This window comes from Helicobacter sp. 23-1046 (assembly GCF_053654635.1).
Genome location: NZ_JBSIUS010000001.1, coordinates 517,963 through 575,633 on the forward strand (window position 1 = coordinate 517,963; position 57,671 = coordinate 575,633).

General features: G+C 39.4%; 49 protein-coding genes (2 of these 49 only partly in view). 29 read left to right on the forward strand and 20 right to left on the reverse strand.

Translation table 11 applies throughout. The features are described 5' to 3' along the window. A protein-coding gene (locus ACWIUJ_RS02430; protein WP_454168742.1) for a fumarate reductase flavoprotein subunit crosses the window boundary here: on the reverse strand, positions 1 to 1,160 show its 5' portion. Its footprint begins 823 nt before the window's first position; only the first 1,160 of its 1,983 coding nucleotides appear in the window; the start codon lies at positions 1,158 to 1,160; the stop codon falls past the left edge of the window. A gap of 10 nt (positions 1,161 to 1,170) precedes the next feature. Further along, positions 1,171 to 1,932, reverse strand: coding sequence for a fumarate reductase cytochrome b subunit (locus ACWIUJ_RS02435; RefSeq protein WP_454168744.1), 762 nt, complete (start codon positions 1,930 to 1,932; stop codon positions 1,171 to 1,173). A 215-nt stretch (positions 1,933 to 2,147) separates the two neighbouring features. Between ACWIUJ_RS02435 and ACWIUJ_RS02440 the strand changes: the two genes are divergently transcribed. From ACWIUJ_RS02440 to pyrF, 6 genes are all read left to right on the forward strand, one after another. Beyond that, positions 2,148 to 2,999, forward strand: coding sequence for a mechanosensitive ion channel family protein (locus ACWIUJ_RS02440; RefSeq protein WP_454152254.1), 852 nt, complete (start codon positions 2,148 to 2,150; stop codon positions 2,997 to 2,999). A gap of 23 nt (positions 3,000 to 3,022) precedes the next feature. After that, positions 3,023 to 4,285, forward strand: a complete 1,263-nt coding sequence (mqnF, locus tag ACWIUJ_RS02445) for an aminofutalosine deaminase family hydrolase (RefSeq protein ID WP_454168746.1) — start codon at positions 3,023 to 3,025, stop codon at positions 4,283 to 4,285. Next, positions 4,286 to 5,212, forward strand: coding sequence for a radical SAM/SPASM domain-containing protein (locus tag ACWIUJ_RS02450; protein ID WP_454168748.1), 927 nt, complete (start codon positions 4,286 to 4,288; stop codon positions 5,210 to 5,212). It abuts the gene before it with no gap. A 105-nt stretch (positions 5,213 to 5,317) separates the two neighbouring features. Next, the gene (locus tag ACWIUJ_RS02455) at positions 5,318 to 6,457 is read left to right on the forward strand and encodes an outer membrane family protein (RefSeq protein WP_454152257.1); all 1,140 of its coding nucleotides are present in this window, start codon (positions 5,318 to 5,320) and stop codon (positions 6,455 to 6,457) included. A 9-nt stretch (positions 6,458 to 6,466) separates the two neighbouring features. Beyond that, complete coding sequence (locus ACWIUJ_RS02460; protein ID WP_454168750.1) at positions 6,467 to 7,540, forward strand: AI-2E family transporter; 1,074 nt, start codon at positions 6,467 to 6,469, stop codon at positions 7,538 to 7,540. A gap of 6 nt (positions 7,541 to 7,546) precedes the next feature. Beyond that, positions 7,547 to 8,236 carry an orotidine-5'-phosphate decarboxylase gene (gene pyrF, locus ACWIUJ_RS02465; protein ID WP_454168752.1) on the forward strand — a complete coding sequence of 230 codons (690 nt, stop codon included), beginning with the start codon at positions 7,547 to 7,549 and terminating at the stop codon, positions 8,234 to 8,236. Here the strand turns inward: pyrF and ccsA are convergent. The 3 genes from ccsA to hemH are packed head-to-tail and all read right to left on the reverse strand — an operon-like array spanning position 8,233 to position 12,792. Further along, positions 8,233 to 11,214, reverse strand: a complete 2,982-nt coding sequence (ccsA, locus tag ACWIUJ_RS02470) for a cytochrome c biogenesis protein CcsA (protein WP_454168754.1) — start codon at positions 11,212 to 11,214, stop codon at positions 8,233 to 8,235. The genes pyrF and ccsA overlap by 4 nt on opposite strands. 9 nt (positions 11,215 to 11,223) lie before the next feature. Continuing rightward, positions 11,224 to 11,832 carry a SoxW family protein gene (locus tag ACWIUJ_RS02475; protein ID WP_454152261.1) on the reverse strand — a complete coding sequence of 203 codons (609 nt, stop codon included), beginning with the start codon at positions 11,830 to 11,832 and terminating at the stop codon, positions 11,224 to 11,226. A gap of 18 nt (positions 11,833 to 11,850) precedes the next feature. Beyond that, complete coding sequence (gene hemH / locus ACWIUJ_RS02480; RefSeq protein WP_454152262.1) at positions 11,851 to 12,792, reverse strand: ferrochelatase; 942 nt, start codon at positions 12,790 to 12,792, stop codon at positions 11,851 to 11,853. Positions 12,793 to 12,916: 124 nt separating this feature from the next. Between hemH and ACWIUJ_RS02485 the strand changes: the two genes are divergently transcribed. Together ACWIUJ_RS02485 and ACWIUJ_RS02490 are read left to right on the forward strand one after the other, a co-directional pair. Further along, a complete protein-coding gene (locus ACWIUJ_RS02485; RefSeq protein ID WP_454168755.1) occupies positions 12,917 to 13,354 on the forward strand; it encodes a hypothetical protein in 438 nt (145 codons plus the stop codon). 4 nt (positions 13,355 to 13,358) lie between these two features. Next, a complete protein-coding gene (locus tag ACWIUJ_RS02490) occupies positions 13,359 to 14,042 on the forward strand; it encodes a 16S rRNA (uracil(1498)-N(3))-methyltransferase (protein ID WP_454168757.1) in 684 nt (227 codons plus the stop codon). Positions 14,043 to 14,599: 557 nt separating this feature from the next. Here ACWIUJ_RS02490 and ACWIUJ_RS02495 read toward each other — a convergent pair. The 7 genes from ACWIUJ_RS02495 to purL form a co-directional block, all read right to left on the reverse strand. Further along, positions 14,600 to 14,857, reverse strand: coding sequence for a type II toxin-antitoxin system RelE family toxin (locus tag ACWIUJ_RS02495; RefSeq protein WP_454168759.1), 258 nt, complete (start codon positions 14,855 to 14,857; stop codon positions 14,600 to 14,602). Beyond that, a complete protein-coding gene (locus ACWIUJ_RS02500) occupies positions 14,854 to 15,069 on the reverse strand; it encodes a hypothetical protein (RefSeq protein WP_454168761.1) in 216 nt (71 codons plus the stop codon). The genes ACWIUJ_RS02495 and ACWIUJ_RS02500 overlap by 4 nt, the downstream gene beginning before the upstream one ends. A 171-nt stretch (positions 15,070 to 15,240) precedes the next feature. After that, positions 15,241 to 15,948 carry an AbiTii domain-containing protein gene (locus ACWIUJ_RS02505; RefSeq protein WP_454168762.1) on the reverse strand — a complete coding sequence of 236 codons (708 nt, stop codon included), beginning with the start codon at positions 15,946 to 15,948 and terminating at the stop codon, positions 15,241 to 15,243. Continuing rightward, complete coding sequence (locus ACWIUJ_RS02510; protein ID WP_454168764.1) at positions 15,948 to 16,412, reverse strand: hypothetical protein; 465 nt, start codon at positions 16,410 to 16,412, stop codon at positions 15,948 to 15,950. Before ACWIUJ_RS02510 ends, ACWIUJ_RS02505 begins: the two co-directional genes overlap by 1 nt. Positions 16,413 to 16,466: 54 nt before the next feature. Next, complete coding sequence (locus ACWIUJ_RS02515; RefSeq protein WP_454168766.1) at positions 16,467 to 20,015, reverse strand: type IIG restriction enzyme/methyltransferase; 3,549 nt, start codon at positions 20,013 to 20,015, stop codon at positions 16,467 to 16,469. Further along, on the reverse strand, positions 19,933 to 20,574 hold the full coding sequence (locus ACWIUJ_RS02520; protein ID WP_454168768.1) for a DUF7149 domain-containing protein: 642 nt from the start codon (positions 20,572 to 20,574) through the stop codon (positions 19,933 to 19,935). The genes ACWIUJ_RS02515 and ACWIUJ_RS02520 overlap by 83 nt, the downstream gene beginning before the upstream one ends. Positions 20,575 to 20,586: 12 nt before the next feature. Next, positions 20,587 to 22,821 carry a phosphoribosylformylglycinamidine synthase subunit PurL gene (gene purL / locus ACWIUJ_RS02525; protein WP_454168770.1) on the reverse strand — a complete coding sequence of 745 codons (2,235 nt, stop codon included), beginning with the start codon at positions 22,819 to 22,821 and terminating at the stop codon, positions 20,587 to 20,589. 170 nt (positions 22,822 to 22,991) lie between these two features. Here purL and ACWIUJ_RS02530 point away from each other — a divergent pair, with 170 nt between their 5' ends. From ACWIUJ_RS02530 to lpoB, 16 genes are all read left to right on the forward strand, one after another. Further along, positions 22,992 to 23,366, forward strand: a complete 375-nt coding sequence (locus ACWIUJ_RS02530; protein ID WP_454152270.1) for a hypothetical protein — start codon at positions 22,992 to 22,994, stop codon at positions 23,364 to 23,366. 13 nt (positions 23,367 to 23,379) lie between these two features. Next, the gene (locus ACWIUJ_RS02535; protein WP_454168772.1) at positions 23,380 to 24,153 is read left to right on the forward strand and encodes a hypothetical protein; all 774 of its coding nucleotides are present in this window, start codon (positions 23,380 to 23,382) and stop codon (positions 24,151 to 24,153) included. An 84-nt stretch (positions 24,154 to 24,237) separates the two neighbouring features. Then, on the forward strand, positions 24,238 to 24,552 hold the full coding sequence (locus ACWIUJ_RS02540; protein WP_454168774.1) for a hypothetical protein: 315 nt from the start codon (positions 24,238 to 24,240) through the stop codon (positions 24,550 to 24,552). A gap of 242 nt (positions 24,553 to 24,794) precedes the next feature. After that, positions 24,795 to 25,121 (forward strand): hypothetical protein, encoded by a 327-nt coding sequence (locus ACWIUJ_RS02545; RefSeq protein ID WP_454168775.1) that lies wholly within the window; start codon positions 24,795 to 24,797, stop codon positions 25,119 to 25,121. A gap of 9 nt (positions 25,122 to 25,130) precedes the next feature. Beyond that, positions 25,131 to 25,640 (forward strand): hypothetical protein, encoded by a 510-nt coding sequence (locus tag ACWIUJ_RS02550; protein WP_454168776.1) that lies wholly within the window; start codon positions 25,131 to 25,133, stop codon positions 25,638 to 25,640. A gap of 15 nt (positions 25,641 to 25,655) precedes the next feature. Then, on the forward strand, positions 25,656 to 27,839 hold the full coding sequence (locus ACWIUJ_RS02555) for a heavy metal translocating P-type ATPase (RefSeq protein WP_454168777.1): 2,184 nt from the start codon (positions 25,656 to 25,658) through the stop codon (positions 27,837 to 27,839). Between the two features lie 119 nt (positions 27,840 to 27,958). Beyond that, complete coding sequence (locus ACWIUJ_RS02560; RefSeq protein WP_454168778.1) at positions 27,959 to 28,405, forward strand: hypothetical protein; 447 nt, start codon at positions 27,959 to 27,961, stop codon at positions 28,403 to 28,405. 135 nt (positions 28,406 to 28,540) lie between these two features. Further along, on the forward strand, positions 28,541 to 28,954 hold the full coding sequence (locus ACWIUJ_RS02565; protein WP_454168780.1) for a hypothetical protein: 414 nt from the start codon (positions 28,541 to 28,543) through the stop codon (positions 28,952 to 28,954). Between the two features lie 43 nt (positions 28,955 to 28,997). Further along, positions 28,998 to 29,639, forward strand: coding sequence for a M15 family metallopeptidase (locus ACWIUJ_RS02570; protein WP_454168781.1), 642 nt, complete (start codon positions 28,998 to 29,000; stop codon positions 29,637 to 29,639). Positions 29,640 to 30,335: 696 nt separating this feature from the next. Further along, entirely contained in the window at positions 30,336 to 31,418 is a 1,083-nt protein-coding gene (locus ACWIUJ_RS02575) for a BspA family leucine-rich repeat surface protein (RefSeq protein WP_454168782.1), read from the forward strand. 13 nt (positions 31,419 to 31,431) lie between these two features. Continuing rightward, positions 31,432 to 33,090, forward strand: coding sequence for a BspA family leucine-rich repeat surface protein (locus ACWIUJ_RS02580; protein ID WP_454168784.1), 1,659 nt, complete (start codon positions 31,432 to 31,434; stop codon positions 33,088 to 33,090). A gap of 62 nt (positions 33,091 to 33,152) precedes the next feature. Then, positions 33,153 to 35,057, forward strand: coding sequence for a BspA family leucine-rich repeat surface protein (locus ACWIUJ_RS02585; RefSeq protein ID WP_454168786.1), 1,905 nt, complete (start codon positions 33,153 to 33,155; stop codon positions 35,055 to 35,057). A 95-nt stretch (positions 35,058 to 35,152) separates the two neighbouring features. Beyond that, positions 35,153 to 37,006 (forward strand): BspA family leucine-rich repeat surface protein, encoded by a 1,854-nt coding sequence (locus tag ACWIUJ_RS02590; RefSeq protein WP_454168788.1) that lies wholly within the window; start codon positions 35,153 to 35,155, stop codon positions 37,004 to 37,006. After that, positions 37,007 to 37,186 (forward strand): hypothetical protein, encoded by a 180-nt coding sequence (locus tag ACWIUJ_RS02595; protein WP_454168790.1) that lies wholly within the window; start codon positions 37,007 to 37,009, stop codon positions 37,184 to 37,186. It begins immediately after the preceding gene. Further along, positions 37,173 to 37,577, forward strand: a complete 405-nt coding sequence (locus ACWIUJ_RS02600) for a hypothetical protein (protein ID WP_454168792.1) — start codon at positions 37,173 to 37,175, stop codon at positions 37,575 to 37,577. The genes ACWIUJ_RS02595 and ACWIUJ_RS02600 overlap by 14 nt, the downstream gene beginning before the upstream one ends. A 51-nt stretch (positions 37,578 to 37,628) precedes the next feature. Next, complete coding sequence (lpoB, locus tag ACWIUJ_RS02605) at positions 37,629 to 38,936, forward strand: penicillin-binding protein activator LpoB (RefSeq protein WP_454168794.1); 1,308 nt, start codon at positions 37,629 to 37,631, stop codon at positions 38,934 to 38,936. A gap of 119 nt (positions 38,937 to 39,055) precedes the next feature. Here the strand turns inward: lpoB and ACWIUJ_RS02610 are convergent, their stop codons facing one another. The 8 genes from ACWIUJ_RS02610 to hisC form a co-directional block, all read right to left on the reverse strand. Next, positions 39,056 to 39,385, reverse strand: coding sequence for an HIT domain-containing protein (locus ACWIUJ_RS02610; protein WP_454168796.1), 330 nt, complete (start codon positions 39,383 to 39,385; stop codon positions 39,056 to 39,058). 63 nt (positions 39,386 to 39,448) lie between these two features. Then, positions 39,449 to 39,985 carry a molybdopterin adenylyltransferase gene (mog, locus tag ACWIUJ_RS02615; RefSeq protein WP_454168798.1) on the reverse strand — a complete coding sequence of 179 codons (537 nt, stop codon included), beginning with the start codon at positions 39,983 to 39,985 and terminating at the stop codon, positions 39,449 to 39,451. 122 nt (positions 39,986 to 40,107) lie between these two features. Beyond that, positions 40,108 to 40,545 carry a pseudoazurin gene (locus tag ACWIUJ_RS02620; protein ID WP_454152286.1) on the reverse strand — a complete coding sequence of 146 codons (438 nt, stop codon included), beginning with the start codon at positions 40,543 to 40,545 and terminating at the stop codon, positions 40,108 to 40,110. Positions 40,546 to 40,734: 189 nt separating this feature from the next. After that, complete coding sequence (gene dxs / locus ACWIUJ_RS02625) at positions 40,735 to 42,681, reverse strand: 1-deoxy-D-xylulose-5-phosphate synthase (RefSeq protein ID WP_454168800.1); 1,947 nt, start codon at positions 42,679 to 42,681, stop codon at positions 40,735 to 40,737. 2 nt (positions 42,682 to 42,683) lie between these two features. Next, positions 42,684 to 43,481, reverse strand: coding sequence for a flagellar assembly protein FliH (fliH, locus tag ACWIUJ_RS02630; RefSeq protein ID WP_454168802.1), 798 nt, complete (start codon positions 43,479 to 43,481; stop codon positions 42,684 to 42,686). Beyond that, a complete protein-coding gene (fliG, locus tag ACWIUJ_RS02635; RefSeq protein ID WP_454152289.1) occupies positions 43,474 to 44,505 on the reverse strand; it encodes a flagellar motor switch protein FliG in 1,032 nt (343 codons plus the stop codon). Before fliG ends, fliH begins: the two co-directional genes overlap by 8 nt. 19 nt (positions 44,506 to 44,524) lie before the next feature. Further along, positions 44,525 to 46,234, reverse strand: coding sequence for a flagellar basal-body MS-ring/collar protein FliF (gene fliF, locus ACWIUJ_RS02640; RefSeq protein ID WP_454168804.1), 1,710 nt, complete (start codon positions 46,232 to 46,234; stop codon positions 44,525 to 44,527). A gap of 52 nt (positions 46,235 to 46,286) precedes the next feature. Continuing rightward, on the reverse strand, positions 46,287 to 47,387 hold the full coding sequence (gene hisC, locus ACWIUJ_RS02645) for a histidinol-phosphate transaminase (RefSeq protein WP_454168806.1): 1,101 nt from the start codon (positions 47,385 to 47,387) through the stop codon (positions 46,287 to 46,289). Positions 47,388 to 47,512: 125 nt separating this feature from the next. On the opposite strand from hisC, the gene ACWIUJ_RS02650 reads away from it, so the two are divergent. From ACWIUJ_RS02650 to ACWIUJ_RS02670, 5 genes are all read left to right on the forward strand, one after another. Then, on the forward strand, positions 47,513 to 48,985 hold the full coding sequence (locus tag ACWIUJ_RS02650) for a phosphomannomutase/phosphoglucomutase (protein WP_454168807.1): 1,473 nt from the start codon (positions 47,513 to 47,515) through the stop codon (positions 48,983 to 48,985). Between the two features lie 26 nt (positions 48,986 to 49,011). Beyond that, positions 49,012 to 50,130, forward strand: a complete 1,119-nt coding sequence (gene pyrC / locus ACWIUJ_RS02655; RefSeq protein WP_454168809.1) for a dihydroorotase — start codon at positions 49,012 to 49,014, stop codon at positions 50,128 to 50,130. After that, entirely contained in the window at positions 50,131 to 51,417 is a 1,287-nt protein-coding gene (gene waaA / locus ACWIUJ_RS02660) for a lipid IV(A) 3-deoxy-D-manno-octulosonic acid transferase (RefSeq protein WP_454152294.1), read from the forward strand. A 19-nt stretch (positions 51,418 to 51,436) separates the two neighbouring features. Beyond that, the gene (locus tag ACWIUJ_RS02665) at positions 51,437 to 56,575 is read left to right on the forward strand and encodes a S6 family peptidase (RefSeq protein WP_454168811.1); all 5,139 of its coding nucleotides are present in this window, start codon (positions 51,437 to 51,439) and stop codon (positions 56,573 to 56,575) included. 122 nt (positions 56,576 to 56,697) lie between these two features. Then, positions 56,698 to 57,671, forward strand: partial view of an NAD(P)-dependent alcohol dehydrogenase gene (locus tag ACWIUJ_RS02670; protein ID WP_454168813.1) — the 5' portion only. The gene runs 124 nt beyond the window's last position; 974 of the gene's 1,098 nt are visible here — the first part of the coding sequence; the start codon lies at positions 56,698 to 56,700; its stop codon lies beyond the right edge, outside the window.

A 57,671-nucleotide genomic window follows, 5' to 3' on the forward strand; every position in this document is an offset into this window, starting at 1 on the left:
CTTTGTCCTTGATAGTTGGTGCGGATACCACCCATTGAGTAGTGTTGCATTGGTTTTACAGGAGCCCAGCCTTTTTTGCCCTCATCAGCTGGGTCAATGCCCGCAAATATCTTACAAATATCTTGAACATCACGCAAGTTTCGCTCGATATGCTCTCTCCCTAAAATAGAAATATCAAGCCACAAATGCTCTCCGTAAGGAGACTTCACGCCTTTGCCCTCGCGGATTCGCTGAATCATTCTACGCGAAACCACATCTCGGCTTGCAAGTTCCTTTTTCTCTGGCTCATAATCTGGCATAAAGCGATAGCCATCAACATCACGCAAAATCCCACCATCGCCACGACAACCTTCTGTCAATAAGATTCCGCTTGGGAAAAGTGGAGTTGGGTGGAACTGCACTGCTTCCATATTGCTAAGTTTTGCCACACCTGTTTCCATTGCTATCGCTAGACCTATACCCTCACAAATTACAGCATTTGTAGTGTTTTTATACAATCTACCATAACCACCTGTGGCGATAAGTGTGCCTTTGGCTACATACGCACTTAATTCGCCCGTTACCAAATCACGCACAACCGCACCATAACATTGTCCGTCTTTATGGATTAGCGCGATAGCCTCTTTTCTATCTTGAATATCCACGCCGTGCTTGTATGCCTCATTTGCCACAGCATAAAGCATTGTGTGTCCTGTCGCATCAGCTGTATAGCAAGTGCGCCATTTCTTTGTCCCACCAAAGTCGCGCGAATGGATATAGCCGTGCCTAAAGTCCTCTTCGGTGATAGTTGTTTTTTGCGCATTGATAACCGCTGTCCTATCGCCCCTTTGGATTCTCGTCCAAGGCACACCCCAAGCAGCAAGCTCTCTAATCGCTTTTGGTGCAGTTGTTACGAACATTCTCGCCACATTTTGGTCGCACCCCCAATCACTTCCTTTCACGGTATCAGCGAAGTGCAAATCTTCATTATCGCCATCACTCATCTTTGAATTGCCTAGACTTGCTTGCATTCCACCCTGTGCTGCAGCTGAGTGGCTTCGCTTCACAGGCACTAAAGAGAGCACGGTCGTGCTTAAGCCCTTTTGCTGTGTCGCAATAGAAGCCCTAAGGCCAGCCAATCCTCCACCGATGACTAACGCATCACAATATGTAATTTTCATTTATCCCTCCTTATTTACCAAACTCTTTGTGGTCTAGTTCTTTGTAGTATTCTATGCCTTTGTCTTTGTCTTGCTCTAGTCCAATATTCATATATGCCGCAAAGGTGCAAATACCAAGTGTCAAAAAGAATATTGTCATTGCAAGTTTGATTTTTCTTAAAGCTTGAATACCGAGATTCTCAAACCAACCCCATTTAATGCAAAGTCTGTATAAGCCTATCGAGCCGTGAAGCTCCACTGCAATAAGCAAGAATAAATACAAAATCCAAAAGTTTTCTTGCACGAAGCGATATGAAGAAGCATTTGGTCCAATGGTTTCTGGTTTTGTAAGCATTACGAAAAGATGCACACTTCCTAAGAAAAATAATGCAAATCCTGTCAATGCTTGAATAAACCAATATGAAGTATCTCCGTGCTTCATTAAGTCCTTATGGACCTTGAGAGCAAGAAATTGTTTGTAGCTGATGGGGAACTTTCGTAATGCTAAAAATGCGTGTGTAACAAACACGATGATTACGACTGCCACAATGGCAGATACAATGAGTGGCTCGCCTTTACGAATAATGAAGCTTGCCTCAAAAAACTTTGTGATAGCATACATCACATCTTTGCCTAGCAAAATGCTTGAGACAAAAAACATATGCCCAATCATAAATAAACCTAAGAACAAACCGCTAGCACTTTGCACAAAGTCAAGCCGTGCTGGCATTTTGCTCTTTTTCCTCTCTGGGGTTACACCTGTGTAACTCTCAATAACCTTTTCCTCTTGCATATTTCCTCCTGTTGTGGAATTTGTTGCCTTTTAGTGTCCCAAAGACACAGAGATTTTAAGAAAAATACCCTTAAAAACAACTTAAAATTTAATTTGGAAAATGTATTTGCCTAAAAATGATACGAAAAATACCTCCGCGATAAAACTCAAGCGTAAAATCACGCTAAATTACGCTATGATTTTAATCATAAACTTGTGCAATTAAGGATTATGTAATGGAAAAGTTTTTGAGCGACATTTTGCCGAGTAATATAGAGGGAATCTTAGAGGACATCACACTCATTTCACTCAAACTCATTGCTTTAATGATACTTGGGTATTATCTCTCACGCTTTTTTGCCAAAAAGATTAAAAAAGGATTGCAAGAGCGCGACATTGTGTTGGCGAATTTTCTCTCCCAAGTGGTGTTTATTGGGATAAATATAGTAGTCATCATCGCTGCACTTGGCACGATAGGCGTGCAGATAAATTCCATAATCGCAGTGCTTGGCACAGCTGGCGTGGCTATCGCGCTTGGTTTAAAAGATTCTCTCTCATCGGTGGCGAGCGGGATTATCCTCATTATTTTGCGACCATTTAGTCCGGGAGATACCATTGAGTTAGGCTCACTCACAGGCAAAGTAGAGGCAATCAATCTCTTTAATACAACTTTGCGATTGCCCGATGGTAAGCTCGCCATTATCCCTAATAGCAATATTGCAAGCGCGAATGTTATCAACTCCACAGATATAACGCAAAGACGACTTGATATTGTCTTTGGTGTGGGATATGATAGCGATATAGAAAAGGTCAAATCAATCGCTGTAAGTGTGCTAGAATCTGTGCCCTGCGTGGATAGCAAAAAGGGCTATTTTGTAGGACTTAGCGATATGGCTTCTAGCTCGCTTAATTTTATTATCCGCTTTTGGATTGGCATTGAGCACGGCACGGTGCAATCAAAAGCACAAGTCCTAGAAGCCCTCAAAGAGAGCTTGGATAAAAATGGCATTGAGATTCCATTTGACAAACTTGATGTAACGCTTTATGAATCCACGCCATCTTCGCACAAAAGCACAAAGTTGCAATAATTCCACACATTAAAAGGCAAGCGATGCAAGAGCGCGTGATTGTAGGCGGGAGTTTAGTGTTTATTTGCGATACACAATGTAGTGTGCAACGCGATTATGCTGTGCTTATCGAAAATGATAGAATCTTAGAGGTCGCACCTTTTGCACAGCTTCAAAGCACATTTCCAAATGTGAGTGCGCATTTTCACAAAGATTGTGTGCTTTTGCCAGCACTGATTAACGCACACATTCATTTTGAATTTAGCAACAATGTCGCAAGTTTTGTGTATGGGGATTTTGGTCGGTGGCTAGATTCTGTGATTGCCAAGAGAGATGATGTTTTAGGCGATAGCACACAACCTATCCACCAAGCTATTGCCCAACAATTAAAAAGTGGTGTGGGAAGCGTAGGCGCGATTAGTAGCTATGGATACGATTTAGAGCCATTAGCGCATTCGCCCTTGCGCGTGGTGTATTTTAACGAAGCAATGGGAAGCAATCCAAGTGCGCTAGATTCTCTTTTTGCTCATTTGAAAGCACGGGTGGAGGATTGCAAGGCGTATCAATCCCGCACCTTTACGCCAGCTATTGCCTTGCATTCGCCGTATTCACTACACAATATTTATGCCAAACACGCATTGGAACTAGCAAAGCAATTAAAAGCTCCTGTAAGCGCACATTTTTTAGAATCTCCACACGAAAGAGAATGGCTTGATTGCAAAAGTGGATATTTTTATGATTTTTTTGCTAGGACTTTTGGTGTGAGTAATCCTACCCCGTTTTTTAGCGCACAGAGCTTCTTAGCACAATTTAACGAGATAAGCGCACTTTTTACACATTGTCTTTTTGCTTCACACGATGAACTTAGTCAAATGGCAAAAAATAAGCATAGCGTAGTCCTGTGCCCGCGCTCAAATCGTTTATTGTGTAATACATATTTTGCGTTACACAATGCGCCAAAGTCCCTTAATATCGCCATTGGGACTGATGGCAAAAGCTCAAATAATAGCGTTGATATGCTTGAGGAGTTAAAAAGCGCGCTCTTTGGCTATGAGGGTGCGGATATACAATGGCTCGCACAAAAATTGCTCCTTAGCGCGACTATTGGCGGAGGCAAGGCATTAGGCATAGAATCTGGAGAGTTAAAAAAAGGCAAAAATGCAGATATTGCTATTTTTGCAATGCCACAAGTAGCACAGATTGATGATGTGTCTCAAGCTGTCTTGCATTTTATCCTCCAAGCAAGAGAGGCAAAAAGTTTATATATCGCTGGGCGTGAAGTCTTGCACGATATGCAACCAAAATAAATGTTAGATAAAGTATATATTGAGTTAAGCGATATTTGTGGGCTTAAATGTAGTTTTTGTCCGCAAAGTCAAAGGGCAGATTCTCGTGGAGTAATGAGTGTGGCGGATTTTAAGCGCATTTGTGAATCTTTAAGCACGCCGAAGCGACTTACAAAACTCGTATGTTTGCATATTTTAGGCGACCCACTGGCTGTGAAAAATTTAGATGAATATCTTAAAATTTTGGATAAGTTTGATTTGCGCGTGGATTTAGTGAGCAATGCGAAATTTTTAAACACAAAACATTTCGCGCTTCTTTCGCAAAAGCCCATTCATCAAGTTGCCTTTTCGCTCAGTGCATTTGTGGATTCTAAAACAAGTTTTCACAAAAATTATTTCGCGTGCATTTTGGCATTTTGTGAATTTTGCAGGGAACACAAAAGCGAGATTTTTATCCAACTGCGTTTGCACCAAAAGCATTTGCAAGGACATCTGCTACAATCAAAGGAGAAAAATCCCACTACACAAGAGATTTTAGAGCAACTTTCAATTACTTTTAACAAAGATATAGACAATATATTGCATTTGGTGGAATCTAAAGAGAGTAGGGCAAGGCTTGCGTATAAAATCTTTCTTGTGAAAACGCGCGATTTTGAATGGGGTGGGCGAGATTCCCTTATTGAAAGTGCGCAAGATACAAAGACAACGAATTTGTATTGTTATGGCGTGCATAAGCAATTAGGGATTTTAAGCAATGGCGTGGTTGTGCCTTGTTGTATCGATGCTTTGGGGGAGATTGCGCTTGGTAACATCAAACAAGATGTGCTTAGTGATATTTTACAGCGTCCATTGGCAAAAGAGATTGCGCAAAATTTTAAAATTGGCAAAGCAATAATGCCAAAGTGTCAAAGTTGTGATTATGCGCGAGGATTGCAAATAAACGCATAAGGAATTACTTTTGCTTTTTGATATTAAAGTAAGCGCAATGAGCTGGTGATTCTATCATTATACAAAGGCTTATTTAAGGGCATTAAAAGGATTTAAAGGACTTATTTGAGCAAAAAAATTTTTATTATTTTCTTTTGTGTGTGCCAGATTTTACTTGCTGATGAGGTGGGTGATTTCCTCGCTAATGGCAGAATCTACGGACATATTGGTGGATATTATCAATATATGAGTGGCGGTAGGGCGAACTTTGCCGATGTGAATACCTCAATAGGGTATCGCTCGCCTATAAGCCCTAATCGATGGAGTTTTGGTGGTTCATTTTGGTTAGCTGGACGCTTGTATGAATATACGCGAGGTGATTTTAAAACAAGCAAGCGAACGGCTATTTTAACGGAATTGTATGTGCGATATGGTAATGAAAGCACACCTGTAAGAACGGAATTTGGCAGATTCAAAATGGATGCCGAATGGATAAAGCACTATAATCAAGGCATTCACGCAGAGCTTAATGTAACTCCGTATGTAACGGCTGATATTGCGTGGGTCAATGCCAATGCGTATGTAACAAATTATCGTATGTCAGATTATCGCAATCCTTATGGTGCTACGGGTGCTTTTTATGGAGTAATGCACCTTAACCTTCCTCAATCCATTCTTAAACTTCACCCATATTTTTATTACGCACCGGGCAGGTTTGTGAGTTTTGGTGTTCAGGGGCTTATCAACAAGCCTTTGGTAGGCGAGTCATCGTTTTTTGGTAAAGTGCATTTGCTTTCATACATTGGCAATAGCAACCAAGAGGTCGAGCGTCTGCCAACTGATGGTGATAGTGCCTTTATTTGGCTTGAGGGTGGATTACAATTAGTGGGTATGAAGGCTGGTGGAGGGTTTATTAGTGTATCAAAGAGAGGCATAGCGGGGATTGATTCGTTTGGGCAGAGCACTTACTTTGAGCGTAGAGAGGGGTTATTTTATGCCAATGCACTTACTTTGTATGCCTTTGTTGAATACACTTTCCAAAATCAAATCACTTTAGAATCTGCGATACGCACGACAACGGCTAGCGGTAGGCAAGTGTTTAATTGGGAAGCAAATGCAAAATTTATGCTTGATGATAATTTGCAAGTTGGTGGTGGATTGATAGGAATGCTTAATCAAACAGGAATAACACTTGATGATAATGTTTTTGCGAGCGATGGCAAAAGCTATTTGCTTGGACGCGTTTTTATCCAATATAATTTTTAAGGTTGCGGTGTGAAGGGGATTTATTTTTTTTGGGCGGTATTTTTTTGTAGTTTGTATTTGATTTATTGTTTATATCAGTCTTTTTTGATGAATTTATTGGTCGCTCTTTTGCTTTGTGTAGCGACATTTGAATTGATGAATTTTCTCCTTAAGGTGGTAAAGTTTAGAATCTTAGCCTGTCTTTTGAGTGTGTTTGTATTGGTGTTATTGCTTATTGTGCCCGTGGTGTTTGTTATAGATTCTCTTATTGATTTTATTAAAAGCGCAAATTTAGAAGAGTTTAATAATATTTTAAACACGCTCAAAAATCATATTTTAGAGTGGCTAAGCGTTATCCCAGAGGCAGAATCTCGAGCTAAAGTGTTGCTTGATAAGATTTCTGGAGCCGAGATTTTTTCATATATTTTTAACGCCGCTTCTAGTGCTGGGAAGCGCAGTTTAGAATTTATCATTGATACGGGCTTTATCGTGGTATTTTTATTTTTCTTTTATTATTATGGTTCGCGTTTATATGAGTATATTGTAAGTCTTATACCATTTGATAGGGTGCAAGTTCAGGCAGTTTTTGATGAAGTTATAAGCGTGTTAAAGGTTGTTTCTTATACTTCAGTGATTAACATTGTCTTACAAGGTCTTAGCTTTGGTGTGGCGATTGCATTTTTGGGGTATGATGGGATATTTTTTGGAATCTTGTATGGATTTTGTTCGCTTATTCCAGCGATTGGCGGGTTGCTTGTGTGGGTCCCACTTAGCGCGTATGAAATCTATCTTGGCAATTATTCTACCGCACTTTTTATCGCATTGTATAGTTTGATTTTTATCGCAGTGGTTATTGATAGTGTGATTAAACCAATTCTCATTGGAATAATGAGTAAGAAGATTTTGAAGACTTCTGTGCAAATAAATGAGCTGCTTATTTTCTTTGCGATTTTGGCAGGATTGAGTGCATTTGGATTTTGGGGCATTATACTTGGTCCTATCATTACCGCACTTTTTATCGCACTTTTGCGTGTGTATCAAAAGATTGTATTATCCAAACCGCCAAAACCATTAGTTAAAAAACCATTGGCAAAGAAAAAGTGAGGCAAGATGAAACTTTGCATTGCCCTTGATTTGCCAAGCAAACAAGAGAATCTTGCGCTTATAAAGTCTTTAGCTCATTTAGATTCTACGCTATGGCTTAAAGTTGGCTTGCGAAGTTTTTTGCGTGATGGTAGGGAGTTTCTTTTAGATATTAAGGAAATTGGGGATTTTAAGCTTTTTTTAGACTTAAAACTCTATGATATTCCAAACACGATGTGTGATGCCTTTAGTGAAATCGCCTATCTTGGGGTAAATATGCTGACAATCCACGCTAGTAGCGGACTTGAGGCAATGCAAGCACTTGCCAAACAAAAAAGCAAGGATAAAAATTCCCCGCTTATCCTTGCTGTTAGCGCACTTACAAGTTTTGATGATAAGGGATTTATGAGTGTGTATAATGCAAAGGTAGATTCTCACGCACTTCACCTTGCTAGACTTGCTTATGAGGGGGGAGTTGATGGCGTGGTGTGTTCGTGCTTTGAAGTGGAAAATATCAAAGCACATACGCATAAAAACTTCATCACTCTCACGCCCGCAATCCGACCATTTGGCGAGAGTAGTGGCGACCAAAAGCGCGTAGCAGACATCGCAATGGCAAAGAGGGCGGGGAGTGATTTTATCGTTATAGGTCGCCCAATCTATCAATCAAGCGACCCAAAAGCTGTGGTGGAGCGTATTTTAGAATCGATGAATTAGAGTTTTTTCTCCAATGCACCATTTCTTGTAGCAAGAAATATAAGGGCAAGAATCACCCCTATCATTATGTAAATGTAATATGGGATTCCCTCTGCTTCGCCTTGTGCGTAGCTGTGCATTCCTGTGAGGAAGTAATTCACCCCAAAATAAGTCATAAGCAAACTAAAAAACCCAAGCACAGAAGCACTTGCAAAAATAATAGGCATATTTTTAAAGCCTAAAAATCGTATATGTAAAATGATGGCATACACGCCAATGCTAATAAGAGACCAAGTCTCTTTAGAATCCCAGCCCCAATATCGCCCCCAACTTTCATTTGCCCAAATACCGCCAAGAAAATTCCCAATAGTAAGCAAGAAAAGCCCTAAAATCATACTCATTTCATTGATTGCGCCAAGCGAGAGGATTGAGCTATCGATGTGGGCGCGTTTGCTTGAGCGCATAATAAACAACACAAGCGTAATAATGCCTAAAATAAAGCACAATCCAAAGAATCCATAGCTTGCCGTAATCACGCTTACGTGGATATTAAGCCAATAGGATTTGAGCACGGGCACAAGATTACCAATTTGTGGATTCATATCGCCCATAAATGCGACTAAAAGCGTAATGCCAGACATAAAACTTGCCGCTGATAGTGCGAGTGGCATTCTTGCAAAGATTGCTACTCCAGAGAGAGCGCAAGCCCAAGCAATATAAAGCATTGATTCATAAGCATTACTCCACGGAGCGTGTCCGCTGACATACCAACGCAACGCTAAACCCGCACTATGACATAAAAATGCACCAGCGATGAGAATCCAAGAGACCATATACACTTTGGGATTTAGAGACTTAGCACGCAAAATGCTTGCTATCACAAAGCCAAAAAATACAAGCCCCAGTGTAATATATACAAATGTAAGGTAGTAAAACACTTTAGAGTGGTTTAAAAACACTTCAGCAGCGATTTTAGAATCACTTAATATAAGCTCGCTACCGTGTTGTTTTTGATAGGCTTTTAGCATTTGTAATCCATTAAAGGCAAGATTCCAATCATTTTCCTCCACGCCTTTTACAAAACCTTGAAAAATACTTGCGACAATACCAAAAATAATTTGCCTACTTGATTCATCTTGGAGAGATTCTAAGGCGTCTTCAAAATCATACCATTCATTTGATTGCGCTCTATCATCAGGGACAACACGCAAGATTTTTGCCGAATACATCAACCCAAACATATAGAGTTTTTCATTAAAATCAATGACATCTTTATCAAAAGTATCTTGGTCTTTTAGTGGCTTAATGTTGGCGATATTTACATAATTGTGCAAAATATAAGTGCCATCTTTTGCGTAAGCATCAATGGCTGCTACTCGGTTTTGTTTAGGGTCATTGCCTAGTAATGTTCTTAGTTTTGGGCTTTTGGTTTGAAACATTTTGATTTGTCTAAAGTATTGTGGATACACCATCGCGCCTAAAAAAATCTGCACATTATTTAGTCCTAAAAACCCATCTTTGTTTGTAACTTTATGCACATATTCTCCAGCAATGGTATCAAGTGGCTTAATACGCCCGCCGAAGTCTTGCAGGAGCACCTTGCCAAATTCATTGCTAAATTCAAGTGAATTGTCTTTGATTTTTTTTAGGAGTTCTTCGGTTTGTTTTTGTGTTGGCTCTTGGACAAAGGCAAGGGAATTTTGCATATTGATAGGCACTTCTTGTGTTTGTGGGATTTGTGGTGATTCATTAGATTCTTGCGTTTGCTCTACTTTTTGTGTATTTTGGATTTCTTGGAGTTGATTAGATTTTGCGCCATCTTCGTGAAGTTCATCAACAAAAGGCATACTATACGCGGTTTGTGGCAAAGAAATAAGTGTAGCTACGCCCACAATAAGCGCGAGTGATTGAGATTTGACAAATCGCGCCAAAGTGCGGAATCGAGAGTTTTTATCCACGAGCAACCAAATCATAGAAATGATTAAAAGCGTGTATCCAATGTATGTTGGCACTTTGCCGGGGTCATTATTTACAGAAAGGATTGTCCCGCTCTCATCGGGGAAATATGAACTTTGAAAGAAGCGATACCCTCCATAATCCAGCACATTATTCATAAAAATCCGCTCTTTTTTAAAGTAGTTGTTTTGCTCATCTTGCACTTCGACAAAGGATTCATACGAGCTTGGCATATTTGAGCCAGCATATCGCTCCAACACAAAAGAATCTAAGTGAATGTAAAATGGCAAAGCAATACTTTTGCTTCCCCAAGAGACAAAAAACACATAATCTTGCATATCAATGCGCGTATTTTGCGCGACACTTCCTAATGGGGATTGCATAATTTCAGCCGTGATTACACTTTCTTTAAGGTTTTCCCAATCAATGTCTCCAAATAGAGTGCTTTTTTGTGTCAAATCAGTGTCAAAGAATAATGCCAAATCAAGGCTTGTATAAGAGTTTTTAAATTCATCGACCTTTGCTCCCACATTTGAGATATTCACATAGAGTTTTTTATCAAAAAAATCAACCTCATATTGCTTGCGCGCATTGATATTAAAGGGAATCTCCACGCCCTCAATCTTTCGCGTAGCTTTATTAAATCCTTGAATGACAAGGTAGGGCTCAGCAGAATAGATAATGTTTGCGCTTGTGTTTTGCTCTATTGGCATTTGTCCCTCGAAGCCAAAAAAGCGTGTGATTCCAGCACCAAAGATAATCACAACAAATGAAAAGTGCAATAAAAGCGAGGCGTATTTTTTGCGTTGCCACGCTTTGGCAGTGATAAAAGAGCCAAGTAAAGACAGAGCAAGCCACAAATGCAAGACATCAAACCACCACGCATCATAGACAATGGCTCTAGCGGTAAGTGTGCCTAAATCACGCTCGATAAAAGTCGCTATCCCGCACGCAATGGCGTATATTGCCATTAGCGCGATAGTAATTTTCATATTAGCAAACAAGAGTTTGAGGCTTGCGTTTGGGTTGTTCAATATTTGCATTGTTACTCCTTATTGTGCTACGCTAGATTCTAGGGATTGCATTATTTGCTTTGATAGCACATTGGTGGAATCTGCTTGCACGATTATATGTTCTTTAGCGAGTTCAAGGAGCAGGCTAAATTGCTTTGGTTGTAAATATCCCGGATAGGTAAAAAATGGTATCCCTTGAGAATCCAAAAATATAAGTGTAGGTGTTGGGCGGATTTGATACGCTTGGGCGAGTTCTAAAGTCGTCATTTCATAGGACGCAATCTTGCCAAAAAATTGCGCCAAATGGTGAAGTTTGGAGTAATCGATGTTAATATAATACGCACTAAAGTTTTTAGCAAGAATCTCTTGCATAGAAGCATTTGCCTTAATGTCATCTTTAAGTTTGTCGCAATATGGGCAGTTATTTTTGCCAAAGATTAAAAGTGTTGGCTTGCCATTGGAATCGATAGTTTTAGAATCTAAAAAGACATTTTCTAATCCAGCATAGCTTGCTTTATCCATTGATTCTATATCGCGCAAAGTTTTTTCATCAATGTCATTCCCACTAGAAAGCACAAGTGAATCTTCGCACGCATTAAACAACACTCCCACACCAAAAACCAAAACAAATACCACATATTTTTTCATCTCTTTCCTTTGTATATATTAAGATTGCACCATTTCGATGATAAACCTTGCGAAGTCTAACTCTGCATTAAAGCATTTTGCCACAATATAATCACTAAGCCCGCTTTGCTTGGCGAGATTTGCATAATCAATGCTAAGCTCATAATCTGTTTCAGAATTATCAATCGTAAATGAAAGGGGAAACACCACTACATTGCGTCCCTTCAGTGTCTTTATCGTGTCTTTTGTCGTGGGGGTAGTCCATTTCACAGGACCAAGTTTTGATTGGAATCCAAGCAAAATCTCATCAAACTCCACCCCTTTTTGTTTGGCGACTTGCGTGAAAGTATCGACATTTTGTGTGCATTCACAAGGATAATTATCGCCTTTTTTCACGGTGGCTTGAGGGATAGCGTGTGTAGAAAAAAGCAATGTATAATCGCGTGGATTTTTCTCCCCGAGTGCTTGTAAAATGCGCTTGAGAATGAGCTCGTTATATCCTAAGTGTGAAAAATACCGCTCAACTACACGGATTTTGGGCGCGAATTTTAGCTCCTTTAATGCAGCGTGAATGTCGAGTAAAGAAGACTTTGTCGTGGTAAAAGAGTATTGTGGATACATCGAAAAGAGGACAATAGAATCTACGCCTTTTTGTTGCAAATCTGCAAAGACATCTTTAGCAAATGGCGGACTATAACGCATACAATAAGTGTAAAAATGTTCATTGTCTAAGGAGTTTAAACGCTCTGTGAGCGCAAAAGTATGTGAGATGATAGGCGAAGCACCACCGATTGTTTGATACATTTTTTTTGATTCTTCAAGGCGTTTGTTAGTGATGAAGCTCGCCAAAGTGGAGCGCAAAAAAGAACTTTTAATATCAAGGATATTGGGGTCATTAAAGAGATTTTTTAAAAATCCCTCGACTTCAAAGAGTGAGGTCGGTCCTCCCATATTAAATAGCACGACAGCGGGCTTTGACATTTTTGTTCCTTAATTTGTTAAAAAAGTTTCGTAATAATAAAATTTTAAAGTTAATCTTTGGTTGTTGGATTTTTAAGAATTCTTAGAATTTCGATAAAAATAGCAAAGAGTTTAGGGGGAAACAATGATTGAAAATGTGTCAGATTCTGCGATGATTTTAGAATCTCTAAACCAACTGAAGTTCTACCACGCAGTTTTTTCGCTTTGTCTTGTAATGCCAATTTTATTCAATCTTTGGACTTTGTTTTTTTACAAGAATCTCGTGGCAATGAATAAAAAGATATGGTTTGTAATGCCACTTGTGTTTTTTCTTTTGAGTGTGGCATTTTTAAGCGGGCTTAATTTGGTGTTTTTTAACTTTAGTGGCGTGAGTTTTAGCTTTGTGCTAATGTGTGTGTTTTGGTTGCTTATGCTTATTGGCGAGATTAAGCGCATTAAGATTCTTAAAGTCGCTAAGCGCACGAGCCTAGAGGCAATGCAAGATTACATTAAGTTTGCGAAATATTTGTATGGTGCTGAACTTGGACTTTTTATCATAGTCGCTTGTGCGTGTTATTTGTAGGGTTATGCGTTTTTTATATCATTCTAACGCAGGGCATAAACAGCTCATCATAGACGGAGAGCAATACGCACATATTTATAAATCACGCCGTGCAGGCAAGAATGCAATTCTTAATCTTTGTAATTTGCGAGATAGGCGCATTTATGCGTATAGAAATATCCACATTGATAGGCATAAAGCCACTTTAGAACTTGTAGATTCTAAAGATTACGCCTGCATAGCGCGCAAACCAGCTCATATCATTTGGGCGATAATTGAGCCCAAAATTATCGAAAAAACCCTGCCTACGCTTAATGAACTTGGCATAAGTAAGATAAGCTTTTTTTACGCAGATTTTAGTCAAAAAAACTTTACGCTTAATATGGAGCGAATGCAAAAAATCCTTATCCAATCTTGTGAGCAGTGCGGGAGAAACGAGCTTGTAGAAATGGAAATTTTGAGGGATTTAAATGACGCGCTTATGCGCTATCCAAATGCGCTCGCCTTTGATGTGGCTGGTGATGAGGTGAGTGAAGGCGTGATGGCAGAGAAACTAAGGGAGGTTAGAAGTGTGATTATCGGCGCGGAGGGAGGATTTAGCCCAAGTGAGCGAGCGATGCTAAAAACCTCTATAAGATTACAATCAGACATTATTTTACGCTCACAGAGTGCCACGCTCTTTGCCGCTAGCGCGCTTAATCTACTTTAAGGCAAAATATAATTATTAAGATTCTATGATTTCAATCTCTTGGGAATCTAAATCGTAGAGTTGATAAACTAGCGAATCGATTTTGGATTCTAAATCTTTGATTTTCTTGTCATATTGAGGCTTTGAAAAAGCCGAAATATCTCGTTTGGGCTTAGTTTGTGATTGGGATACTTCGCTTGCATAATGTCATTGTTTCAAACGCACTAAATTGAGAAATCAAAAAATCATTCTTGTCAAAAAAATGTCTATTTTTCTTAAATCTTTTAAGCGCTATGACAAAATCATTGTTTCGAGCCTTTTTTATTTTTGGCGATACACAAAGTTTGTCAAACAGCACTATTCAAGCGACAAAATGGAAGCGTTTTTAGATGATATGATAAGTGCTTTTGATAGCAAGTTAGTGGGATATTTTGGCTGAAGTTTGCGTGATTTGTAGCGTAAAATAAGGTGGAGGTAAAGCACCGCCTTTAATGTGTTTAATGCGCGGGAATTACAGCAATTTTTGGGAATGTCCTCAAGGGTGGCTTTTGGGGTTTAAATTTTAAAATGCAGTTAGTTTATTTATACACCTTATCTCTTTTATCGACTTTGAGGCACAAAATCAGCATTGTATCATCAAAAATCTCGCAAACAAGGCGATAATCCCCCACACGATACCGCCAATACTCGCTTAGCTCGCCTTTTAATGCTTTGCCTTTAATGCGCGGATTTTCTAAAGATTCTAACTCTTGGGTAAAATCCATAATGCGCTTTTGTGTGATTTTGTCAAGTTTGGAGAGGGACTTTAGGGACTGCTTGGTGTAGGCAAATTTCATTTTAAGCCTAGCTCTTTGTAGGCTTCATCTGCCAAAATCACTTCGGGGCTTTGCATAAATTCCTTGTGTGCGTTATCTGCCTCTCTTGCGTCCTCAAAGTCTTGTATCCACTCCATAATGGCTTCTTTTGCTAGCAACTCTTGCGTGATGTTTTTTTGCTCTGCTATGGTGGCAAATGTGTCTTGCACCTCTTTTGGTAAATCTATTATCATTTGATTTCCTTTTTGTGTTTGGTTTGCTATAAGTTTTTGCATTGTAGCATAATTTTTGGATTCTGATTTTGCGCGAATCTAGGCTTTGTAAAAGGTTAGTTTATTTTTTTGTTTGGATTGCTTCGTTGTGGCTTCGCCACACCTCGCAATGACGGCTATTTTATAAATTAGTTAATTTTTCATATTTGCAATCGTAGAATCTAATATTTCGTTATTATCGCCTATTTTAATATTGTTTTCGGTGTGATTGTCTAAGATAATCACATTTATAGTATTGTATATTATTTGTTGTTCTTTTTTGCTTTTGCTATTTATGTCAATATCCAAATCATCAAGGCAACCAAACTCTTTTTCTAGCTCAGTCAAAATATCAAGGACTTTTACTCTAACTTTTTCTACAATTTTACTCAAATAAATTCTATCAAATACTTTTTTAGCACTTAATACTTCTACATTTGTCTTATATTGAAAGGCTTGAAAATGTTTTGGACTTAACACTTCTGCAACTTCCTCTTTGTCTTTAATGATTTGCTCTAGCATTTCTATTGATATATCAACAAATTTATGTGAAAATTCATCCCTTTCTTTTTGCGACATATCATCTAAAAAGAAAGTTGGTAACATAGCATTTTTATGCAACCTACTGACAATATTAAACGCTACAATGCTTTGTTTTCTATAAGTCCCTACATAACAAATGGGGATTTTTCTATATTTTGGTATAGTGTCGCCTTTTTCATATCCTTGAATCTCGTTTTTTATCCATTTCTCTAAATTTTTATCTTTAATATCTTTTGCCAAGATTAGCATTCTCTCTAATGCCTGCTTTGTAGTGATTTCATTATTTACAAGCTGTTTTATAATGTTGCTTTTTGCCATTATTTAATCCCCAAATAAAACAATATAACACCCGCAACAATAGTCGCTATAACACCGACAATAATTTGTCTAATCATAGAAACTTTATGATTTGAATTTTTTGTATCCACGATTTTATTGCTTATTTTTGAATTTATGATTTTATTGTTGTTTCCGAGTTGTATATTATTGATAGTTGATGATTTTTCTTGTGCATGTTTGGCATTATGCTCATCAACCCACTGCCCAAGTCTAATTTCCATTTGCGCAATCAAACATTTAAGATTTTTTAAATTTTCACTAGATTCATAAATTGTGTTGCCAATTTTATCGTGCGCTGGTCTTATATTAAAATCATCATTTTCATAATAATAAGCCCGTCCTATTGTTTCTATTGTTTCTGCTGCTTCTTTCGGATTATTTTTGGTAAGTATTTCTTTGCATTCATTTATATGTTGTTGCAATATTTCTATTTTATTTGGCATTTTTATATCCTTGTATATGGTGGATTTACAAGATAGAATTATATAATTTTTGGATTAAGATTCTATGATTTCAATCTCTTGGGAATCTAAATCGTAGAGTTGATAAACTAGCGAATCGATTTTGGATTCTAAATCTTTGATTTTCTTGTCATATTGAGGCTTTGAAAAAGCCGAAATATCTCTATTGTCATTTTGAGCGGAGCGAAAAATCTCTTTTGTTGTTTGAGATACTTCGCTACGCTCAGTATGACAAGGATTTTTAATCGTCAAAATCGTATCCACACAAGCGATTATTTTATCCGCCAAAGGTTTATTTTTTGTCGTTATTTTTGGGATAGGCAACTGCTTATAAAGATAGGTTTGAATCTCGGGGAAAATTTCCTCTTTTTTGGTTGTGAATCGCCTTAAATAGTAGAAATTTAGCAATTTTGAGTTTAAAAGCCCCAAAATAAATTTTGGATTGTATTTTTTATCTGTGATTTTTATGCCATAGATATTTTTGGTAAATGCGTAAGATTCGCTCCCCATACTCGCGCTCAATCGCTTATCCACACGCCGTAAATAAATCAAATCTTTTTGCTTAAAAAACTCGCTTAATCGCTTTATATCTTTTAGCTCCGAATCTACAAACGATTTGTTCCATTCAATGCTATACGCCTTTACTTCGCCACCAAGCAAGATTTTTATGCCCTTGCGAATTTTTTTTACAAAATCCTTGCCATATTCCGCGCCTCGCTTTGTTTGCATTATATCTTTAAGTGCGATTTTATTTTTGCAAATCTTATCAAAAAGCGCGATTGTGGGCTTATCGACATTGAAAACAATCTCACATTTCGCATTTAGCGCAAAAATTTCTTTGTCTATGTTATCAACAAAATAAAAAATCTCATCGGTTTCCTTGTAATGCGTTATGATGCTTTGATTTGGGGCGCAAACTTGAATCTCACTAATGACATTTTCCGTTTTGGCGCGTGTGAAAGGATTTGATTCGCTTAATGAAAGCAAATTTATATTTTGCAAAAAATATTTTCGCATAGATTCTAGACTCTCATTCACAAGCCAAAATCTAGGCGTGATAAAATGCACATAATAATTTGGTTTGGCGACTTTAAAGCCCATTTCAAAAAACATCGTGTATAAATCGCTATTCCACTGATATTTTGGATATTCGTCCTTTTTCTTTACCACATACGGCGGATTGCCGATAATCAAATCAAAGCCCATAAAATCCCCGTTGCTATCCAAAACTTCAGGGAACTCAAATCGCCATTCAAATGCGTGTTTATACTCCGCACCACTTAGCACAGAATCTAGCCTATGACGCAATAGCTTGATATTTGCATAGCTTTGTGCGGCTTTTGCCTGCTCCTCCTCGCTTAATCTTGCCTCTGCAAAGAGATTGCCCATTCTACCATTTAGCCCATCTAGCAAACTCTCATCATCAAGCAAAAAATTCCCAAAATCACGGATATGATTTTGTATCGCTTTTTCCAGCTCTTTTTTGGTTTTGGGGTCTTTTAGCGTGAGGCGAAATGTCGCTTTTAGATTTTGGATTTTAGATTCTATGTCTTTTTTCTGTGGCTTTAGCTCGCTTTGGCTAGAGTTTTTATACTCAAAGACGAGATTTTGATATTCGCATATTTTTTGGGCGATATTTGGGATATGTCGCAGGCTATCTTGCAGGGCGAAGCGACTTATGAGCGAGTTGCCACATTTGATATTTATATCGATATTTGGGAGGGTTTGGAGCTCTTTTGTGGCGAGATTTTCATAGTAGCTGTATTTTAGCAATTCTATCCAAAGGCGCAGTTTGCAGATTTCCACAGAGCTAGGATTTATATCCACGCCAAAAAGGCAATTTTCGATTAGTTCTTTTTTGGTGTGAAATAGGGCTTTTTGGATTATGTGGGATTCGATATGTTCGTGGGCGGGAATCGTGTAGTCGATGATTTTGCCATCAAAATCTTTGATGATGAGTTCGTCATTTTCTAAGCTCAAATCAATATCGCGTAGTCTCTTGCCCTGCGTGTCTAGCAATAATCCTAACTCGTGCTTTATAGCGATAAGCTCATTTAGCGCGGAGACGAGGAAGTGTCCGCTCCCCACCGCAGGGTCGCAAATGTGAATTGATAAAAAAGTGCGGTTATGCTTGGCTAGGATTGCGCTTGTGGTGTCGGTATTTTTGTCATTGCGAGATTCACGCAGTGAATCGTGGCAATCTATTTTTGATTCGTGGATTGCTTCGGCACTTCGTGTCTCGCAATGACGAGCGGGGTGGAATGCTTCGTTGTTTTCGCTTTTTCTTAAATCGCCCTGCAATGACGAATCGGAGCGCGATTGGCGGATTTCGCGGTGGATTTCGTATTCTATGTCGGCTATGGTTTCGCATTGCCATTTTGGATTTGCCTCGTTAAATTTTTGCACCACGATTTTGCGGATACTTTGCGCACACATATAGCTTGTGATAAAGCTAGGTGTGAAAAAACTGCCCTCTTTGTAGCCATTTAGCTTCTCAAAGACTAATCCCAAAACAGCAGAGTTTATGAGCTTGTCGTGGTTTATTTTAGCAAAATCCACAATGTCTTTTGGCGTGGTGGTGAAATTATACGCGTGGAGAAATGCAAAGAGATATTCTAAAAATGGCAATTCATTTATGCTTTTGTAAATCGCATTTTGCGCACTATCTCGGCGCAATATAGAATCAGGTGCGATTTTTAGGGGTTTTGATTCTAGCAGTGCGATTTCAAAGCCTTGTAATTCTAACGCGCTTTTTTCAAACAGGCTAGAATTGAGATAGGGGATATTTGAGAGATTTTGCGGGATAGATTCACGCTCGCGCACGGCTAGGACTTTGAAAAATAGCGTGGATAGCGCGCTAAAATCGCTCAAAACTTCAATGTGTAAAAAGGGCTTTTCAATGTGTTTGAAATTTAATAGCATTGATTCTAGCAAGCGCAAAAATAAAATGCGGTTATTCCAAAGCATTAGCAACGGGAAAATGTGGGAGTCAAAGGCTTCATCTATGTCGCTTGGGAGTTTGTCTGCAAATGTGTCTTTGACTAAATCTAATAGCGCGTTTGGCGTAGAATCGGGTTTGATTAGCACCTTGTTATTTGTCTCAATTTGCTGTAAGCCCAAAATATAAAGCAACTCTTTGTAAAACTTCTCATTTAGCGTATTTGCGTCAATGTAACGGGGGATTTGCAAAAGTGAGTTTGGCGATAAAAGCGCGTAAAATAGGGCTAGATTTTGTTTGGATTTGTGAGAATCTTGCTTGGATTTGGGATTAGAGTTGTGAAAATCTGCTGAATTTGTTTTGGATTTGTGCGAGTGTGTTAAATCTAGGCTAGATTGGTGGCTAGATTTGCTTTTGGATTCGCGCAAATCTAGTGAATCTAAAAGCGATTTTATATTTATGTAGGTAAATTCTAGCGTGTCGCTCATTTCGCGCACGATAGATTCAATCTCTGTGTAAAATTTGCGCGTGCTTGTGTCGTTGCCTTGCTTAAAATCGCAGTTGCTATACGCGGTGTCTATGCGCTTTTGGATTGCTTTGTCGGCATTTGCGATAAATAGCGCGTGATAATCCTTTGCTTTTATCACATAAAATTCCTGCGTGGTGCAAGAGGATAATATGCTTTATGTTGTTGTTTTTCTCGCGCTTGACTTCGCGCAAAAAGTATAAAATGGATTCGTAGAATGCTTTTGATTCAAGACTCCACGCGTCATTACTAGATTTTACCCACCCCCTAGCCCCCTCCGCAAGGGAGGGGGAATTTTGGGAATCGCCACGCACAAATGAGGGGGAATCTTTGGCAAGTCCCTCCCCTTGCGGGAGGGATTTAGGGTGGGGTATTTGGGGCGATTTCACAAATTCAGCTTTGTTTTGGGTAGATTTTACCTCAAAAAGCACCTTTGCAATGCCCTCATCATAAATGGCTAAATCCGCCTTGCCAAGCACATTGCATTCATAGTCAAAATGTTTATGCAAAAAATTAGCGATTAAGTTTTTTTGAAATTCCTCACTAGAATCGCTTTGCGCACTTGCTTTTGTGGTAGATTCTATCATAGAGCGCAAAGAAGCCTCAAACCCCTCCAAACTCATCTCACTGCTTATATCAATCCCCACAAACTCACTTACACTTTTATACACAAAATCCATATTTTTCCTTTGTTACAAATCTTTCGTAGCGATTTTTGCAAAGCTCTCAAAATAGAGTTTTTTGGCGTGGTTAGATTCTATATTGATAGAATCTATTTGGATTTTTTCGCCCTGTGGAGTGATAATGCCAATATCACGCGCACTTAATCCAAGTTTTTGTGCGTTTTGTGCGAGTGTGGCTATGTCATTTGGAGCTACCTCTACAAGCACACAGCTCGGCGACTGCGCGAAAAGGTGTAGTGGATTATCAAAGCCACTTTGCACACATACTCCTTTATCGCCTAGTAGTGCCATTTTTGCCAACGCGATTGCTAATCCTCCCTCGCCCACACTTTTAGCACTCTTAATGATTCTGTGCGAAATGCCAATGTGTAAAAGCTCCCAAAGCGCAAGTTCTTTTTGCAAGTCGATGCGTGGAATCTCCCCATAAATTTTCCCCTCAATGAGCTTTTGCGCGAGCGAGCCTGCGAAGTTTGGCGTAAGCTCGCCAAGTAGTATAATGTGATTTCCACTTGTTTGCAATGCGCTTGCAATCGTGTTGTTGCAATCGCTAATCACGCCCACGCTCACAATGCTAGGCGTGGGATAAATATCCACGCCATCGCTTTGGTTATGCAAGCTCACATTACCACTTACCACAGGTGTGTTAAGTGCTTCACAAGCAGATTTTATCCCCTCGCAAACTTGCGCGAACTCCCACATTACTTGAGGATTATTGGGCGAACCAAAGTTTAGGCAATCACTAATCGCCTTTGGCACTGCTCCGCGTGTGGCGCATTTACGCCCAGCACTTGCTACGCTTAGTCGTGCTCCCTCGTATGGATTAAGGTAGCAGTAGCGCATATTGCATTGCACGCTCATTGCAAGCGCGAGATTTGTCCCTTTAATGCGTATCACACTTCCATCGCCTTGCCCACAAGAGACTATGGTATTTGTTTGCACGGTGCTGTCGTATTGACTATATACCCATTTTTTATCACTCACTTCCACGCTACTTAAGAGAAGTTCAAAGATTTTTTGCGCTCTTAGTGAGGTTTGCAAGTCTTTTGCTTTGCCATTTTCGCGGGTTGTAGCTTGCAGTGGTCTATCAAGCATTGGTGCATTTTCACTTAGCGGTGTGATAGGGATTTGCGCACATTGCTCGCCAAACCAATAGAGTTCCATTTGCCCGCTATTAGTTACTTCGCCGATGATTGCCACATCGACTTCCCACTTTTGAAAAATCTCTAACACTTTGTCCTCGCAACCCTTTTTAGCGCATATTAGCATTCGCTCTTGGCTTTCGCTAAGCATTAGCTCGTAGGGATTCATTTGTGATTCTCGCATTGGGACTTTATCAAGCTCTAATCGCATACCAGAGCCACTTTTACCTGCCATTTCAAAGCTAGAGCTCGTAAGCCCAGCCGCACCCATATCCTGAATCCCCACAATATAGTCGTGTTTAAAAAGCTCCAAGCACGCTTCTAGTAAGTTTTTCTCGGCAAATGGGTCGCCCACTTGCACGGTGGGACGCAAATGTTTAGAATCTTCGCTAAAGCTATCAGAGCTCATCACCGCTCCACCCAAGCCATCACGCCCCGTTTTTGAGCCTACATAAATCACAGGATTCCCAACGCCCTCCGCTTTGGCATAAAAGATTTCCTCTTTTTTTGCCAATCCTAAACAAAAGGCATTGACTAAAATGTTGCCATTATAGCAGGGCTCAAAGCTCATCTCTCCGCCAATGGTAGGCACTCCCATACAATTCCCATAGCCACCGATTCCCTCGACTACACCGCGCAATAAATAACGATGCTTTTTGCCAAGTGAATCTAACGCGTTAATATCTCCAAATCGTATGGAATCTAGGCTTGCCACAGGGCGTGCGCCCATTGTAAAAATATCGCGCATAATGCCCCCCACTCCCGTAGCCGCACCAGCATTTGGCTCTATGAAGCTTGGGTGGTTGTGTGATTCTATTTTAAACACGGCGGCATAGCCCTCGCCAATGTCAATCACGCCAGCATTCTCGCCCGGACCTTGAATCACCCAATTCGCACTTGTAGGGAATCCACGCAAATATTTTTTACTTGATTTATAACTGCAATGTTCGCTCCACATCGCGCTAAAAATGCCTAATTCAATGGCATTTGGCGTGCGTCCTAAAATTTTTAGAATCTGCTCGTATTCATATTCGCTTAGTTTCGCTTGAGTAAGTGCGTTTTTAATGTTATTTATCGGGGCTGTGAGATGAGAAATGTCGTGCATAAAATTCCTTAGAGCTAAATTACGCCAAAATTGTAACACAACTTATGCTACAATCACGCCAAAATTTACGGGCTTTGTAAGAGAAAAATTTAAGAGAGATTTTGCAGATACATTGTCGCACAATCTTAAATAAAAACCACATAAAATCCACAAAATAAAAGGAGGGCAAAATGCAAATCCCAATGAGTGATATAGCCCAAGTAGCAGAGTTTTTTAGCATTATTCATCATATTCCCGGGCGCATTCGTATCCGTGTGAATGTAACCAAAATCCCAGCGATACAAAAATGGGCGAGCGAGACAAGTTTGCGCGAGATTTTACCTCAAAGTAGCGCGGGGGAGGGGAGTGAGAGCTTTATCATCACACTTTTGCAAAGTCTGCCTGCTGTGAAAAATATCAAAGTCAATGCCATTGTGGGAAGTGCGACAATCGAGTATGATAAAGCCATTTTTGAGCCTAGCTTGTGGGAAGATTGGGTAAAAAAGGAGAATCTAGAGGCAATTTGTGCGAAGCTAAATGAAATGGCAAAAAGTTTAGATTCATAAGTGAGCGTGGCAAATGAGCGAAATTTTAGCGACACAACAAAGCAAAAAGAGAATCTTATTTTTAGTAATAAATGAGAGAGAGAAATCGCTCAAATTTTATGAAAGAGCGTTAGATTCAAATGATATGTTAGATGAGAATTTGCGCAAGGTGTTTCGCCAAATCGCACAAAAAGAGCGCGAGATTTTAGCAAATGCAAAAGTGATTTTAGACGCGCTAGATTTGGGGGAATCTAGCGATTGTAATGCGAGCGATTTGACGGATAAAAAAGATGAGATTTTACTGCCAAGCGCGTTGCCAGATGATATTTTGGGCGAGTTGCAAAGCGAAATGGGCGTGGTGGATTATAAATCGCTCAATATTCTAGCAATGGGCGTTGAATCCCACCATTTACAAACTTGCGATTTTTTAATCAAGCAGGCGCAAAATTTATGCCAAAATCCCAAAGTGCTAGACACACTCTACCAACTCCAAGCATTAAGCTACAATCATCACATTGCGCTACTGCAAGGCGAGTTGCCCAAAGAAAATGCAAATCCAAATATTACAAATCCAAATCTTGCAGATTCTGCAAAATCTGTAAATCCCGCGCTCCCAAATGACACAAATCTCCCTCAAATGGCGTTGCAAGATTTGCTACGCCAAAATCCGCTTTTTAGCCAAATACAAACTTCTATCAACCAAATTCAGCATTTTTATGCCGAGACAAAGGACATTGTTACGAAGCTAGAAAAAGGAGAATTACAAAAAGACGAGCTGGTGGCGTTTTTACAACGATTGCCTTTTTGATATGAAAAAATTTTCCTAAAAAGACTTGCATTTTGAGAAAATTATATTATAATACGCACGAAATTTATCAAAAAGGAGTCAAAAATGGCACTACCATTTATAGCAGGACTAATCATCGGCGGCGGCGCAGTATATGCGTATAATAATAGAGATGAGCTAAAAAAGCAAGTCAAAGCAAAAAGCAAAGACTTAAAAGCAGGGCTTAAAAAAGGCGAGGAGGCGTTTGGCAAGGTTTCTACCTCTATCAAAACAGGGGCAAAAAACCTCACTAATAGCTTAAAAAGCGCGGTCTCTACCACGCAAAGCACCAAAAGTGCGAAGCAAAAAGCATCAAGCAATGCAAAAGCCCAAAAAAGCACAGAATCAAAAACAGCGACTTTATCGCTAGAATCTAAATAAAGATTTTGCAAGAAAAAATGCTACAAACTCAAATCTATGAAGCAAAATTGTAGATTTTAGTTGTAAATCTTACTTTATAAAAGTAGAATTACAAACCAAACATTGCAAAAAATTTTTTGGCAAAGCTGAATTTTGGCAAAGCGAAAAATTCAGCAAGGCAGAGTTTCGCAAAATCTTAAAGTGGTAAGTTTTGGTAGCCTAAGCTATCATCACGCAATCTTTTAAATTTTAAAGGAGAACAAATGTTACTCAATACAGGAGCGCAACGGTCAATCACAGGACACGCAGTAAGTGGCGGCGTAGCGGGAATCTTACTCGCTTCATATATGAATTACAAAGACTACAAAGAGGGCAAAATCTCACAAGAAAAAGCACTCAAAAACACGCTAACAGCAGGCGCGCAAGGCGCGGTGATTACCGCGTGTGCGATAGGCGTGGCAAACGCGCTAGGGAGCAACAAAGGTGCATTTCAAGCTCTGCTAGAATCTAGCGCGTATCTGTGCGCGGGCGTGGCAGGCGTGTATGTCATCGATAGTATCGCAAATGATAAAAAATTACTCAAAAAATAGGGGGGAAAAATGGCAACAAATCAAAATACCAATAACGCAAATACCGCAAACAACTTGGATACTTTGCAAAGCAATCCTTACATAAACAATACCTCAAACAATGCAGGGCAGGGCTTTGCAAATAACCAAAACAATAACGCGCAAAATGCTCAAGGCTTTAGTAACGCGCAAAATAGCAATGCGCAAGGCTTTGGCAATCAAAGCACAAACAATGCAGGCTTTAATAGCGCAAATAACGCGCAAGGTTTGGGTAATCAAGGCTTTAATAACGCCCAAAATCAAAACGCCCAAAATTCCGCTACAAGTGCGCTTAGCTCATTTTTTAATTCGGGCAATTCACAGCAAGATTTCTTAAAAGGTGCGTTTATCGGGGCAGTGGCGACTTTTATTTTGACAAACAAAGACGCACAAAGCGCGATTTTCAAAGGGTTTGCCAAAATCTCAAATCTTTTTGAAATGGGATTAGAGGAGCTAAAAGAGCGATACGAGGACGCGAAAGCAGAAGTGGATTCTCAATAAAGAGGCGCGGTTAAAATGGCTTCAAAAGTTTCACAAAACGCCTTAGAGTCTTCAAGCACAAAAACAGCGAAAAAAATCCCGCCCGTGCGATTAAAGCTCATTCATAGCACGGCAAATCGTGCGAGATTTTCGTATGCGTTGCATAAAGGCGGGGCGATTCAAGCTGTGCCACTGCGACTATCTGTGGAGGCGATAGAGGGCGTGAAAGGCGTGCGTGTCAATGATATTTTGCATAATATTATCATTAGCTATGAAGGGGGGCAGGGCGAGCTAGCGCGACTAGAGAGAGAGATTTTTCACACGCTTACAAATCTGCTCACCACTTCAAAGCGCAAGGTTTCAGAATCTAGCATTTTTGCTTTGCGCGATGAGATTCCAAGTTCTGCTGAAGTGGTGCGCTCGGCAACCGCGCTTATTAGCGAGCCTTTTATCGTGCCACAAGTGCCAAAAGCCGCATTTAGCGCAATCGCAGCCTATCCATTGCTAAAAAGTGGCGTAAAAGAGGCATTAAGCGAGGGCGTTACTTCGCGCGTTTTGGAGGCTATGGCGGTGGCGATTTCGCTCTATCGCTCCGATTTTCGCACGGCAAATTCTACGAACTTTATGCTGACTTTGGGCGAATATATCGAAGAGATGACAATGTATAAAAGCGATGATTTGCTCCAAGAGCTTAGCAAACCTCAAGGTGGCGAAGCGTGGGTAGAGAAGCAAGTAAATGGCAAAAGCGATTTGGTGCTAACCAAAAGTGAGGATTTGCAAATCGGCGATATTGTCGTGGTGGGCGCGGGCGATAGTATCTTAATCGATGGGCATATCATCTCTGGCGAAGCAATGGTAAATCAAATCTCAATGACAGGCGAAGCCACACCTGTGAAAAGAGCGCGGGGCGATAGGGTGCTATCAGGCACGATTGTCCAAGAGGGCAAAATCAAAATTTGGGCAGAGAGCGTGGGTAGCCAAACCGCCACCGCGAGAATCAAAAACTATATCCAAGAGACACTTACCCAAAAATCTAGTATTCAGCTCTCCGCCTCTAAAATGGCTGATAGCCTCGTGCCAATTACTTTGGGGCTTGCCATTCTCTCGTATGTGTTTAACCGCGATTTGACACGCGTGGCAAGCGTGCTTCAGGCGGATTATTCTTGCGCTTTGAAGCTTGCTACCCCTGTGGCGTTTAAATCCGCAATCTCTAGTGCGGGCAAAAATGGAATCATCATCAAAGGTGCAAAAAGTTTAGAATCACTCAATGAAGCCGAAATCTTTGTCTTTGATAAAACAGGCACACTTACTAAAGGCGAACTTGAAGTCGTGCAAGTGCATAGTTTCTCGCCACAATGGGATAAAGAGCAGATTTTAAATCTTTCAGCGAGCATTGAGGAGCATTATTTCCACCCTGTGGCTGAAGCGGTGGTAAAGGCAGCGAGGGAGCGAGAATTTAACCATATCCACCACGATGAAGTAACCTTCATAGTCGCGCACGGCGTAAAAAGCCAAATCAATGGCAAAGAAGTGCTTATTGGCAATCGGCATTTTTTAGAGGACGATGAGGGCGTGGATATGCGCGCGCACGAAACCAAAATCAAATCACTTCTAGATTCTGGACATACGCCGTTATTTATCGGCTATGACGGGGAATTGCTAGGACTCATCTTGCTTAAAGATACGGTGCGACACAACGCCAAAGAAGCATTAGCGCGCTTGCGCAAAAGTGGCGTGAAACAAATCGTAATGCTAACGGGCGATGAGGAAAACAAAGCGCGTGAAATTGCAAATGAGCTAGGAATCGATAGATTTTATGCCAAACTTTTGCCAACCCAAAAAGCAGAGATTTTAGAATCCATAATGAACGAGGGGCATAAAGTCGCCTTTGTAGGAGACGGAATCAATGACGCACCCGCACTCATCAAAGCACACAGCGGAATCGGAATGTGCAAAGGTGCTGACATCGCCAAAGCAAGCGCGGACATTGTGCTTTTGAAAGACGACATTGAATCTGTGGCGGACGCCAAAGAATACGCATTATCGTGCTTAAACAAAGTCAATAAAAACTTCAAAATCACCGTGGTGGTAAATAGCGCGATTTTAGCCCTAGCGACATTTGGGAAGCTCTCGCCCATACAAACGGCGTTTTTGCATAATGGCACGACAATCGGGCTATTGCTAAATGCGCTTCGTGGCATACACTTAAGGAAAAAATAATGCCTCTAATGCCCTTAGCGTTGATTGGCTGCGTGGTGCTATTTTACAAAGTGGCAAGGGGGAGTGTCAAAAAGATGAAATTAGGAAAAACAAAAAAATCACAACATTAAGGAGCAACAATGAACACAACAAATAAAGCAAGCATTTCACGCCCTGCAAAATCTCGCGTAAAGAACGAAACAAAGGGCGCATCAAGCACAAAATCTAGCGCGAAAAAACCGCGCACATTGCAAGCAAAAAATACCACAAATACCGCAAGTAAGTCTAGTGTGCTAAAATCTAGTGTAAGCAATGGCACAAAGAGTGGCACGACACACTTAAATGAGGCAAAATCAAACGATTCTAAAACCTCAAGCCTAAGCCTAAAAACCCTGCAAGTCGCAGAGCTACTCACTTCGGTAGAATCTAAAAGAGAATTTGCAAAGCTAGGAATGAGTGCTTCACTGCTTGTATGCGTGGGGAGCGCGTTTTTCAAAGGTAATTTTGCGCGAAATCTACATATCGCCTCTGGCGTGGCGTTGGTTGGGTTTAGTATTTGGCATCATAGCTTGTATGAGAAAAAATAATCTACACTTAGTAAGGAGTGGCTTTAACGAGCGTTGTGAAATATTGCAAAGAGTGTGAGTGAATCTGCGTAGCGAAAGCCATTTTGGGAGTTAAAATAGACAAAAATGCAGATAAAAAAGATAATATGGTTATTTTTGGCATTGATAATATATCTCAATGCAGGAGATTTAGAATTTAACGGGGAACACGCAGGAAAAATAGATATGGCAAGCTATTCTTATGAAAAGAAAATATTGATTGTAAAAAGGATAGGCATAGAGTATTGCATAAAAGGAAATGATTTTAGCAAAGTGCAACCTAATGTTCAAATACTAGGTCGGTATAATTACAAAATAGGGCTAGGATGGAAAGGATTGGAAAATCAAATATTGCCAGAACTTAAAGCATATATAGACGATAAATCGCGTATAGATTATGAAACAGTATTTGCGCATTATAGCAATGGCAATTTTTCAAGGTTTTATGTTTGCCTAGAAATATATGATTCCCACGAATACAACGCCGAAATTGAACGCATTATGAAAAAATACTGCAAAGAGTGCGAGTAAGCGAAAGTGGCAAAAAACAAAATCACAATCTAAAAGGCATAAAATGAAGCGAATCGTAGTGATTTGTTGCGCGTTTGTGTGTGCGATATGTGCTAATCCTATGCACCCAAATCTATTTCAAGCGCAATCGAGTAATTTTATCCACGATTTGCGCTATGGCACGATAGATAATTTTATGGGTGTAAATCTTTACAAACATTTTGGATTAGATAAATGCTTTTTGCATAATGATTTGGGCGAGCGCGTAAAAAGGCTTAGCGAGATTGCAAGCAAAGAGCGCGTAAAAATTGTATTTTTTGACTGCTTCCGTCCGCAGAGTGCGCAAAAAATCGCGTGGGAAAAGATGAGCGATGAGCGATTCGTGGCAAATCCATATAAAAATGGCTCAAATCATTCGCGAGCAATCGCGCTTGATGTGGGATTAGCAGATGAAAATGGCGAGATTTTAGCGATGCCTAGCGAGTTTGATGAGTTTAGTCAAAAGGCATTTAGCGATTATAAATGCACCAAAGCAGAGGCGCAAAAATGCGCCAATAGAGAGCGACTAAAAGCGATAATGAAAGAGGCTGGATTTAGGGGGATTAAAAGCGAGTGGTGGCATTATGAAGCGGACTTTACGCGAGATTCTCCCCCGCTTGATACATCTCAAATCCGCAAAACATATCCATTGCTTGATTTGCCTTGATTTGCCTTAAATGTGAGATTTGGAAATCATTTTATATCAAATTTGGCTACGATATGTAAAACCTTAAGAAGTTTTTAATTTGATTTAAGTTAAAATTCGCAGATTGTTAAAAACTTCAAAAAAGGCAAAAATTTATGCAAAATCTTATAAATCAATCCGTTAGATTCAAGAGATTTGATATGCTAGATTCTCGCATTTTACACGCTTATCGGGGGGGGGGGGCCATACCCTTTATTTAACTGATTTTTTACACCACTTATTCCAAACTCGCGCATTAAATTTTAAAAAGCCACTTTATTATTTCCCCCACCATTGCGGAGGGGGATTAAGGGGACTGGTAAAATCCCGTCATTGCGAGGCGCGTGAGCGTAGCGAACGCAACGAAGCAATCCACAAAACTTCACACCACACCAAAGGAATCCAAATGATTACTTAAGTTTATATTTTCGCGCTTGTTAGATACGCACACCAAAAATGGCAAAGCAATCTTTTGGATTTTAAGTCGGCGGTTAAGACAGATTCGCCCATAAGGTGAATAAAATTTCAAAATATAGAAAGGACAAAAAATGGCAAAATCAAAAAGTTCAGCAAGAGGACCGATAAGAGGTGATAATAGGACTAGGCGAGGATTATCTAGGACGACAGCACAAAGAAAAGGCGATAGAAAAAGACGCAAAAAATAAATGGAGGTGCAAAATGGCAAAATATAATCCAAAGACAAGAGATGAGTTGGTAGAACTCATAAGCGATGAGAGTGTGAATTTGGGCGACATTGATACAAGTGCGATTACTGATATGTCGTGTTTGTTTGAGGATAGCGAACGCACGGATTTTAGCGGGATTGAAAAATGGGATACTTCAAGCGTGGAGGATATGTCATATATGTTTAGTGGTGTAAAGCATTTTGATAGCGATATTAGCGGTTGGAATGTTTCACAAGTATGCGATATGTGCTCTATGTTTGCTGGAGCGGAAAAATTCAATCAAAATTTAAGTGCGTGGGATACAAATAGCGTTCATTCAATAGCTGGTATGTTTAGCGGTGCTATTGGATTAAAAAATATTGATTTTATCGATGAATGGGAATTTGCAAAACTTGAAGATGCGGAAAATATGCTTTATGACACAAAATTTATGTATAGTATGCCAAAGTTGTATTGGTATTGGCAACAAAAATATGGCGATGAATCAAACTTTGTCAAAGAAGAGGACTTTAATGAATGCGATAAACCAAAATACAAACCCAAAACGCGCAATGAACTTCAAAATTTAGTCGCGAATCTATCTGTGCGATTAGACAATATTGATACTTCGGCAATCACTGATATGTCTTTTGTTTTTGCTGGTATCAAAAGGGAGGATTTTAGCGGGATTGAGAAATGGGACACTTCAAAAGTTACCATTATGGATGGAATGTTTTTTGGCACAGCAAGTTTCAATGTCAATCTCAATGCTTGGGATACTTCAAGCGTTACAAGTATGGGCGGAATGTTTGCTAGGGCAAATAACTTTAATGCAAATATTTGCAAGTGGAATGTTTCAAAAGTCAATGATATGTCGTATATGTTCGCTGGTGCTAGGGAATTTAATCAATGTTTAGAGCAGTGGAATCCTGCAAGTTTGCAAGAATGCAAAGGCGCATTTAATGGAACTTGGTTAGAAAACGAACCGCCAAAATGGTATGACGCAAACAAGTTTGATGATAAAAATTGGGACAGCTTACTTCCACCAAAACCAAATGAAGTTTGGTGGGAAAGCGAATATGAGAAAAGTAAATAATAAAGGATAAACAATGGCAAAATATAGTCCAAAAACAAAACTCAAATTAAAAGAGTTGGTAGATGATTTGAGCATACATTTAGGCGACATTGATACGAGTGCGATTGCTGATATGTCATATCTTTTTAATGATAGCGAACGCACGGATTTTAGCGGGATTGAGAAATGGGACACTTCAAATGTCGTAAGTATGGAGGGTATGTTTTATGATTCATATTTCAATCACAACATAAATGATTGGAATGTTTCTTGTGTAAGCAATATGTATTGTATGTTTAGCAATACTCCATTTAATCAACCATTGGATAAATGGAATACTTCAAGTGTTTGCACTATGGCAAATATGTTTGAAAATTCACCTTTTAATCAACCGATAGGTAATTGGAATGTTTGTGAGGTAGATAATATGTGCAGAATGTTTAGTAGCACACCATTTAATCAACCGCTAAATGATTGGGATACTTCAATGGTAGCTAGTATGGAGTATATGTTTTACAGGACACCTTTTAACCAACCATTGGATAAATGGAATACTTCTAATGTCGAAGATATGTCAAATATGTTTTGCAATACGCCTTTCAATCAACCGATAAATAATTGGAATGTCTCAAATGTATCAAATATGAGCGGTATGTTTGAATATTCGGCTTTTAATCAATCATTGGATAAATGGAATGTTTCAAGTGTGAAATATATGTCAAATATGTTTGCGCATTCTGCCTTTAATCAGCCATTAGACAAATGGAAAACTTCAAAAGTGGTAGAGATTAAAAATATGTTTGATAATACAAAGTTTTTTATGCAAAATATTGATTCGTGGGATATTTCAAAGGTTTCTAGCGATGATATAAAAAAGGTGTTTAAAAATCTAACACAATCACAGCGCAAAACGCTAAAATTGCCAAATTGGTGGCTTAAAAACTTTGATGACTCAAAAAATTTGATTGATTTGAATGTCTTTGACGCTTTGGTGATTGGCGAACAGCGCAAAGAAGCATATATGGTTGAATTGCATTATGATAGGATAATAGAGATTCACAAAAAATACCCCGACAAACTTACAGCAATGGCTGATTTGGCAAAATCTGATAATTGGAATTATAAAGCTGTGATAGGATATAGCCCAAATGCGATTAGTGCTAGTGATTTGAAATTTTTTATCGGTATGGATAAAGAGCAATGCGAATCTATATGCAAAAATTCGTTTTTAGCGATAGTAGCAACGCTCAATGACGACAAAATAAATGAAATTTTGGGCGTATTTGACACCAAAATAGACGCTCTGGAATCTATCCCATATAAAGATGAAAATTGCTATTTGGGCTATCAACCCACTAGCACAAATGACATTTTAGGCAAATCATTTAGTGCTACGCAAAAAGCATTTGAAAATATATGTATTGGCGTTTATGGGCAGTATTGGTGGGTAGAAGTCGATAGCAAGGACATTATCACTAAAATCATCAAAGTAATTGAGCTTGAAAAATCAAAAAGCGAATATGAAGAGTCGGGCTGTGGGAATCTCATCAAAGAAGCCAAACAATACAAAGATGATTTACCAAAAGCAAGTGATAATTGTCGCTTTGAATTGATTGAAGCGGTGGAAAAAGACGATGAGGACGAGGATGAATGCTATGACGATGAGGATTGGGACGATGATGAGGACAAGTAAAACTTTTTGGCGAATCTTTGATGAGATTCGCCATATTTTAATTTCAACACAAAGGATAAACAATGACAAATGAAAATGTAGAAAATGTAGAGAATCGTGGTGATTTGAGTGTAGATTCAACCAAATCTACTCCAAAAACTTTGTTTTTAAGCGAATTTATGCGCGAAAGCGGATTAAAACCAGATGAAAAAAGCGGTAAATTTATCCCAAAGAGTAGGCACATCAAAGATTTGGTGAATTGCATAGATGATTGCTTGGAGAAGACAGACAAACCTATAAACCTTGCGCGAATCGACACGAGAGACATTACGAGTATGAATCGGTTATTTGAAAATAGCACAAGGACAAAAGAGGAATTTAGCGGGATTGAGGATTGGAATACTTCAAATGTAACTTCATTTGCTTATGCGTTTAGTCGTGCGGAGCATTTTGATAGCGACATTAGCGGTTGGGATGTCAGCAAAGGAAAAGGGTTTTATTATATGTTTTTTCACGCGCACAATTTCAATCAACCCATTGGCGCGAAGTGGCACACAAAAAGTGCTAAAAATATGAGAGCGATGTTTTGCTTTGCGACAAAATTCAACAATGGCGGAAAAGATTTTGGCAAAAATTGGGTGATGAACAATGTCGATTTAAGCGCGGAAATGTTCTACAATACGGATAATTTCAACGCAGGCGGACTAAATGAGTGGAATATGACAAATATCAAAAAATGCTGGTCTATGTTTAGAAATGCAAGGGCGTTTAATCAGCCACTTGATAAATGGGATATGCCAAATTGCGGTTCTTTTTACTCAATGTTTTATGGTGCGGAATCTTTCAATAAAGATTTAAGCGCGTGGGGGACAAGGCTAGGTAAAGTAAAAGGTATGGAATATATGTTTGCCGATACGAAGTCGCTAGATATAAACTTTTTGCAAGATTGGCAAATACCAGCGGATTGCTATACTGAACATATTATCAAAGGTAGTAAATTAGAACAAATCTTAAAAACAGCAAAAACCCAAAGTATTGATGAGAAAAAACAAGAAACCAAACGCAAATTGAAACATATTGCTAAATTTACAATTAGTCAAGTCAAAGATAGTGTTTCAATTCAAAAAATTTGCGAAAATTTAAGCGAAAATAAGGGGTTTGTAGTTGATGATAAAAGTAGCTGGATACCGCGCAACATTTTAAACAACTATAAAGTTTATTTAGGAAAAGACAACGAGAGTAAAAACGGCAAGGATAAAATCATAAAAGCAGATATTGATGATTTTGAATATGCGTTTTGTAGGATATTTGATGATATAGATTTCGTTATAACAATAGATGATACTAGTCCGCTTGATAAGGTTGAAAATATCAATAAATTTGAAATTTATCAATCTAGTAACATTAAAGACTTTAATGAAATTAACGGGGACGATGAGACGAGCGAGTATGACAAACCTTACACGATAAGCAAGGATAATAATTTGGAATTTTATCTTGCTGATGCGAGTATGCTTATTATCAATAAATCGCAAAATGAAAACATTGGCGATAATAGCAATACAATTTCAGACATTATAAACGCTTATATTTTAGCCAAAGCCTATAAAGCCAAAATGCAACAACTAAACACTTTGGCAAGTGAATATAAAGAAAAAAATTTTTGGGGCAAAACGCTTGATTTTCTTTGTTTTTGGAGAAATGATACACTACATAAAGTCCATAAAGACATTTGCGCTTTTGATTTAAAATACTATCAAAAAGACCCTGTGGATAAAAATAAGGTAGTCCTTGATATATGGCGTGAAATGTCAAAGTCGTATCTTGTGGCACAAACACACGATGAGCTAAAAGAAACGATAAAACAAGTCGCTGAACTTGTAAGTGATGAAAATCAAAAGAGATTTAACTATCTTATGTTTGCCGTTGCTATATTTACTGCATTTGGCGTGGCACTTGACATATATCGTTTTTGTAAAGGCAATTAAATTTTTAAAAGAGGATTCAAAATGGGGCTTTTTGATAAAATTTTTGGTGTAAGTAAAGATTCGCCATATTTTAATTTCAACACAAAGGACAAACAATGGCAAATGAAAATGTAGAAAATGTAGAGATTCGTGGTGATTTGAGTGTAGATTCGCGTGAATCTAGCGTGGATTCGAGCGTAGATTCAACACAATCTACTCCAAAATTATCTTTAAGTGAATTTTTAGCGCGTGAATCTATCCCGCAAAATGACAAAGGGCAGTTTATGCCCGATAAAAAACAGCTTAAAATGCTAGTAAATTGCATTGATGATGATACGGGCAAACTCATTAGCTTAAGGCGAATCGACACGAGCAGAGTTACAAATATGAAAGCGTTGTTTTATAAAAGTGCGCGGAGCGATTTTGATGGCATTGAGGATTGGAATGTCAGCGGTGTCGTGGGCTTTGAGCTGTGTTTTGCGCAGTGCAAGACTTTCAATGCCAAAATCGAAAAATGGGGCGATAAGATAGCAAATGCGCGGACTTTTGAAGCGATGTTTTGGGGTGCGGAGAGTTTCGATCGTCCCATTGGGGCGCATTGGGATACGAGCAGTGCGACAAATATGATAAGAATGTTTTCTCAAGCAAAGAGTTTCAACAACGGCGGAGAGCCATTTGGCGAGAAATGGAAAATGGATAAAGTCGGTTGGACTTGGGAGATGTTTTGGAATGCGGAGCGATTCAATCAGCCCATAAATCATTGGAAAATGTCTAGCGTAACGAAGTGTTTTACAATGTTTATGGGTGCAAAGGCGTTTAATCAGCCTTTGGATAAATGGGATTTGTCAAATGCTGTGGCTTTGGGAAGTATGTTTAATAAGGCAGAGAGTTTCAATCAAGATTTAAGTGCGTGGGGCGACAAGCTAGGCAAAGCGCAAAATATGAAAAGAATGTTTGCCGATACGAAGTCGCTAAATCAAACTTTTGCTTGGAAAATCAACGAAAATTGCGACATTACAAATATCACAAAGGGCAGTCCATTACAGCTTGAAATCACGCAAATTAGCGATAGTGGTGCAGAGAGCGAAAAAGAAATTTTGCAAGATTCAAGCCAAAATGCGATAGATTCAAGCACCGCGCAAAGCAAAAAATTCGCTAGAAATGTGGGCGAATTTAGGATTTATAGAGTTGCTAATATCCCAAATAGCTTAAATAAATTAAGCGAATCAAAGAAAAAAGATTGTTTGTATAGGTGGATACCTGAAAATATCAAAGCAAAATATGAAATATTTTTTGCAAAGGGCAATGGTGGCGAGATTGCTTCGGCTACGGATTTGGATTGGGAATTTGTGTATTACAGAGTTTTTGAATATTGCTTTGTAGTAGAAACTGATGAGTTTAAACTACCGCAAGACAATAAACCAAAAATACAAATCCTTGCCATAGAGCAAAGAAAAGATGACGAGGAATTTGATGGATTTGATTTTGATTCGCATAAAAAAGACTATGAAAATGATGATATAGAAGTCATTTTAGAGGACAAAGAGCATATAATGCGAATCTATAATGGAGATACAACGCAAACAAACAGCTATCGAATCCTAAATCTTATCGGTTCTTTGATATTGGCAAAAGCTTATGAAACAAAAATGGAATATTTCAATAAAAAAGCAAGGGACAAACAAACAAAACTTACAAATTGCCACAAAGAGATTTGCGAATTTGACTTGCAATATTATCAAAATATGCCTGTAAGTGCGGATTTATCGGTATTGCAATTTTGGAATCAGCTATCCCAAAGATATAACATAGAATCCAAACATAAGGAGCTAAAAGAAACAATTAAGCAAGTCGCCGAGCTTGTCAATGAAAGCAATCAAAAGAAATTTAATTATATTATGCTTTTAGTTGCTATTTTCTCCGCTATCGGTGCGATACTTGCGGCTATACCTGTGATAAAAGGGCTTTAAATGGGATTTTTTGATAAAATTTTTGGTGCAAGTAAAGATTTAGCACAGAATTCAAAGCAAGATTTGCCACATTTGCAAAATGTAGCAAAAGATTCGCCAAAAGATTCAGCACACGATTTGCGTAAAGATTCGTTATTGCGAGGTTGGTTTATGATAAGGAGAAAAAATGATACAGCTTAAATCAATAGTTAGAATAGGGGCGGTTAGCGGGACAGCTTTGCTGATAAGTATCGCGTTTAGTGGATTTAGCGGTGCGCCACAATGTGATGATAAAGAAGCTATGAATCAAATGGCAGATGACTTCACCACAAAACTAGCAGATGAATATAGAGGAAAATATCCTAAATTATCTTATAAAGAAAATTTGGATTTGGCAGCCCAAATAGATAAAAGAATTGAAAATATTGCTACTAAATCCATAGATACAAAACAAAGACAAACATCGTGCAAGGCGACAGTGTGGATTATGGAAGTGCCTTATCGCAAGCGTGATATTGAATACAATGTGCGATATGACGATGATGGTAAAGTCGAACTTGAAATTACAAATTATGATGAAATGTTTTACTAATCTATGCGAATTCTTTATATAAATCACAATAGATTCACAAAAGGGGGCACAATGAAGCGGACTTTGCGAATCTGTGTGATATTTTTGGCACTTTTCTTCATCGCGTGTGGCACAAATCAACCACAATATGTGGATTCACGCGATTTTGTTAGCTTTGGGTTGGACAATCACGACATTGGCGATATGCTACAAAAGCAAGTGGATTCACTACTAAATCACCCAACTATAAAAAAGCAAAATAAGCCAAAAGTCTTAACAATCGGCGCGATAGAAAACAAAACCAATGACAACATTGACATTGAAATCATTGCAAACGAGCTGACAAGGCATTTAAGCAACAGCGGAAAATTTATCATCGTAAATGCGGGACGGGACAAAAAAATCGAGCAAATTATCAAAGATTCGCGCAAACTGCGCCAAAATGCCGAGTATAATCAATACACCACAATCGAGGAGGGCAACTTATCCGCACCTGAATACGCAATTACAGGCAAAATCACACAACGCACCAAAACAATAGGCGATGATGAAATCAACGAATATGTGTTTTCATTCACGCTCACAGACTTGCAATTAGGCGCGGTGCGGTGGGCGGATACTAAGCAAATCTCTAAAAAACTCCCCAAAAAAGAAGTGGCAAATTTTAACGCGAATCTCAATATATCAAAACCCACAGATTCACAAGAATCTACCGCAAATAGCGCAATAGATGAATTAGTAGAATATGAGATGAATCGCAAAAATTATTTCATTTTTGGCTTTGATATAGGGCTATTTAATATGGGATTGTTGGATATAGGGACATTTTATACAGATGCTGGTAGAAACCATCCTATCGGGAATGGCGATGAAAGCAATCTAAATACATTCCCACTAAATATTAGAATGGGATATTTGCGCAATATGGATAACTCTAGCATTGCGATAAATGCGCTGTATAATTTTACTATTGACATAGCAAAATCAGATGAATTTAATTTGGATAGCTATTATATGCGCACTTTGGATATAAGAAGTGTGGTTTGGGTGCAAAAAGTAGGTGGAGAAATAGTAAAATATTGGCGTTTCTCTTCAAATAAAAACAAAGAATCTCATTTTTATTTGGGTGTTGCCGTAAATAAAAGTTTTGATTCAAAGATAAATATAAAAATCAACGCAACTAGCGGTAATAAAATGGAAAAGGTAAATGTAGAGCGCAAATTAGATGCGTTTGATGCGACTTTGAAACTTGGTTGGATATGGTATATCAACAAAAATATGGGATTTACATACGAACTTAATTACAACTTCCCTTTTGGTGGTTATAGTTTGACATCTGGCTTTGGGTGGCTAGTGCTTGGATTGCAATGGAGATTATAAAGTGGATTGGGTGAATTTAGGTGGCATTCGCCACATATTGTTATTTGAGGAGCATTTAGGAATTGGGGAAATGTAATCAAAGATGAGGGGATTTTGAGATTAAAGGCACTTAGATTCTATTAAAATCCAAGTGCTTTAAGGTTTTCTCCGCCGAGTATGTGAAAATGCAAGTATGGCACTTCTTGGTTCGCGTCTTTGCCGATGTTGGTTAGGACTCTATATCCTGTCTTATCAAGCCCCACAGTTTGTGCCACTTCTTTTGTAAATTCACACAAACCCTTTAAGACATCTGGGCTAGCACTTTGCAAATCTTTCACACACACTTTAGGGATTGCGAGTATATGCACTCTCGCCTTAGGCGCAATGTCATAGAACGCCAAATAGTCATCATTTTCTAAAACTTTGTTGCATTGGACTTTTCCAGCTACGATTTTTTCAAATATATTCATACGCAATCCTTTGTTATTTTATAGAGAATCTAAAAGCAATAATCGCACCATAAGCAAATTATTTTAGGATTTTGGGCGAAAAGCTTTGATAACTTCCTCATTTGCTACAATGTAGCCACCACCGATTAAATCCACACAATATGGAATCGCGGGAAACACAGCCTCCAAGCATTCCCTGATACTTTTTGGTTTGCCGGGTAGGTTGAGGATTAGGCTTTTGCCGCAGATTCCAGCACTTTGCCTTGATAAAATCGCCGTTGGGACATATTTGAGGCTTACTTGGCGCATTAGCTCGCCAAATCCGGGTAGCATTTTTTCACACACACTTTGGGTTACTTCTGGGATTATATCGCGTGGAGCTGGACCCGTGCCCCCTGTGGTAACGACTAAATCACAATGAGATTCACACATTTGACGCATTGCTTCTTGCAATGGTGCAAAATCATCACTTATGATTCTATAATCAAACTCACACGGATTTTTGATAAACTCACTTAGCACTTCTTTAATCGCTATGCCAGAAATATCCTCGTATTCGCCTCTAAATGCTCTATCCGAAGAGACTAAAATGCCGATTTTTATAGGTTGTGGGGTATCCATTACTTCTCCTTAATGCCAAGCTGTTCTATTGTATTGTAGAGAGTAATTTTTAATGTGAGGTATATAAGAGCGAGTTTATACAAGCAAGCTAGAGAATCTAACTTGCTTGCTGAGTTTTAAGGTTATTTTTTGATTTCTTTAGCGTATAAAGAAAGTCTTTCTTGGGCTTTCTTTTGCTTAAATACACTCTCATTAACCTTGTCTGCATTTGTGGCTTTGCCAACTTGAATGATTCCAACCATACCCATCGCTGTGTGAGGAGTGCATTCATACACATACACGCCCTCTTTGCTTAGGACAACGCTAAACTTCTCGCCTTTTTTCATTGTCGCACCGGGAGATTTAAAATCTTGTGCTCCAGCAGGGATAACCACACTTTTTACATTATGTGTCGGGTCAGTAGCTACAAAAGTGATTGTATCACCGGGTTGTGCATACACAAAGCCCGGCTCAAATACTTGTGCCCCATCTTTGCCTTTGTTAAGCAACTCTACTGTGTGTTCCGCACTAAAAAGCGAACTAAAACCAATCAAAAGTGTCATCAAAACAGCTTTTTTCATTTTCTGTCCTTTGTAAGTGAAATTCTTGCTACTTTTTATGATAGCAATTACTACAATCTTACAATATTTTTATTAAAAATTCGTATATTTTTGCATAAAAAATTACAAAAAAATCATTTTAGTAATTTTTGCCATTATTTATGTAATTTAAATAAAACACAATATTTTGCATAGTAAGCACTTTAGCGATTATATGGATTGCAAGATTATAGAGAGAAAATATTCCGTGCTAAGGTTGAGAGATTTTTCTACGAGTTTTGTGTTGCCGTGCGGGACGAATTTATCATCAAGCTCAAAACTTTTAAGTGGTGTTTGTAAATTTGCCTTTGCCATAGATTCTAAAATGGCACTTCCCACACCACCTAAATAATAGCTATCACTAAATACAAAAGCCATCTTGTGTGTGCGTAAGAGATTGTGGAGTAAGTGCTCATCGAGCGGTTTAATAAATCGCAAATCAAGCAAGGTTGGATTATATCCCTTTTGTTTTAATGCCTTATAGGTTTCATTTGCTCTGCCTACACCATTCCCATAGCCTATGAGTAAAATATCCTCACCTTGTGCGAGAATCTCTGCTTTGCCAAGAGTAAATGCACTTGGCGCGTAATCTCCGCTCGATAGCACAAATCTTCCGCGCGGATAGCGAAATGCACTTGGCGCGTAATCACAAGACACAGCGAACTTCACCGCTTCACGCAAGGTGTCATTATCGCGAGGAGCAAAAAGCACCATATTTGGCACTATACGCAAATATGCAATATCAAGCAGTCCTTGATGAGTTTCGCCATCTTCGCCTACGATTCCCGCTCTGTCAATACAAAAGCGCACAGGCAAGTTCATAATACTTGTATCGTGGATAATTTGGTCAAAAGCGCGTTGGAGAAATGTCGAATAAATCGCCACAAATGGTATAAAGCCCTCTTTTGCCATTGCTGCCATTGAGGTAACGGCGTGTGGTTCAGCAATCGCTACATCCCAAAATCGCGTGCAATCAAACTCAATGAGAGAATCTAGACCCGTTCCGCTTGGCATAGCTGCCGTTACACCCACGATTTTTGGATTTTGCTTTGCCTCTTCTAGCAGAGTTTGAGAGAAAATTTTTGTAGGATTTGGAGTTGTGGTAGTTTGGATAGGCTTACCACTTTGCAAATCAAAGGCACTCACGCCGTGCCATTTTTCAAATTTGCCCTCAGCGATTTCATAGCCCTTGCCTTTTGTGGTTTTGGCTTGGATAATGACAGGATTTTTTAGCTTAGTAGCTTTTTTTAGCGTGGAGATGATAAGTTCGATATTATGCCCATCAATAGGTCCTATATAATCACACCCAAGCTCCTCAAAGAGCAAGCCGGGCGTTATGAGTTTAATTGATTCTTCAAATCGCCGTGCTAGATACGAGGCACTTTGCGGTAGTTTAGAGAGAGCTTGTTTAAACTTTGAGCGCATTTTTTGATAAGGTGAGGAAGCAAGCATTTGTGAGAGGTAGTTGCTTATCGCTCCAATGGGCTTTGAGATACTCATTTCATTATCATTTAAGATAATAATAACGGGATATTTACGCGCGCCAAGTTCATTTAACGCTTCATACACAAGCCCAGCACTCATACTCCCATCGCCAATAAGCACGATTGGAATGCGTTTTTGCTTCCTTAAGTGGAAGCTTTTTGCCACACCAAGCGCAATGGATAGTGAAGTAGAGCTATGACCAGCGATAAAGTAATCAGCGTTTGATTCTGTGGGATTGCAAAATCCACTAATACCGCCAAAAGTGCGCAGTGTATGGAAATCTTCCCACCTACCTGTGAGGAGTTTGTGTGCGTAGGCTTGATGAGAGACATCAAAAATAAAGGGGTTTTGCTTATAATCAAACGCAGTGTGCATTCCTAAAATAAGCTCAACTGCACCAAGTGTAGAGCTTAAATGTCCCCCGTTATGGCTGACCGTTTGTAAAATTTTTGCGCGAATACCTTGCGCAACGGTCTCTAGCTCAGCTATACTCATCGCACTCAATCGCTTAGAATCAAGCATTTTTTTTGCTTTATTGGATTTGTTTTGGAGTAGGGATTCTGTATTTTGTGATTTTTGTGCTAAACACTCATCTTGTAAAATGTTAGAATCTAGCTGTTTGCTCTTTGTCATCGTTATTCATCACGCATATTTTCAAGCACTGATTGTTTCATATTTTTATAGCGGGTTAAAATATTACCATCAATGTTGCCTTGATTGCTCATTATTACCACACCTCCCATCGCTACTGCGTGGTCAGATATGATATTAACTTTTTGAAGGTCGTTGTCTTGGACTTTTTTAATTTCCTCCTTTAAGTAGAGGTAATCTTGTGGATTTACCTTGATAGTGATATTTGTCGCATCGATAATAGAAGCTAAGAGCTCCTTTGTAAGGGCGAGGGCAACTTTTTGGCTATTATCCTCGATTTCTTTTATCACCACTTCTTTGGCAATATCCACCGCAATCCCGCTAAGTTCTTTTTCTAATTCTTGGATATGGTTTTGGGCGTCTTTTTGTGTATTTTCAAGGGTAATTATCGAATCTATGATGATTTTTTTCTGCGCGTTAATCTCATCTTCTAGCTCTTTTTTAATATCTTCTTTTGCTTGTGTGTAGCCGTCTTTGTATCCTTCTTCTTTGGCACTTGTGATGCGCTCCTCACTTTCAGTTTGGAGTTTTTCAAATTGCAACTGCAACTTAGCAAGCGATGAAGAGAGTTCATCGGTTTTTTGCAAAAGCGTGTCGATTAGCTCCTTTTCTAACGCAGCCATTAGCGGTGCTTGAGGGATAGAATCCACAGTTCCTTCGCCATTATCAGATTCCATATTTGCTTCTGTTTTATCGGCAAGCACGACGGTCTTAAACTCATATTTACTCACATCGTGTCTCCTCACGCTTCGTTGATTGATGATATTTTCTTGATTAAACAACCATATCGTCCTGTTCGCCTAGTTGGATTACACCCTGCTCGCTGAGAGTTTGCACCACCTCGACAATTTTTCTTTGTGCATTTTCTACATCACGCACGCGCACTGCACCTAAGAATTGCATTTCCTCGATGAATTGCTCGCTCGCTCTTTGCGACATATTTGCCATAAATTTTTGCTTCAAGCTATCATCGGCACTTTTTAGTGCAAGCGTTAAATCTTTTTTATCCGCAACTTTGAGAATCTCTCTAATCGCATTATTATCAAGTTTATTAACATCTTCAAAGGTAAACATCATCTCTTTAATTTCGGTGGCAAGTTGGGCATCGATTTGCTCGATATGTGCGATAGTCGCTTTTGCCGCTTTTTGTCCGAGTCGGTTGAATATTTCTGCCACCGAGCGAGTTCCACCAACTTCGACTTTGTAAGTAGTAAGAGATTCTAGTTTATTTTCTAGCACAGCTGAAACCCTTTTTACAACATTTGGAGATATATCGCCCAAATTCGCCATTCTAATAGCAACTTCTGCGCGTAAATTGTCATTAAAATATCCAAGTGTTTCAGCTGCGCTACCAGCGTCCATATGAGCTAAGATAAGCGCAATGGTTTGAGGGTGCTCGTTAATAATAAAATCTGCGAGTTGTTGTGGGCGGATTTTTGCAAGATAGGCAAAGTTTTGCGCCGATTGCATTGTTTTTGCAAGTTTGTCTAAAATCGCCTTTGCTGCCTCTGGTCCTAAAGACTTGATAAGCAAGTCGCGTGCGTAATCCATACCACCCGTGTTAATGTATTGGTTGGATTGGAATATAATGTAAAATTCCTCTAAAACAGCCGCACCAATGCTTTTATCCATACTGCCAAGCTGTGCAATTTGCTTAGAAATCTCTGTAATGGAATCTATATCGAGGTGGCGGAAAATTTCACTTGTGATTTCATCGCCAAGCTGAATAAGCAAAATTGCAACTTTTTCACTCATTGAGAGTTCATCATATTGCGCTCTTTGTCTTGGGGTGAGATTTACTGCCATATTTTACCTCTTTTAAGTATTAGCTTACATTGACTTCTAATTCATCTTTAATGAGTGTTTGGAATAATGCCGCGATTTCCTCTGGACGCTCTTGTATCACATTTCTCATTTTTTCCAAAATTACTTCATATTTGACTTCATCTTCGTTAAACGAACCTCCGCTAAGCTGGTCTTCTACCCGCTTGCGTAACTCACTAAAGCGATTTAAATCCTCCTCGCCATCATCATCAAGGGCAAGAAGCGATTCAACCTCTTCGTCTTCTTCTTCTTGGACTTCAAGCATTCGCTCAGCAAATGGTGCAACAATCTTTTTATAAAAGATAAATAGGACCACAGCAACGATAAGATATTTAATAAGTGGCATAAATGGTGAGAGGTATTTTTCAATCGTATCTGAAAAGCTCTCCCAAGCTTCTTTTGGTTTGTATCCAGCCGTTGAGGCATTAAACTCAAAGTTTGTTACCTTGACAAAGTCATTTCGTGCTTCATTGAAAGAAATTACCGCCTTTACGGTTTCTTCAATTTCTTTTAAATCTTGTTCGGTGCGCGGGATATATTCAAGTTTTTGCACTCCATTTTCATCAACGATTTCGCGGTAACTTCCATCAACCACCACACCAGCACTTACGCGCAAGAGTTTACCAATAGGGCTTTTTACTTCACTTACCGTCCTATCAACGACATAGTTCTTTTGCTCATCAGTCTTGCTTCTTTCATTGACGATATTGGTATCTTCTAAGCCTTGCACAGGACCAACATTGCTTACTACACCGGGCACGCCACCGATTGGGGCTTCTTTTACACCTTTTTCGTGTTCTTCAATGTTGCGTTCTGCGGCGATAACATTGTTACCAAAAATTTCTTGGGTTTGTTTGACTTGGCTGAAGTCATACTCTAGGCTTACTTGTGCTCTCACGCGACTTTCATCGCCTACAATATCTTTTAGGGCTTCAATAATCTTGCGTTCATACGCTCGCTCTTGATTGATTTGAAATTTTCGTTGTTGCTCAGCGAGCTTCATCATTTCGTGCTGCTCGCTTGCTTCATTGACTTCGCCTAGCAAGTCGCCATCTTGATTGACGATTTTTACGCGTTCTGGAGTTAGGCTCGTTACAGAAGCGGCAACAAGATTTTTAATCCCTAAAACTTGAGATTGTGTCAAATCCATTCCTTGTCGCAAGTGGATTTTTACCGAAGCCGTAGGAGGTATGGCTTGCTTGGCGAAGACAGACTTTTCTGCTGGAGCGATAAGCACACTAGCAGATTCTATGGCTGTAATGCTTTCAATGGTTTTTGTGAGCTCACCCTCTACGGCTAGTTGGTATTTTGTTTGCTCTCTAAAATCTGTATCACCAAGATTATTATTTTCTAAAAAATCATCAAAGCCGATTTTTTTGCCCTGTTTGGGAATCCCTTGTGAAGCAAGGCTTATACGCTGTTCATAAACCTTATCACTTGGCACTAAAATTGTGTTTTCATTCGGAATCTTATAAGGGATTTTATTTTGCTGGAGGTTTTGGATAATTAGTGCGCTATCGCTGGCATCTACGCCATTAAAGAGCACCGAGTAACCCTCGTATTCATTTGTATTTTCCTCAAAACGAAAGACCACAAGAAAAGTCAAAAATAAAATGAGGAAAATAAATGTCGATAAGATGATGATTCGTTGGCGTTTATTAACGCGTCCTAGTAGCTTGGCAATCTGTTCCAAAATTAGCTGAAAATTCAATTCCCACTCCTTTAGTCTTAGAATTTACGCTTTAGAAATAGCATTTATGAAATCAAAGTGTAGCAAAAAAATTAGCAATTTGTAACAAAACTTTATCATTTTGTTCTTTTTTGCCGATAGTTACACGAAAAGCATTTAATCCGTAACTTTCAAGATTCCTTATAATCAACCCACGCTCTAGTAGCCATTGGCATAGCTTATGAGATTGGAAACCCTCGCACATATAGGTAATGAAGTTTGTATAAGATGGGATACACTCGATTCTATGCTCTTTTGCGAAGTTTTCATAGCGAATCATTTCTTTAAAGTTACTCTCTAATGTCATTTGGACAAATTCCTCATCTTGCAACGCACATATCGCTGCCTTTAGGCTTAGTGTGGTAATGTTAAATGGTGGGCGCACTTTATGCAGGGCTTGTATGAGATTGCTTTGCGCGATACCATAGCCTATACGCATTCCACCAAGCCCATACACCTTAGAAAATGTCCCAAGATACACAACATTTGGGAATCTTTGAATAAGTTTGGCGGGATTGAGTGCGCAAGCATTGTCTTTGTAGCTTGCATATTCTTGATATGCGCCATCGAGCACCACAAGGCATTCTTCATCGATTTGAGTGATAAAATCCTCTATTTCTTTGGCGCGCAAACATTCTCCTAGTGGATTGTTTGGCACACAGAGGAAAATGACATTGGGCTTTTTTTGCTTATATATATCCAAAAATTGCTCTAAGTTATGCGCATTATCAGAGGTTTTAAGCACATTGTAGCCAAAAAGTTTGGCATAAATGCTATACATTGCAAAAGTTACGCCCGCTTGGAGAATCTGTGCATTTTCTCTATGCACAGCGTGCAGGCAAAATTCGATAATCTCATCACTTCCTGAGCCAATGATAAGATTTGTAGAATCCACACCAAATTTTTGTGCTAACGCGTTTTTTAGCTCGTAATATGAATCATCGGGATACAGACTCATATTGCCGACATATTGTTGAATAGTTTGAATAACTTTTGGTGAAGTGCCGTATGGATTTTCGTTGCTGGCAAGTTTGATAATATCCTCGCGCGCTATGCCATATTCGCGCACTACAAGTTCAATGGGCTTGCCAGCTTCATAAGGCGCGATAGAATCTAAAAGTGAGTTAAAACGCATTGTAATCCTTTATTGTTCTAAAATTTTCAAAGGCTTTAGTGTGAAAAATGCTTGATTGTATCTAATTTCTGCTAAAGTTTTTGTAAAATTTTGCACTTATAGATTAACTTTCATAGGGAGCGTAAATGCTAGAAACACAAAATAGCGATATTATGAAGATTTTTAGGGAATATGATATTCGTGGTATTTTTGAAAAGGACTTAAATCAAGTGGTTGTGTTTAATGTTGGGCGCATACTTGGATTAGAATTAAAGGCGCGTGGTGAGGAGTGCATAAGCATTGGCTACGATGCTCGCACGCATTCACCAATTTTATTGTCTTGGCTTAAAAGTGGCTTTGAGAGCGAGGGGATTGAGGTGTATGAATTAGGATTGATTCCCACGCCTGTAGCATATTTTGCAACATTTAATACAATAGATAATGTTACTTGCAAAAATTCCGTAATGATTACAGGTAGCCACAATCCACCACAATACAATGGCTTTAAAATCACCTTGCAAAATGCACCATTTTATGGAGAGCAGATTAGAAATCTTGGCATAAAACTTGTAAGCGAATTGCAAAACCACCCATTTAGAGAATCTAAAAGCCCCAAGATTCACAAAATTGGCGCGTTGCGAGCGTATATTGATTTTTTAACCACACAATTTGAATCGTTGCGTAATTTTCCTTATAAAATCGCCGTTGATTGTGGCAATGGAGTGGCTGGTGTGGCAATCAAAGATATTTTAGATTCTCTCCATATTTCTTATACACCATTATTTTTTGAGCCAGATGGCACATTCCCTAATCATCACCCAGACCCAAGTGAAGAAGAGAATCTGCACGATATAAAGCGCACAATGAAAGACGGACAAATCCCTATTGGTATAGCCTTTGATGGTGATGCGGATAGATTAGCGTTGTTGAGCGAAAATTACAGCTACAAGGGCGATGAGCTAGCGATTTTATTTGCAAGGGAAATGGCTTCACGCGGGATTAAACCCATTGTTGTTGGCGAAGTGAAATGCTCGAGTGTAATGTATGATGAAATTGGCAAGATTGGCAAGGCGGTGATGTATAAGACAGGACATTCAAATTTAAAAGTCAAGCTAAAAGAGTTAAACGCCCATTTGGCTGCTGAAATGAGTGGGCATATTTTCTTTAAAGAGCGATATTTTGGCTATGATGATGCTATTTATTCGGCTTTTAGGGCGTTAGAACTCTTTTTGCGCCATAGTCCTAAAGAAATAGAAACTCAAATAAAATCCCTCCCAGCAATGTTTTCTACCCCAGAAGAAAAGATACAAAGCACAGAGGAGCAAAAATTTATCCTTATTGAGAATCTAAAGGCAATGTTGTGTGCGATTCAAAGTGTGCAACAATCAAACAATCCCTCTATGCCAAAGGAGCTTACAAATATTGATATAAGTAATTTTCCGCTAATTAGAGAGATTATTGATATTGATGGATTGCGCGTTGTTTTCCCTAATGGCTGGGGATTACTGCGTGCGAGCAACACCACACCTGTGCTTGTGAGCAGATTTGAAGCAGACACTAAGGAGATGGCATTGACATACAAGCAAGCAATGCTTACCCTTTTGCGGGCTTGTGAGTAAGACTTTATTAAACTTAAGGAGTGATTTTGACCGTATATGAGCAGTTTTTAGGGAGTTTTGCAAGGGATTTTTTGCGCTCTAGAGAGTTTGGCGACATCACACTTTGCAATCCGCTTGATATGCACTTACACCTGCGCGAGGGACAAATGCTGGAGAGCGTTTTGCCATTTAGTGCGCGCGCTTTTGTGTCCTGTCTCGCAATGCCAAATCTAAAAACACCACTTACAAATACTTCCGTAGCACTAGATTACCAAGATACAATTCTCAACCTTGCAAATCAAAATGGGATTAAAGATTTTTTCCCCATTGTAAGTCTCTACCTCACAGAAACTCTTAGTAAAGATGAGCTTAAAAAGGCTAAGGAAAGTGGATTAAAGATTCTTAAACTTTATCCAAAAGGTGCGACTACGGGTAGCGAAAGTGGTATAAAAGAAGTGCTTGGCGAGAATCTCCTTGAAATTTTAGCTTATGCACAGGATTTGGGCTTTATACTTTGCATTCACGGGGAGAGCGCAGGATATTGTTTAGATAGAGAGTTTGAGTTTTTGCCTGTGTTTGCCTTTTTGGCAAAAACCTTCCCAAAGCTAAAAATCATCATCGAGCATATTAGTGATTCTCGCTCACTTATGCTACTAGAGGAGTTTGAGAATCTTTATGGCACACTGAGCTTGCACCACATTTTATTAAGCCTTGATGATGTTATGGGTGGGTTAATGTGCCCTGATTTATTTTGTAAGCCAATGTTAAAAAGCCCAAGAGATAGGGACGCGCTTTTGCAAATCGCATTAAGTGGCAATCCAAAAATTGCGTTTGGTTCAGATTCCGCGCCACATTTATCCTCACAAAAATATTCATCTCACGCACCGGGCGGTATTTTTTCTGCGCCCATACTTTTGAGCGTCCTTGCAAGTGCGTTTGCATATTTTGATAAACTTTCTAATCTCCAAGCCTTTGTGAGTGATAACGCTATGAGTAACTACGAACTCCAAAACTTTATAGATTCGCATTTGCAGGCAAATGGGGTGGGAGCGAAAGTCATCACGCTAAAAAACGAAATATGGGAGATTCCAAAGTCTGTGCCCTGTGGTAGTGATAACATTTCTGTGCTTTTTGGTGGATTAGAGTGTGGGTTTAAGGAGAGCTAAATGAGCCCAAAAGATTTTGCTTCCATACAATCTTCGCACCCTAAGGTAAAAAAAAGCAACGCACTCAGAGCCAAAAGGAGAAAAAAACTTCGTTTTCCACTTGTATATTTTTTGCTTTGTGCGATTTTATATGTGTTTTGCATTCCTATATTTTTAGCTTCAAGTTTGCGCTCCAAGCATAAAGATTCTATCCCGCAGCGATTTTTTGCTTCGCATTTAAGCCTTTTGGTTGAGCCACATTTTTGGTTTCACGCGTGTTCGTTTGGCGAAGTGCGCTCACTAGAGCCTATTATCAACGCACTTTTAACGCAACAAAGCGATTGTGTTATTTTGATTACTACCATTACACACACAGGGAATGCAGAAGCAAGGCGACTTTTTAGCGATAAATATCCAACACGCGTATTTGTGAAGTATTTGCCTTTTGAGATTTTTCTCCCGCTGTGGCAAGGCAAACTTGATAAACTTAAAAGCCTCGTGGTTATGGAGGCAGAGTTGTGGAAAATGCTCTTTTTTGTGGCAAAAAAATCAGGGGCAAAGACTTTTTTGCTTAATGCGCGAATTTCAGATAGAAGCTATAAAAGTTATCAGCGGTTGCGAGAGTTTTATGCGGGGATTTTCAAATATATCGATGTGGTGCTTGCTCAAAGTCAAAAGGACAAAAAGCGTTTGCAATCGTTTAAATCACGCAATGTAAGTGTATTTGGGAATCTTAAAATGCTTAACCCTCCAAAACCAACAAAAAATTATGATAAACCAAACAAACTTGTCGTGCTTGGGGCAAGCACACATAAAGGCGAAGAGGAATGTATCTTGCGTGCATTTTCGCAACTTCAAAAAAAAGAGCCTTTTTCATTACTTATTCTTGCACCGCGCCACCCAGAGCGATTTATCGAGGTGTGTAAAATGCTACAATCTCGTAATGTAGCATTTGCGCGCTTTAGTCAAATTGATGGACTTGATTCAAAAAATGCGAGTGTGATTGTGCTAGATACGCTTGGTGAGCTTATCAATATGTATGCTATTAGCGATGTGGTTGTGCTTGGTGGCTCATTTGTGCCAAAGGTCGGTGGACATAATCCACTTGAGCCTGCGTTTTTTGGCAATAGGCTTATTAGCGGGAAATATATTTTTAACCAACAAGCACTTTTTGCTTGCGTTTCTGGAGCGCAACTCATAGATTTAAATGCGCTTAGCAATGCTTTGCTTCATTATAAATCCTTGCCACAATCAAGCGTGCATTTTAGAGAAAATGGGTTAGAAGAGATTCTTATGTTGATTGGATAATTTAATGATTTGGAGAATAGTGCGTTTAAAAATAATGTTTTTTATGGATAATATCTCTAAAGTATTTCTTTTTTTACTCCTTTGTGTAAGCCTTAATGCCCAAAGCATAAATATCGGCAATTTTTACTACCGAGATTTTTTGGATTTTGGGCAAAATAAGGGGGTTTTCAAAGATAGCGCGCAAAATCCAAATGGAGTGCAAATCACGGGCAAAGATGGCACGATACTTACGATTCCACAAGCCCCAAATTTTTCTGCTTCGAGCAATAATGGCAATCTCACAGCAATAGGGCGCGGATTTGTCGTAACGGCAAATCATGTAAGTAGCCCAGAAAATCCAAATAGCAGTGATAATTTTCGTAAATGGGGGCTTAGCACATATACCCTAGCCAAGCAAGACGCGGGTGAAGATACCATACTTAGCGTTTCAAAGCCCTATGGGCGTGATGAAAAATTCCTGCGCTTTGATAAATACATTATCGAGGGGCAAGCAAGTATGCTAGACATCACAAATAGCACCAACACAAGCAATCCTACAAGCACAGCCCAAGAGAGCCAAAACTTAGAAAATTTTAAAAACACCATTAAGGGATTGGCAGATTCTAATGGCAATGTGTATGTGTATCAAGCAGGCTCAGGCGTCATCACTTTGCGAGGTGGCACTAGCGTGGATATTAGCAGATTAGATAATGGCGAGACAAAGGGCGGTGGCTTTGGGATTTTAAATGTGGATTCTAGCGCGTATTTGGACTTAGTCAAAGGCTATGCAAGCGGAGATTCTCGAGGGATTACCTTTACTTATAGCCCAAGTGGGGATTTTAACAACCGCATAACTTCAGGGGATAGCGGGAGTGGAATCTACGCCTTTGATAAAGCGAATAATAAATGGATTTTGCTAGGCGTAACTTCTCAATCCACCACGACAAATACTGCCTACATAGCCGCCGTGTCAAACAAAGAATTGCTTGATTTTCAAAAAAATTTTGAGCAAAAAATAACCCTAAGCGGTGGCACGCAAAGCATTAACGCTCTCAATTTACAACAAAACAAAGACATTATTTTTAGCGGTGGTGGGGCTATCCAAGTTGCAAACAATATCAATCGCAATATAAGTGGCTATGCGGGGGGATTTGTGTTTGAGGCTTCAAATGGCGCGAGTAGCACAAATCCCACCAAATACACTTTTAGCAATGCAAATAGCACAAATTATTATTTCAAAGGTTCAGGGCTTGATATAGGGCAAAATGTCGAAGTGGAGTGGAATCTGCGAAATGACAAAAATGACGCGCTCCACAAAATCGGGCAAGGCACGCTCATCATCAAAACAACTTACACGCCCGATACAAGTAATGGCGAAAATCTAGGCTACCTCAAAATCGGCGAGGGCAAAGTCATCTTTGACACGGACAAAAAGGCTTATGATGGCGTGTATATCACAAGCGGGCGAGGCGCGTTAGAATTAAAAAATGGCAAGGCAGAAGCAATCGGTGCGAGCAAAGATTCTAGCGTGGCAGGCACGGCAAGCGGTGCAAATTCCTACACATTATCGCAAAACAAATCTAGCGAAATGGGAATCTACTTTGGCAGTGGCGGAGGGGTGCTTGATTTGGGTGGCAATAGCTTAAAACTCAACACCATTGCAGCAAATGATAGTGGCGCGATTATCACAAATTCCACCAATAGCGCAAAATCCACGCTTGAAATTGAGGGCTTTGGCTATGATTCAAATGGCACAAAACAAAGCACAAAAGCCGATACGATTATCCACGCAAGCATTGGGGAATCTAGCGCAAATCAAGTCGCAAATATTGATATTATCCACAAAGGCGATAAAAACACGCAAAATACCCGCCCCCAAACCCCCTCCGCAGTGGATGGGGCTTTTCTAATTTTTGATGGGCATATCAATTCAAGTGGCACATTAAGCGCGGAAAACGCAAATATCGCACTGCAAGGGCACGCCACCACGCACGCGACAATAAGCGATACAAAAATCCGCGAGCAAATCAAAAACGCCGAAGCAGGCACGCATAAGGCAATGCCTGAGTATATGGATTTAAGCAAGCCCTCCACGGTTAGCCAGCCTGATTGGGATAATCGCTCCTTTACATTCTCAAATGGAATCGAACTAAAAAACGCAAATCTCGCACTTGGGCGCAATGCGAGTTTGCAAAGCGATATTAGCGCGGATTCTGCCTCTAGCATTACTTTTGGCGGTGGCGTGAAGCATTTTATCGACAACAAAGACGGCGCAAATATCAACGGCAGTGGCTTTGGGTATTATCAAAAAGTGGAGGGCGGGAATTTAAATTCCGAGCAACAAGCAATCGCCAATCAAAGCACGCATTACAAAGGCAAAATCACTGCAAATGGCGGGAGCATTCAATCAAGCATTTGGGATTTTAACGCAAGTTTGGATTTGAAAAATGGCACGAAACTCACAGCGGATTTTCTCACGCTAGATTCTACACACAATAGTGTGCGGTTGGATAATTCTAATGCTGTGGTGCAAAATCTCATCATTAAGGAGCTCAATAATCTTAATGCCTTTACCCTTACTAATAACGCGACTTTTGAAGTGCAAGATTCATTTTATTTTAATAACGCGAATTTTGATTTAGGCAGTTTGGATTTTAGTAATTTTACAAAGCCTGCCAATTATAATGTCGTGGCTTTTGGTGGTTCGCAAGTAAGTGGCACGAATGTGGCAATAAGAGATACTTTGTATTTGCGAGGCGTGGATTCACAAAACAACAATACCAAACTTCAATTAAGTGGGGATTTATCAGTGCAAAATGTAGATAGCGCGAAAGTGCAACTTGATGGCAAGGCGGAATTAAGCGCAAATAGCATTACTTTTAACAAAGTTAAAGAAGGAGTGTTAGCCTTAGATTCTGATTCTGTATTGACACTTAATGGCGCGCTTAAGGTGCAAGATTCTAAGTTACATATTGGGCTAAGTGGCAACAAAGGTTTTAACCTTAATACAAGTGGCACAAGTAGCGTTGTTTTTAAACTCCTCGATGAGCAAAGTGCAAACTTTAGTGGCAAAATCAGCGCGAGTGATTTTAGCGTGGTTGATACCACCGCGCTAGAATCTATCACCGCAACCGTGGAGCTAAGCGGGAGCGCAAATCTCACAGCGCGAAATATCACGCTTGATTCTACGCATAACGCTATCAACTTACAAGGCAATTCTATGCTCACTGCTATAAGCATTCACGCAAAGAATCTCACACAGCTAAACCTAAATGTCGCTCAAAATGCGACAGCAAATGTGGATAAGTTTATTTTTGAAAAGAGTAATATCACTAACCTAAACCAAGTAAGTCTCATTAGCCAAAATATTTCACTTCAATCAAGTAGTATTAGCGCAAATAATCTTGCGTTTAATTCTCTTAAAAATGCAAACCTCACACTTGATGCAACTTCTATGCTTAATATCGATAACTTAGATGTAAATAACACAACTCTCACACTGCACCTTGCAGATTCTCAAGCAAATGCGCGAGGTTTAGGCAAAATCAATTTGACTCATAGTAACATTTTTATCAATTCTTGGGATTTGGCAAATGCGACAAAGTTTATAAGCGATAGTAATTCGAGCATAAATTTTACCAATCTAAGTTATGCCCAAAATAACACACCAAAAAATATAGAATCGAGTGCCACTATAAGCGGGACTTTTTCGTTGCATAATGTCGGACAAATGACGCAAAACGCCAATCGTTTTGAAATGCTAAATTTTAACAAAAATCTTACTTTTGATGCGCAAAGCAACATTGTCATTGCTCTAGATTCTAGTGTGAGTAAGATAGATACAATGCTTACTCTTGGGAAGTATTACACCATCTTAAGCGCGCAAGAAATAAAAGACAATCGCATTGATAAGCGCGTAGAATTTAGCTTCGCTCCCTCTGTGGATGATGATAATAAACTTTTTGTGGTAAGTAAGTTTGAGAATAACGCCCTTTTGGTAAAGTTTTTAGAATCTGACCCGCGCAGTTTTAGCGAGTTAAATAAGCATATTTCTAGCAAGTATAGCGAGATTTTAAAGGTGCTAATAGAGCACAATCCCAATGATATTGCCATTGATACGGCTGCTAAAACTGATGATTACGCGCCTTTGCAATCAAGTTTAAAACAAATAGATTCTACAATGCACGATTTGGCGAATAGCGCATCTTTAGGCGAGCAGATTCTCTTTAGTAATAATTTTGTCATAAACACACGCATAGCTCAAGTGCGACTCACGCAAGCAGATAAAATACACAATCTTCGTTTTGCAAACAATGACGAAAATGCGTTGTATAAGCAAATTTCAAGGAGTGTGGCAAGTGATATAAGCTATGATTTCTCACAAGATGATGATTTGCATAATAATGTGTGGTTTAATGTTGGCGGTGGATATTTTGGCGGTGGAGATTCAAACTCTGTGTTTGCTAGCACAAATGTGGGGTATGATAGATTGAGTAAGTTTGGTTCTATTGATATGCTCTTTGGCGTTATGGCTGGATTTGGGAGCAATCAATCAACATTCCAATCATTTCATAATAATGCAAGATTTTATAATGTGGGATTATACGCTCACAGCATTATAGGGGCTAATGAAGTGCAAAGCAATCTTAATGCAAATATATTGCAAAACAATAAAGCAATCCAATCGAGCGCACAGCAAGACGATAATCTTTCGTTTAATGGCTTGCTTAGCGTGTATTATAAGCGCGTTTTTGTGCTTGCTCCACTAGGAGGGTTTAAGCAAAATATAAAGCCTGTGGCACTTCTAGGCGTGGGAGTAAATAATATAGGCAACCACATTATGACTACTTATAAGCAAGAGAGCTATAACAATATAAGTGCGGAAATCGGTGCAGGCGTGCAATACACACTGCGCAAAGATACAAACTTTTATAGCGTGGAGATTCTTATGCGCCACAATGTATATCATTCAAACGATAGGGTATTTGTGAGTTTGGCAAACGCACAAAGTTTCATTGGATACACTTTGGAGCATCGCAAAAGTTCGCTTGAATTTAACTTTATAGGTTCGCACGCTCTCACACAATCTCTTTATATACAATACGGCGTGCTTGGGCTTGTGGATATGGGACTTGGCTATGGGATTAAAGGCGATATGAAAATAGGATATAGATTCTAATTTTTGCAAAAATTTTAACAAAACCCTTGACTTAGAGTTGCTATCAGGTTTTATAATTGCGTTTTTAGATTTCTACACAGCTTAGAATCTAAAAATATATTTAAATTTTTAAAGGAGCAACAATGTTACTAGAATCTAATCTCACCGAAGCAAAAGAAGGTAAGCGCATAAGCGCAAAAGGTTTCGCCGTAGCGCATAAAAGCGATAGTTTCAAACCATTTAGCTTTAATCGACACGCGCTAGGGCAGGGCGATATTTTGATAGAGATTCTCTATGCGGGAATCTGCCACAGCGACATTCACTCCGCACGAAGCGAGTGGAGAGAGGGAATCTACCCAATGGTGCCCGGGCACGAAATCGCAGGGCGCGTAGTGGCGATAGGTAGCGGGGTAAAAAAATTCAAAGTCGGCGATTACGCAGGGGTGGGCTGTATGGTAAATGCGTGTGGCAAATGCGAGGCGTGTAAAAAATCCCAAGAGCAGTTTTGCCAGAGCGGCGCGGTTTTTACTTATGATTGTATCGATAGATTCCACGACAATGCGCCTACTTTTGGCGGATATAGCAACAATATCGTAGTAAGCGAGGATTTTGCCGTTGTCGTGCCAAAAGACGCGCCGCTAGATAAAGTCGCGCCATTGCTTTGCGCGGGGATTACGACTTATTCGCCACTGAAATTTAGCAAAGTAAGCAAGGGCAAAAAAGTCGGCGTAGCGGGATTTGGCGGACTTGGCGTAATGGCGTTAAAATACGCGATTGAAATGGGCGCGGAAGTGAGCGTGTTTGCACGAAACAAAAATAAAGAGCAAGACGCGCTAAAAATTGGCGCAAAGGCACTCTACACGACTGACAATCTCGCGCAAGTCAAAGAGCGATTTGATGTCATCATCTCTACGATTCCCACAAAATACGAGCCTATGGAGTATGTGAATCTTTTGGCGTATGGCGGGGAATTTTGCGTGGTGGGATTGCCACCTAGCGAGGTAATGCCAAACATTAGCCTCTCTTCGCTTGTCTTTGCGGGGCATAAGCGCGTGTATGGCTCGGTAATCGGCGGAATGAAAGAAACGCAAGAAATGCTAGATTTTAGTTTGAAACA

Coding starts and splice junctions, on each gene's coding strand:
- ACWIUJ_RS02435 (WP_454168744.1), bottom strand. CDS start 1,932: ATGCAAGAGGAAAAGGTTATTGAGAGTTACACAGGTGTAACCCCAGAG.
- ACWIUJ_RS02440 (WP_454152254.1), top strand. CDS start 2,148: ATGGAAAAGTTTTTGAGCGACATTTTGCCGAGTAATATAGAGGGAATC.
- mqnF (WP_454168746.1), top strand. CDS start 3,023: ATGCAAGAGCGCGTGATTGTAGGCGGGAGTTTAGTGTTTATTTGCGAT.
- ACWIUJ_RS02450 (WP_454168748.1), top strand. CDS start 4,286: ATGTTAGATAAAGTATATATTGAGTTAAGCGATATTTGTGGGCTTAAA.
- pyrF (WP_454168752.1), top strand. CDS start 7,547: ATGAAACTTTGCATTGCCCTTGATTTGCCAAGCAAACAAGAGAATCTT.
- ccsA (WP_454168754.1), bottom strand. CDS start 11,214: ATGCAAATATTGAACAACCCAAACGCAAGCCTCAAACTCTTGTTTGCT.
- ACWIUJ_RS02475 (WP_454152261.1), bottom strand. CDS start 11,832: ATGAAAAAATATGTGGTATTTGTTTTGGTTTTTGGTGTGGGAGTGTTG.
- hemH (WP_454152262.1), bottom strand. CDS start 12,792: ATGTCAAAGCCCGCTGTCGTGCTATTTAATATGGGAGGACCGACCTCA.
- ACWIUJ_RS02485 (WP_454168755.1), top strand. CDS start 12,917: ATGATTGAAAATGTGTCAGATTCTGCGATGATTTTAGAATCTCTAAAC.
- ACWIUJ_RS02490 (WP_454168757.1), top strand. CDS start 13,359: ATGCGTTTTTTATATCATTCTAACGCAGGGCATAAACAGCTCATCATA.
- ACWIUJ_RS02495 (WP_454168759.1), bottom strand. CDS start 14,857: ATGAAATTTGCCTACACCAAGCAGTCCCTAAAGTCCCTCTCCAAACTT.
- ACWIUJ_RS02500 (WP_454168761.1), bottom strand. CDS start 15,069: ATGATAATAGATTTACCAAAAGAGGTGCAAGACACATTTGCCACCATA.
- ACWIUJ_RS02505 (WP_454168762.1), bottom strand. CDS start 15,948: ATGGCAAAAAGCAACATTATAAAACAGCTTGTAAATAATGAAATCACT.
- ACWIUJ_RS02510 (WP_454168764.1), bottom strand. CDS start 16,412: ATGCCAAATAAAATAGAAATATTGCAACAACATATAAATGAATGCAAA.
- ACWIUJ_RS02520 (WP_454168768.1), bottom strand. CDS start 20,574: ATGGATTTTGTGTATAAAAGTGTAAGTGAGTTTGTGGGGATTGATATA.
- purL (WP_454168770.1), bottom strand. CDS start 22,821: ATGCACGACATTTCTCATCTCACAGCCCCGATAAATAACATTAAAAAC.
- ACWIUJ_RS02530 (WP_454152270.1), top strand. CDS start 22,992: ATGCAAATCCCAATGAGTGATATAGCCCAAGTAGCAGAGTTTTTTAGC.
- ACWIUJ_RS02535 (WP_454168772.1), top strand. CDS start 23,380: ATGAGCGAAATTTTAGCGACACAACAAAGCAAAAAGAGAATCTTATTT.
- ACWIUJ_RS02540 (WP_454168774.1), top strand. CDS start 24,238: ATGGCACTACCATTTATAGCAGGACTAATCATCGGCGGCGGCGCAGTA.
- ACWIUJ_RS02545 (WP_454168775.1), top strand. CDS start 24,795: ATGTTACTCAATACAGGAGCGCAACGGTCAATCACAGGACACGCAGTA.
- ACWIUJ_RS02550 (WP_454168776.1), top strand. CDS start 25,131: ATGGCAACAAATCAAAATACCAATAACGCAAATACCGCAAACAACTTG.
- ACWIUJ_RS02555 (WP_454168777.1), top strand. CDS start 25,656: ATGGCTTCAAAAGTTTCACAAAACGCCTTAGAGTCTTCAAGCACAAAA.
- ACWIUJ_RS02560 (WP_454168778.1), top strand. CDS start 27,959: ATGAACACAACAAATAAAGCAAGCATTTCACGCCCTGCAAAATCTCGC.
- ACWIUJ_RS02570 (WP_454168781.1), top strand. CDS start 28,998: ATGAAGCGAATCGTAGTGATTTGTTGCGCGTTTGTGTGTGCGATATGT.
- ACWIUJ_RS02575 (WP_454168782.1), top strand. CDS start 30,336: ATGGCAAAATATAATCCAAAGACAAGAGATGAGTTGGTAGAACTCATA.
- ACWIUJ_RS02580 (WP_454168784.1), top strand. CDS start 31,432: ATGGCAAAATATAGTCCAAAAACAAAACTCAAATTAAAAGAGTTGGTA.
- ACWIUJ_RS02585 (WP_454168786.1), top strand. CDS start 33,153: ATGACAAATGAAAATGTAGAAAATGTAGAGAATCGTGGTGATTTGAGT.
- ACWIUJ_RS02590 (WP_454168788.1), top strand. CDS start 35,153: ATGGCAAATGAAAATGTAGAAAATGTAGAGATTCGTGGTGATTTGAGT.
- ACWIUJ_RS02595 (WP_454168790.1), top strand. CDS start 37,007: ATGGGATTTTTTGATAAAATTTTTGGTGCAAGTAAAGATTTAGCACAG.
- ACWIUJ_RS02600 (WP_454168792.1), top strand. CDS start 37,173: ATGATACAGCTTAAATCAATAGTTAGAATAGGGGCGGTTAGCGGGACA.
- lpoB (WP_454168794.1), top strand. CDS start 37,629: ATGAAGCGGACTTTGCGAATCTGTGTGATATTTTTGGCACTTTTCTTC.
- ACWIUJ_RS02610 (WP_454168796.1), bottom strand. CDS start 39,385: ATGAATATATTTGAAAAAATCGTAGCTGGAAAAGTCCAATGCAACAAA.
- mog (WP_454168798.1), bottom strand. CDS start 39,985: ATGGATACCCCACAACCTATAAAAATCGGCATTTTAGTCTCTTCGGAT.
- ACWIUJ_RS02620 (WP_454152286.1), bottom strand. CDS start 40,545: ATGAAAAAAGCTGTTTTGATGACACTTTTGATTGGTTTTAGTTCGCTT.
- dxs (WP_454168800.1), bottom strand. CDS start 42,681: ATGACAAAGAGCAAACAGCTAGATTCTAACATTTTACAAGATGAGTGT.
- fliG (WP_454152289.1), bottom strand. CDS start 44,505: ATGGCAGTAAATCTCACCCCAAGACAAAGAGCGCAATATGATGAACTC.
- hisC (WP_454168806.1), bottom strand. CDS start 47,387: ATGCGTTTTAACTCACTTTTAGATTCTATCGCGCCTTATGAAGCTGGC.
- ACWIUJ_RS02650 (WP_454168807.1), top strand. CDS start 47,513: ATGCTAGAAACACAAAATAGCGATATTATGAAGATTTTTAGGGAATAT.
- waaA (WP_454152294.1), top strand. CDS start 50,131: ATGAGCCCAAAAGATTTTGCTTCCATACAATCTTCGCACCCTAAGGTA.